Below are 55,588 nucleotides of genomic sequence, written 5' to 3'. Positions count from 1 at the left end.
GGTCGCGGCGGTCGCCCGTCCCGCGGGCAGGAGACCCTGCCGCAGGAAGTACTTGATGCTGGCGACCGGCACGCCGGTCCGCCGGCTGAGCTCCGAGATCTTCATGCGGCTTCCCTGCTGGTCATGCGTCCGGTATCGGTCATCGACGATTGGACACCACAACAAGATACTGCCACTATCCAGTGGCTGGATAGCTTAAGTATCCAGCTTGGGAACGCCGCCGCTCCGGAGGATCGATGCCTCACTCCACACCCCCCTCCGTGCTCCGCCGACCCCAGCTGTGGATCGGCACGGGACTCATCGCCGCGATGGTCTCGATGTTGTTCGCCCTGCTCTACGTCGGTGGCAACGTCAACCCCAGGGGCAACCTGCGCGACCTGCCCGTTGCCCTGGTCAACTCCGACAGCGGCGCCGACGTCAACGGCCAACGGGTCAACCTGGGCGAGCAGGTCGTCTCGGGGATCCAGAAGGCCGCCAAGGGCGACAAGAGCATCGACTGGCAGGTCGTCAGCCGTGAGGAGGCCGACAAGCGGCTGGGCCGGGGCAAGGTCTTCGGCGCCCTCGTCATACCCAAGGACTTCTCCGCCACGGTGACCGGGCTCACTGCCCCGCAGCCCGCGCCCCAGGGCAAGGCCGCTCCGCCGACCCTGACCGTGCTGACCAACCAGGCCGCCGGCAGCATCGGCTCCTCCATGTCCTCCCAGGCGGCCCAGAAGGCCGCACACGCCGCCTCCGCCCAGCTCGGCCAGGAACTCCTCAAGCAGGCCGGAGCCCAGAAGACCCCGCTCCCGACGGCCGCCCAGCTCAAGCTGGCCGACCCGGTGACCGTGAGCGTCGCCGACGGCCACCCCGTCGGCTCCCGCAGTGCCATGGGCCTGAGCGCCTTCTACTACGCACTGGTCCTGGTCGTCTGCGGCATGCTCGGCGCCAACGTGGTCAACTCCCAGGTCGACACCGCGCTCGGCTACGTGCACACCGATTTCGGCCCCTTCCGCAAGCGTGAACCCGTTCAGCACACCAGTCGCGTCCGCACCCTGGCCGTCGGCATGGCGCTCATGCTCGGCGTGTCACTGGTCATGGGCACCCTGGTCGAGGTCGCCACGGTCGCCATCCTCGACATGGATGCCTCCCACCTCGGCCTGCTGTGGCTCTACTCGGTCGCCACCATCGCGGTCGTCGGCATGGGCAGCCTGGCCCTGTTCGCCGCCTTCGGCACCCCCGGCATGCTGCTGGCCACCATCGTCTTCGTCGCGATGGCCGTCCCCTCGTCCGGCGCCACCGTGCCCGTTCAGGCGCTGCCCGGGTTCTTCCGCGCCCTCGCCGAGTTCGAGCCGCTGCGCCAGATCACCGAGGGGCTGCGTTCTCTGCTCTACTACGGAGCTCAGGCCGACGCGGGCCTGACCCGGGCGTGGGCCGCGATGGGTGTCGCCCTGGTCGCCGCGCTGATCTTCGGCTTCGCCGTCACCCACCTCTACGACCGCAGGGGGCTGCACCGCATCCGCCGCCCTGATGCCGAGACCGGGGCCGCGGTCCCCGCCGAGACCCCTGAGCCCACGGAGCCTCCCGAGGCCGCGGCGCCCGCCACCGCCTGAGAGGCCTCAGACGGCCGGCTGGCACGCAGGGTCGGGTACGGGCTCCAGGGCGGCCGGTCCGACACGGCCGCCGAGCGACCCGAACGAGGGAGTACCTGGCAAGGGCTTCGACCCCGGTGCGCGGGACTGCGGTTGACGTTCCCGGGCAATCGGTGATGTGCACGGGGATGGGTGTGGCGTGCCGCGGCCGGGTTGCCCGTGCGCGTACCGGTGGCGGGGCGCGGCCGAATCTGTCCGGCGGCGCACGCCGCTTGCCAGCTCCTGGCCTGCGGAACGGAGTACGGATGAAGGCTGCGGAGGAGCCTGCTGGGGCGGCCGCACCTGCAACCCGGGAGAGCCGGGTGTGCGGCTTCATCCGGCCTGGTCGGCTCTTGGACGGGATCTCCACTCGCGCCGCAGGACAAAGGCCCGCAGAACCGCGAGCGCCAGAAACACGACGCCGAAGGCAGCTCTTTGCCACTCTCCGACAGCAGCGAACCAGTAGAGGCAGAAGCCGGCGAAGAAGAGGCTGGCGGCGATGAGCAGAGGCTCGCGGACCCAGAACGGCACGACGCGGAGAATCAGGTTGATCAACATCTGGTCAGTCGAGCATGCACACACCCTTCACGCAGTGACGGAAGCCATAGCTCCGGAGGCTCGGCGCCAACTGGTCGCCGACGGCCGATGACGTGACGCGCGGTCTCGCTGTGATCCGCCGCGCATCCGTCGGTGCCTGGTAGCGTCGCACGCCCTTGATCGATGACAGAGGAGACGGCCCCATGTCCGAGGACTTGGCCACCGACACCATCCGGAAACTGGAAGACGTCGTGGCGTCGAACGCCCTGCCGGAACACACCGTCGAGCTGCTCCGCGTCTCCCTCAGCCAGGCACGGACGGCAAAAGCGGCGGGTCACGACCAGGAAGCCATCACCATCGCCAACCAGGCCCTCCAGACGGCAGAGAACGCATCCGGGGAGCAGTAGCACGGTCCGCCGGCCGCCGGCCGCCGGTCCTCGCCGCCGGGGAGGGTCGACCGGATTGCCCAGATGCCCTCACGAATTCCGCGAAGGCGCGTCCCACGACACCGCTCACAGCGGACGCGGAGGGCGTGGGGGCGGCCGAGGACGGCGAGGGCGCCGGAGTCGACGGGGCCGGCCGAGCCTACGAGATCACCACCCTCGGCCGGACCCCGAGCCGTGTCAGTCCCGCTTGGCCGCATGCTCCGTCTGCAGGGTGCGCAGGAGGTCGAAGGCAGGGCCGTCCACCGGGCGCTGGGTGTTGCCGAGGGCGATGACGGCGAGCCGCTTCTCCGGATCGAAGCCCACGAAGGAGGAGAAGCCCCCGGTCCCTCCGTTGTGCCAGATCTGGAGGTGGGCGCCCTGCCGGGGGTGGAGGCGGTGGGCCATCCAGCCGAGGTGCACCCAGGCGAAGGGGCTCGTACGGTGCTCGACCGCACGGCTCAGGCGGATCGCCTCGGCGAGCCCCGCGGGACCGCCGTCCAACTGGGCCCGTACGAAGGCCACCAGGTCGGTCGCGGTCGACCGAAGACCGCCCGCTCCCGCCAGGTCGGCGAGGTGCCACGCTGCGGCGGGCCGCCCGCGGCGGCTGTGGCCCTGCGCAGAACGTCCCGAACGGGTGCCGTCCACCGTCACGACGGTGTCGGTCATGCCCAACGGGGCGCAGATCTCGCGGGTGATGAGGGTTTCGTACTCCGTTCCGGCCCGGCGGGCGAGGGCCAGCCCGAGCAGCCCGGCTCCGAGGTTGGAGTAGCGGAAACTTTTCCCCGGAGTGGCTCCCAGGCGCGTCCTGGCCAGCCCGGACAGCAGGGCGTCGGCCGTGCAGTCGGCGTACGGATCCGGCTTCGACGGGCGCAACAGAGCCTGGAGCAGCATGCCCCGGGGCAGCCGTGGCAGGCCGGAGGTGTGGGTGGCCAGATGCTGCAGGGAGATCTGCCGGCCGTCCCGTGACGGTACGGCCGTCCCGTCGGGCAGGAGATCGCCGAGCGGCTCGTCCAGGCCCACGGTGCCCGCGGATACCAGGCGCGCCAGGGCCAGGGCGGTGAACGGCTTGGTCACCGAGCCGATCTCGAACAGGGTGCCGGGGCCGGGGGCACGGCTGTGGTCCGCGCCGGTGCTTCCGGCACCCCGGATCTCCACGACGTCTTCCGCCACCGCGGCCACCACCACGCCGACTTGCTGTTCAGCCAGCCGGTCCGCGGTCTGCTGGGCGAGGGTTCCGAGTTCTTGTGCCATGACGGACATCATGGCGGCGTCCCTCGTGCGACCGGTGCGCCCTGATGATGATTTCCGGCCGTCGGCACTCCGACCTGAGCAGTACGGCGAGGCGATGACGGTGTGTCACCGTGCCCGTGCCCGTGCGCCGTACTGGCGGCCGGGTACGGCGCCGCGGAGCCGGTCGACGGTGACGGGCAGGTTCGTGATGCGCCGCAGGTCCGCGGCGGAGGCCTGCACGTACGGGGCCGGCCAGTCAGCGGACTTCTGGTCGTAGAACTTGATCGTGTAGCCGGTCTGCAGCCACTTGGTGGCTCCGCTCAGCTTCCACCCTTCGCCCTGGGGAGTGCGGGTGCGGCGGCCGCGGCCGACCTCGCTGCGGGCGGCAGGCGGCGGAGTCCACCGTGTGGGAGTTGGGCGCCTCACCGGTCGGCGGCGCCGACTCGGAACTCGCGGACTCGGACACGGTGTCCCCCGTGTCCCCCGCGTCCTCGGCGCCGAACGCGCTGGAGGGGAGTTGCAGACTTCCCACGATCGTTGCTGCGGCCGCCGCCACGGCCGCCGCCGCGGCAGCCGCCTGCAGCCGGCCGGGTCGGCGGCTGTGGCACGCGGATCGGAGAGGGCCGCGGGGGCCGGACGGGTGGGCGGGAAGACCGGCAGCCCAACGGGCGTGCGGTGGCCGGTCCCCATTTCGCCACCGGCCGCATCCGGCGACGGGGACCCTCCACGCCGGGTGTCGGCGGCGGGCCCTATCATGACCCCGCTGCAGACCGGGCACCCGCTCGGCACTGCGCGACGGCCTGCGCGACAGCGCGGCGCAGTGAGACGCATACACACCCCCATCGACGGCCCTGCCTTCGGACGGGGCGGCCGCCCACCGGCGGCGCGCCCCGGTCTGCGCTGAGCGGGCCGCCGCCTGAGCGGACCGCACGGTCGGGAAACGGCCACGGCTCGTCCGTGTCCGGAGGGGGTGAAGACGCACAACAGGGGGGACGGAAAGATGAAGGCGTGGGTGGTCCCCGGTTACACGGAGGCCAGAGAACTCGGCTCGGGCGCCAGTGGCCGGGTCGTGCTCGCCGTACACGACGGCACGGGCACGGCGGTCGCGGTCAAGTACCTCAGTGACAGCTTGCGCCGCGATCCGGCGTTCGTACGGGGGTTCCGGGCGGAGGCCCGGCTGCTGGGCGGGCTGCGATCGCCGTACGTCGTCGGGCTGTACGAGTACGTCGAGGCGCCCGACGGCGCCGCCATCGTGATGGAGCTGGTCGACGGCATCGCCCTGCGCGCGCTGCTGTCGCAGGCCGGGCAGACCGACCCCGAGTCGGCCCTGGTCGTACTCAAGGGCTCCCTGCTGGGCCTGGCGGCCGCGCACCGGGCGGGGGTCGTCCACCGCGACTACAAGCCGGAGAACGTCCTGGTCGCCGCCGACGGCTCGTCCAAACTGGTCGACTTCGGCATCGCCGCGGACCACGGCACCACCCCGGGCGTGGCTGGTACACCCGCGTACATGGCCCCGGAACAGTGGCAGGGCCGGCCCGCCTCCCCGGCGGCCGACGTGTACGCGGCGACGGCCACCTTCTTCGAGTGCCTCACCGGGCGCAAGCCGTACGCCGGGGAGAACTTCGCGGAGCTGGCGCTGCAGCACATCGAAGCCCCGGTCCCCGAGACCGAGGCACCGGAGGCGGTGCGCCCGCTGATCCGCCGGGGCCTGGCGAAGGAGCCGGAGGAGCGACCGGAGACCGCCGAGGCGTTCGTGGCCGAGCTGGAGGGCGTGGCGCTCGCGGCGTACGGACCGGACTGGGAGGAGCGCGGCCAGCGCAAGCTGGCGGCGCTGGCCGCGCTGCTGCCGCTGCTGTTCCCGTCGGCGGGCGGCTCCACCGCGTCCGCCACGGCCTTCGCCACGACCTCGCTGTGGGCGCCCGGGCGGCGCGGCTGGCTGGGCGCCGGCGTGGCGCTGGTGCTGGGGCTGGCGCTGGTCTTCACGCAGGCGGCGGCCCTGGAGCGGACGGGCGGAGCGGCGGCGCTGAGCGCTTTCGCGACGACCAGCGCGGCTCCGCCGGCGGGCGGCCCGGTCCCGTCGGCGCCGGCGTCGGGCTCGCCCTCCGGGTCGCCGTCCCCGTCGGCCTCGGCTTCGCCATCCACGTCCGCCTCGGCCTCCGCGTCCGCGAGCACGTCCGCGACGACCACGCCCGGCCCGGGTTCCTCGGCGACCACGGCGCCGACGGGCACGCCACCGCCGACACCACCGCCGACCACCCCCGCCCCGTCCCCTGCGGTGAAGGTCAAGGCCGTGACCGTGACCTCGTTCCGGCAGACCGACTTCAGGGCGGCGCTGGTGTCGCTCTCCGTCGACGCGTCCGGTCCGGCGACCGTCCGGCTGGAGTGGTTCAGCAGCGACTCGCGGGGCACGCTCGGCGCGTCCGAGGGCTCCATGACCTTCCCCTCCTCCACGGCGGCGACGGCCAGGACCCTCACCTTCTCGGGCACGGGCTGCTACTGGGGCGTACGCGCCACGACCACGCCCTCGGCGGGCAACGGGGCCGCGGTCCAGCAGATCCTGATCAAGCGGTGTGAGATCCGATGAGCGACGACGACTACAGCGCCACCGTCCTCGGCAGCCACTGGATCAGTGGGCCGCCCGAACGGGCCGACGTGGCCCCCGACCGCGTCGACGGCTCCGTACTGCGCTTCGGACCCGGGGTCACCGCGGCCGCCGTGGCACCGTTCCCGGTGGTGCCCGGGCCCGCGGTCGCCCGGCGGCGCGGGGGCCTGCGGCGGTACGCGCTCGCGGCGGCCGTTCTGGTCGCCGTCCTCGCGTGCCTCGGCTGGCAGCGTTACGGCCCCGGCATCGCGGTACGGGACGTGGCCGTGACCACCGATCCGGCAGGGCCGGCCTGCGGCGGGGCCGCCGACGTCGTGGCCGTCGTCCGGACGAACGGCCGCCCGGGGACCTTGACCTACCGGTGGATCCGCAGCGACGGCACCCGCTCCGAGACGCTGACCGAGCGGGTCCCCCGCGGCCGGCAGGAAGCCAGCCTCCACCTGCTGTGGACCTTCCAGGGCGCCGGGAACTACCCGGCCAAGGCCCAGCTGGAGCTGATGGAACCGACCCGGCGCACGTCGGCGGCTGCGGAGTTCACCTACCGCTGCGCGCCGTAGCGGGCGGCCGCGCGGGCCGTTCCGCAGCCGCCCCGCGGGCCCGGGCACCCGTGACACACGGGTGCCCGGACCCGATCCGGCACCGTCCAGACGCAGCCCGGGCACGATCCCCGGTATGCGACCCCGACTTCGGACACGGTGAACCCGGACCGTTCCTCGGCCGGGAGCACGGCCGGCACGTTTCGGCCGTGTGGCGAGTACAGGGCAGCCTCGTCGGAGGCCGGCACGTGCGGGACATCAGGAGTGGGCATGGTGGACCTCTGAAGCAGTGATGGGGTGAGGGCATCGAGAGCCTGGCGCCCTCGAGCCGCCCGCGGCTGGGGTTCACTACTCGGCACCCGTACATGGACGTGCCGGTGACGAGGAGCCCTGCCCACGGGGACTCGTTCACACATCCGATGTTTCGCCTCGGTCACAGATCGGCGATGCCGGATCCGGATCCGGATCCGGATCCGGATTCCGAACCGGACGCGGAGGTGTCACGTCGCCTTGAGGAGGCGCGTACGGCGACAATGGTGCGGCTCGCGCAGCTCCTTGCGGAGGGTCGCACGGAGGAGCTTCGCGCATTGGTCGGTTCGCCCCGCGCCGAAGCCGTCAGAGAAAGAAGGACGACGTCCCCCCCTCCCCGCCTTCCGAAGGAAAAACTCGCGCCCTTCATCCGCGGGTGGCATCTGCGGATGGATGAGGCCTCGGACATGGTCGACGTCTCCCCATCCGGTGGCGTCCTGTCGGCATGGCAGTCATTGAGGCTGCTCGGTCTGCTCATCCTGGACACGGATCAGAGGGCCTTGTCGGGCGAGTACGCCCTCGCCAACGCGCTTGCCGCCTTGGGGTATCCCCCCGACGTGGTGGACATCCTGAAGGTTCTGGAGCGTCTGCGCGACGTGACGGTCCACAGCAGGGGGGAAGCCGTCACGGCCCAGTCTGCGCGGGACTTCATCGCAGGGTGCCGCGCGGTGGGGGATCGCCTGCTCGCGTGAAGGGAATGGGGTCGAGGTTGGGCCCGCCCGCCTTGATCGGTTGCCGAGGCGTACGAGTCTTGGGACAGCCGTCATACCCGGTCCCCACCTCGGACCGCCGAGCGGGCCGCTCTGCTCGGACGAGTTCGGGCCGCTCAACCTCCAGCCCCACCCGGGGCGGCAATGGATTGAGCGTGCGGCGGAAGCACAAGGATCCCGACCGGGAGCCCGGCCCCGCCGCCGGGCGACCTACGCCCGCCCGCACGGGGTCAGGCACCGTCTCGCGTATCTGCACGATGCCTGCTGCCATGGACACCTGGACACCCCGGTGTGCGGTCTTCGGGCCGCACGTTGGACGGGATCACCGGGTGAGACCCCCACATGCGTCCGCTTCGGGGAGGGGCTCAGCTGAAGTCGAGCGTTCCTGTGCGGGTTCGCTTGAGTTCGAAGAACTTGGGGTAGCCGGCGAGGAGTCGGACGCCGTCGAAGACACGGACCGCATCGTCGCCACGGGGTATCGAGGTGAGGACGGGGCCGAAGAAGGCGGTGCCGTCGATGTGGATGGTGGGTGTTCCCACATCCTCGCCGACGGGGTCCATGCCCTCGTGGTGGCTCTTGCGCAGCGCGTCGTCGTACTCGGTGCTGCCGGCCGCGTCGGCCAAGTCTTCGGGGAGGCCGGCTTCGGCCAGGGATTCCCTGATGACGGTGGAATCGGCGGCCCGGTCCTCGTTGTGGAGGCGGGTGCCGAGCGCGGTGTAGAGGTCGCGAAGGACGTGGTCGCCGTGGTGCTGGGCAGCGGCGATGCAGACACGCACCGGGCCCCAGCCCGTGGTGAGGAACCTCTGGTAACGCTCGGGGAGGCCTTCGCGACCCTCGTTGAGGACGGACAGGCTCATGACACGGAAGTTGAGGTCGAGTTCGCGATGGCGCTCGACCTCCAGCATCCAGCGGGAGGTGATCCAGGCGAACGGGCAGATGGGATCGAAGTAGAAGTCGACTTTGTTGGTCACCAGCTCAGGCTAGGAACAGAGTGGTCCGGCTGGTAGTGCCACTTCCTTTCTGAGATCTTGGGCCAATCGCCACCCGCGTTCAGTCATCGCCTCGTTGGCGTAGGCAGTTCTCCCCGTACTCGTCGTGCGGGGCGTCAGCACACCGCCGTGAGCGGCGCGTGTCACGACGTCCCGGTCAGGGCGGTAAACAGCTGCCGACAAGGGGCTGTTCGGAACCATCGCGATCAGGCTCGGAGGGAGTGTTGTCGCAGGTCAGTAGTCCACTGGCCCCAAGAATTGATCGACTGGACCTCCGGGCCGTCCGACTTCTTCGGACGCCGCCGCTGGTCACGTCTCTTCCGTACCGCGCCCGGCATCGCCAATCACCTCGTCCAACGTCCGCACGCCTTGCTCACGTTGCACCGAAAGTGCGCTTCGCGTGCGGCGGAGATCTTTAATCGGGTGTTCGAAATACTGTGCGGCCCCCTACAGTGAAGCCCAATGACACTCCTACATGTTCATGACTATGGGGGCGATGGCCCTCAACTGGTTCTACTGCATGGATACGGACGGTCGCTCGCCGACTGGGACGCCTCGGCTGCCCTCCTCACCGCCGGGCACCATGTCCTCGCCGTCGACCTTCCCGGGCACGGCAGCTCTCCCGATATCTCCCCCTGGACCATCCCCGCCGTGGTGCGGCACATCGCGGACACGCTCGACGCACATGGCGCGCCGGAGGCCGTTGTGGTGGGCCATTCCCTCGGCGGAGTGGTCGCGGTCGAGTACGCCCGGGCGAACCCGGGCCGTGCCCGAGCCGCCGTGAATCTCGATGGCTTCTGGTGGGGACGCGAGTACCCCGGCGCCGACCGGGTGAGTGAGGGGCTGCTGGCGTCGGCCGGGACCATCGCGCCACCCGAGTACATCGAGGAAATGGTCGTCAACTCCGCCCGGTTCGGGATTCCCGCCGACCGTGCGGAGGCCGCTGTACGCGCGGCCGTACGCCCGTTGCCCGACGGCAAGTGGCAGACGCTGCCGGAACGGGCGGAGGCGCTGGAGATCTTCGACGAACTCCACAGGATCTTCGCGCTCGGTGTCACCACGTGGCTGGACGGGGTCGAATCCCCGCTGCTGCTGGTTCAGGCCGGGCGACGGCTACCGCCTGCGCCTGGCATGGAGTGGTTCGGCGAATTCAGCGCCCGGTTCGCACGAGGGGTCTCCGACGGGCTGACCGCGCTCTCCCGCACCCGGCCGACGATCAGCGTCAACCGGATCGACGCCACCCACCTCATGAACCTGGAGACTCCGGAAGCGGTGGCGACGCTGGTCGCCGGGTTCGTTCGAGGACTGCCCGACTGAAGAATCCGGCGCAGTTGACGAGCCCCGCTTTCGCCCGCTTTCCCGCCGCGCGAATGCGGACTTGAAGAAGCCCCGTTGACCTGTTCACGCAGATCAACGGGGCTTTCTGCCGTGAAATCGCTCTCTGTGGACGGGGGTTCGCGGACCTTGGAACCTCCGCGGAATCTGAGCTGCGGTCCGCGCGAGATGGTCCGGTTGGTCGCGGCGGCCATCTCCCTCGAACCCGTTTCGATCACCGCAAACACGTCATCCGGCATGCGGGAGCTGGGCCGCGCCCGGGTGTCGGCGGCGCCAGTCCGCGTAGACCGGGCTGGCGGCGCACGTGTCCAGGTAACCGGCCGCCACCGTACGCAGGATGTCGTCGCCGTGGGAGGCCAGCGGGCCGTCACGGTGCCAGGCCAGGACGTGGCGGTACCAGAGCGGGTTTCCTGCGAGGGGGCGGACGGCGACGCCGGGGGTTTCCGAGAAGGTGGCTTGGCAGAGGCTGACGGCCAGGCCCGCGCGGACCAGTTCGATCAGCTGGCGCCCCTCGGCCTCGTGCGGGGCGGAGGGACGGCGGCCGGTCAGGGCGCAGACGGAGGACCAGTACTCGCGGGTGCGGTCGCCATCGGGCCGCGGCATCGCCCAGTCGTGATCGGCGAGTTCGGTCAGGGACACAGCCTCCTGGCCGGCCAGCGGGTGGGTCGCGGGCAGCAGGGCGAAGACGGGTTCGGTGACCAGGGGAGTGAGCACCACGCCGTCGCGCGGCGGCAGAACCTGCTCCGGGTGGTCGCCGAGCACCGCCGCCTCCAGGCGGCCGGCGGCGAGTTCGTCCAGGAGTGTGACGGGGGAGTAGTGGCACCGGGACGTCACCTCGGCCTCGGCCAGCAACGTCCCTATGGCCAGGACGAGGTGGCCGATGAGGGGAGCACCGACCGATCCGACGCGGACTCGGTCCGGGGACGCCAGGTGGCTGGCCGCGCGGGCGGTGTCGGCGAGGAGCGCGTCGATGCCCGGCAGGACGGCGTGGGCCCGGGCCAGCACCAGCTCACCGAAGGCCGTTGGCGTGGCCCCGGCCCGCCGCCGGTCGAAGAGGACACCGCCGAGCATCAACTCGATGCGGCGCAACTGCGTGCTGAGGCCCGGCTGGGACATGGACAACGCGGCGGCGGCCCGGGTGAGGCTGCCGGCCTCGGCGATCGCGCACACCACACGCAGGTGCCGTACCTCCAGTTCCATGCCGCGCATGCTATGGAACGACGACAGCTTTCGGACAGGACCCGGCGCCCGTCAGTCATATGTGAAATGTCACACATGCGGCGACGCTCACGGAAGCCCGCTACCGCTTCGTCGGCGGCCGGGACGTGATGGGCCTGATCGGCGGCTGGCCGCCCGCCGCACCCGCCGACGGTTACCGCACCCGCCGGCGGTTGGCGTCCGCCGGACGACGCCCCGTCATGGGCCGACGCGTCGTTCACCGATGCGGCAGCAGGGGTACGGATCGACGTGCTCGCTGCTGACGGCTGCGGCGAGACCGTATGCACCACGAAGGCGTAGGAGCGGCTCCGGCGCCCAGCCGGCCTCCGTGTCACCCACGGCGCCCGAGCGGGGGCGCCGCCATGGATGCGGCGGTGCCCCCGGATCCACACCAAGGAGCGGGGGCGCTGCGCGGGGTGGGGTCAGTTGCCGCTCTTCGCCGGGTCCTTGAGCCCAATCGTGGCGTAGTCGAGCTGGCCGCCGAAGGACGTGTGGCCGAAGGCGCCGGCGATGTTGGTGCCGAGCAGCAGCGGCATGCGCTCGATGACGGCGGGCGCCGTCGGGGCCTTGGCGAGGATCTCCCCGTCCAGCTGCCGCCACGCCGTGTTGGCCTGCGCGGCGTCGGTCATTTCGGCTATCTCGTCCATCCGCTTCATCGTCGCCTCATCGCGGAAGAGCGAGTGATTGCCGGAGTTCCCCTTCTCCTTGATGTAGCGGCCGTCGAAGACGAAGGGCAGGAAGGTGGAGCCGGAGGGGTAGTCGGGGCACCAGCCCGTGTAGACGAGGTCGGTCCGATTCTTGGTGTCACCGATGCTGTCGTAGAAGGCCGACGGGTCGACGGCGTCGATGGTGACCTTGATCCCCGCCCGGCCCAGGGACTGCTGGATCGCCTCAGCGACCCCCTTGTCCCCGTTGGAGACGGTGATGGTGGTCGTGAACCCGTCGGGCTTGCCGGCCTCCTTCAGGAGCTGTTTCGCCTTATCCACATCACCGGTGGCCGGGATCCCGAGCGTGTCGGGCTGCTTGCCGCCATGGACTGAGCCGGGCATGAGGGCGGTGGCGGGGTCGTTGAGGGCCGGGCCGCCGGAGGCGGTCATCAACGCTTCACGGTCCAGGGCGTACTGCACGGCCTGCCGGACCTTGACGTTGTCGAAGGGGGCGCGGCCGGTGTGCATCTGCACCATCTCGGTGCAGTTGGTGGACTCGGCGAGCAGCCGCGCCCTGACGTCGGCTTTGGTGAGCACCTTGGGGGTGTTCTCGGGGCGCAGCTTGCTCCAGGAGACCGCGGAGGCGTCCACTCCCTCCGAGGCGATGAGCCGGTCGTCGATCTGGTTGGCCCTCAGCCCCATCACCACGACCAGCTTGTCCGGGTACGCCTTGCGCACGGTGTCCGTCGCCGGGTCCCAGTGGGGGTTGCGGACCAGTACCAGCTGCTTGTCCCGGTCGTACGACTCGATCTTGTAGGGGCCCGAGGAGAGTGGGCGGCTGTCGTACTGGGGGCCCTTGTCCTGAGCCCTGGGCACCGGGGCGAAGGTGGGCAGGACGGTGGCGTTGGGGAATTCCGCGAAGGGCTTGCGGAGTTCGAAGACGATCGTGTGGTCGTCGGGAGTCTTGACGGAGTCGAGGTGCTGCCCCTGGGCGGGGCCCCGGTAGCCCTCGGCGCCGGCCAGGTAGCGGGCGGCGTAGTCCGGGCCGCCGGGCAGGTCGGGGGAGAAGGACCGCTCCACGTTGTACTTGACGTCCTGGGCGGTGATCGGGGTGCCGTCCTCGTACGTGAGGCCCTTCTTGAGCTTGAAGGTCCAGGTCTTGGCGCCGTTGGAGGAGACGCCGAGGTCCTCGGCGAGGTCGGGGACCAGCTCTCCGCCCTTCGCGCCCGGTTCCGCCTTGTATGTAACCAGCGTGCGGTAGAGCAGCCGGGTGCCGAAGTCCATGTCGCCGATCACCCAGTTACGGGCCGGGTCGAGGTGGGTGAAGTCCTGGTTGGACAGGACGGTCAGCGTGCCGCCCTTCTGCGGAGTGCCGCCGACCGTGGCGCCCGCGTTGGTGAGTGCGGGGTTCTTCGAGTCCTTGTCCTGCTGACTGCTGCCGGAGCGGCTGTCGTTGGAACAGCCGGCCATGCCGAGTGTGACGGTCGCCGCCAGGGCGGTGGCGACGGCGTGGAGAGTGCGCTTGTTCATCAGTGGTCACTCCGTGAACAGTCGGGCAGCCGGAGGGGGCTGGAATGTGACCCGTAACATAGTTATGTGAAATGGCACCCCACAATTGTCGCGCCTCCATAGCGCGGAGTTATGGGTAAGTGGGGGCTCCACGGCCACCGTCGGCCGGGCCATGCTGTCGCTGCAATGTCACACGTCACTGTGCGGCCAGGCGGCCGCGAAAGGGACCCATGAACCCCGCGTACGCGACCGTCGACCACGTCTTCACCGTCCCCCTGGACCACGCGGCCCCGCACGGTCCGGCCATCAAGATCTTCGCCCGGGAGGTCACCGATGCGCGCCGAGCGGATCGGCACCTACCCTGGCTGCTCTACCTGCAGGGCGGACCCGGCGGCAAGTCGCCCAGGCCGTCGGCCGGTTCACCCGGCTGGCTGCCCCACGCCCTCAAAACCCACCGGGTCCTCCTCCTCGATCAGCGCGGCACGGGCCGTTCCACCCCCGTCACCGCCCGGGCGGCCTCCCGCTTCGCCTCACCGGCCCGGCTGGCCGACCATCTCGGCCACTTCCGCGCCGACTCGATCGTCGCGGACGCCGAACTGATCCGCCGGCAGCTGTGCGGCGACGAGCCCTGGGAGACCCTCGGCCAGAGCTACGGCGGCTTCATCACCCTCACCTATCTCTCCCAGGCCCCCGAAGGTCTGCGTGCGTGCTACGTCACCGGCGGCCTGCCCGGCCTCTCGGCCACCGCCGACGACGTCTACGCCCGCACCTACCCCCGGGTGCGCGACCGCGTCCTCGACTTCTACGCCCGCTACCCCGACGACGCCGCCCGGCTGCGCGACATCGCCCGCCAACTCGCCGCCACCGATGTGCGCCTGCCCGACGGGGACCGGCTCACCCCCCACCGCCTGCGCATGCTCGGCCTCGCCCTCGGCATGGGCGACGGCTTCGAGCGGATCCACTGGCTCCTCGACGAATCCCTCGACGAGGAAGCGAAGCTGACCGACACTTTCCTGCACCAGGTGATGGCACTGACCGGCTTCACCGACAACCCGCTCTTCGCCGTCATGCAGGAGACCCTGTACGGCCAGGGCGCGGGGCCGACCGGCTGGGCGGCGTCCAGGGCCATGACGGCGTTCCCCGAGTTCACCGAAAACGCCGACCCCCTCCTGCTCACCGGAGAAATGATCTACCCCTGGATGTTCCGCGAGATCAAGGGCCTGCGCCCCTTCGCCGACGCCGCCGACCTGCTCGCCGAACGCCCCGACTGGCCACCGTTGTACGACCCTCGCCGCCTCGCCGCCAACCGGGTCCCGCTCGCCGCACTCGTCTACCACGACGACATGTACGTGGACGCCGGGCTCTCGCTTCGCACCGCGCGCGAGGTCGGCGCCACCCGGGTATGGGTCACCAACGAATGGGAGCACGACGGCGTCACCGCCTCGGGCGGCCGCGTGCTGTCCCGCCTGATGGACCTGGCCGCGGGTCGCGCGTAAGACCCTCGCAGCTCCTTCCCACCTTGCCTAGCAGCTCCCGCCCGCCTTCCCTCCCTCCCTGTACCCCCTCAACCTGCCTCCGACGGGAGAGACATGACCACCCCGCTCCACCGCCTGCGGCCGCTCGCCGCGTCCGTCGCCCTCATCGCCTGCCTGTCCGCCCCCACCGCGGCCGCCGCCCCCGGCTCGCCGCCTTCCGCCGCCGGCTGCGCCCTCCCCGGCCGGACCGGCTGGACGGACGAAGGTCACGACATCGACCGGAACCAGTTCCAGCCCGCCACCGGAACCCGCCGCGTCCTGACGCTGTACGTGGACTTCCCCGACGCCCCGGCCACCGACTCCACCGAGCCGTACGCCGCTCACCTCGCCCCGGCCGCCGGCTGGATGGGCCGCGCGAGCTACGGTCGTCTGCGACTGCACAACACCTCACTGCACCGCTGGATCCGGATGCCCGCCGAGTCCACCTCCTACGGCTTCGCGCGCGGCCTCACCTTCGAGGCCCACGAGAAGTACCTCCGCGACGCGATCACGGCCGCCGACCCTTACGCGGACTTCTCCCGCTACGACATGGTCTACGTCGTCCCCGCCAGGACGGCGACCGCCATCCCCTTCTCACCGACCTACCTCTACGACCCGGCGGCGCCCGGCATCACCGCCGACGGCACCCGCCTCAAGTGGGCCGTCACCTTCGGACAGGACATGTGGCGCTGGGGCCACAAGGTCGCGGCCCACGAGACCGCCCACACCTTCGGCCTGCCCGACCTGTACTCGTTCACCGGCGCCACCCACCAGTACGTGGGCGGCTGGGACGTGATGGGTGACATCGCCGGCCACGCCCCGCAGTACCTCGGCTGGCACTCCTGGAAGCTCGGGTGGACCCGCGACGACGAGGTCGCCTGCCTGCCCGCGTCCGGTCGCCGAACGGTACGGCTGACTCCGGTGGAACGGCCCGGCGGAACCAAGATCGCCGTGCTGCGGACCGGTGAGACGACGGCGTACGTGGCGGAGTCCCGCCGTGCCCAGGGCAACGACGCGGCCGCCTGCTCCACCGGCGTCCTCGTCTACAAGGTCGACTCCGCCGCCCGGACCGGCGAGGGCCCGGTGCGAATCATGAACGCGAACCCGAACCCGAACCCGAACACGCCCCCGCCCACCGGCTGCACCCCGCTGGACCTGGCCGCGTACGCACCCGGACAGAGCTTCACCGACCCCGCGACCGGCGTGCGCATCGACGTCCTCGCGGGGGGACGGACGGGAGACACGGTGCGACTGAGCAAGGAGTGACTCCGGTCCGGGCCGGCCGCCGTCCGCACTCTGCGCGTTCCGGGCCAAAGGGCACCAGGCGCAGCAGCTGCGTGAACGAGGCGATCTCCACGGGGGGAGGGGGCAGGGCCGGGACGAGGAGCATCTGGGAGTGGGCGATGTCCAGCAGGGTGGCGCCGCTCCCGTCCTCGTCGAGGCGCGCTTCCGCGGATTGCGGCCCCACTTGGGAAGGGCCGGCGCCGGCCGGTGAGCCGGAGGGGGCGGGCTGCAGGCGCTCGCGACTGCGAAGCGGGTCCCGCCAAGTACCGGTCCAGGTCCGGAAGGTAGGACACGTCAGTGCCAAAGTTTTCGCAGCCCAGGCAGCGGAACCGCGGTGGGCAGGCGTGGCCGACGGCCTCAACGCCGGAGGTGTCGAAGAGCTTGCCCGGGGGCTCACCCGGATTCCCTTGTACCCGCTTGAGCTCCGGGCGAGCGCCGACGTACGCCCCCTGCCGCGCCCGCGGGCAGTTCGTGGCGGGCGCGTCAGCTGCTCAGCGCAGCATCGTGGCTGCGGCAGACGGACAGCAGTGGATGATCGGGCGACACGGCCCCCTCCAGCACGCCCAGAGCCCGGCGCACGAGCGCGTGAGCCTCCGCCCGCCCGCCGCGGTCCGCCCGGACCAAGGCCAGGCGGTTCAGCGTCACGGCCAGCTCCGGATGGTCCCGGCCGAGTACCGTCTCCTTGATGACCAGCGCCCGACGGAACAGCGCCTCGGCCTCCACCAGCCCACCACGCCGGTAGGCGAGGCACGCCAGGTTGTGGCAGGTGACGGCCGTCTCGTGGTGTCCGGGACCGTGCACCCGGCTGAACACCCCCAACGCCGCCCGCAACAAGCGCTCCGCCTCCCGGCGTTTGCCCAGGCCGTCCAGGATCGCCGCGAGGGCGGCACGGTCGGCGGCCACGGTGGGGTGGTCGCAACCCAGAACGCGCTCGCGCAAGGCCACCGAGCGGCGGGCCAACGGTTCGGCGGTGGCGAAGTCACCTCCGGGCGTGTGCCAGACCCGCGAGGTTGTGCCAGACGGTGGCCAGCTCCGGATGGCCGGGGCCACCGATACGCACCAGCACCGCCCACACCCGGTGGTAGAGCCGCTCGGCCTCGTCGAAGTCGCCGGTGTACTTGCAGGTGACGGCCAACTCGTTCAACAGGGTCGCCCACTGGGGCAGGTCACACGGCGGTCGGGCGTGCTCGGTCCCGTAGAGGGCCGCGCGCAACAGCTCCTGTGCCCGCCGATAGTTCCCCCGCATCCGGTACACAGCGGCGAGACCGCTCTGCGCACGAGCCAGGAGCCGGGCCCTCTCGCGGGAGTGCGCGAGCCCGTCGGCCAGGGTGAGCGCTTGCCGGAGCACCTGCTGCGCCCGGGCCAGGTCGCCCAGCGCCCCATGCAGGTCGCCTTCGACGAGCAGGACCCCGACCAGCGCTTCGTCGTCCGCGCAGGCGGCGGCGAGGAGTTCGCGTACCTGCCCGGCGAGCTCGAGGGCGCCCGCGTGGTCCCCGGTGTCCCTCCGGCCGAGGGCTGGAACGTGGTCGGCTGGTCACTGTGGGCCGTGCCAGGGGCCTGCGCCTGTGCCGGCGCGGCCGGCGCCGGCACCGCGCCGGAGGCCAGCGCCAGAGCCGTGATCGTCGCGGCGAGCCAACGCCTCGCCTAGACCGTGGAGTGCTTGTTTTTGTATGCGGACATCACCGTTCTCCTGCATTCCTCCCCGGTCGCATCCGGGAGTGGCTTTCAGGGAGCGGCGGGGTGCTCAACGGTTCCAGTCACGTGAATTCGTGGTTTGACGTTTCGCGTCGGCTGGGTGGCGGGGTGTCACAGTCCCAGGGAGATGGCGATTCGGGTCATCTCGGCGGTGGTGTGGACGTTGAGCTTGGCGCGGATGCGGCGGAGGTAGACGTCGACGGTGTGCTTGGAGAGTCCCATGTGGCGGGCGGTCTGCAGGTAGGTGCGGCCTGCGGCGATGTGGCGCAGTGCTTCCTGCTCGCGCGGGGCCAGTGTGGCTGCGGGGGCCTGGGCGTGCGGCTTGGTGAGGGTGAGGCTCATGGGATTTCCTCCGCCTGATCGGCTCGGTCATCACTGCTCACGTCCGCGGAAGCAGCGGGCTAAATGCCCGTTTTGTCTCTTGTTAAGAGACTGGCCGAGCACCTTCGCGAGAGTGTCCGCCGACTGTCACAGGCGTGTGACAGGGCAGGTTTGCGCGCGCGAGACGACGCGGTCGGTAACCGTCCGGTCGCCGACCGTCCGGTAGGCCGGGCCCTGGTCGTTCAGGCGTCGGAGCTGGGCACGCCGTCATGGCCGTGGCGGAGGGTCGGCAGGAGTGCCTCCGCGGCGTCGTACGCGATGCACGCCGCCGTGTCCGGCCGCTCCGGGGCGTCGAGCGTCCCGGGGGCCTCCCGCCATGATCACCGTGGCGGGAGGTGTGCGGCTCCCTCTTGACTCTCCGGACGTCCTTGTATGCAGCCGACACCGCTCACGCCGACACGGCGGCAGCTTTTATCAAGATCGGTTCTGGATGTCCAGCCACGTATTCGAGTGGCGTGACGCTCGTCCTCCGGCAGGGTTTATTTGAAGCACGTCCTCACCGGGGAACTCCCGGAGAATATGAGGCCGAAAAATTGTCCCAGGCCTTTTTGTGGGACAGCTTTCAAACCTCTTAAATTCCGAATGGAGAATTCCCATGCACAAGCTGTTCTCGACTCGTCGTGTTGTTCTGGCCGGAGCTTCCCTGGCGCTGGTGGGTGGCGGTATCGCACTGCCGGCGACCGCGATGGCCGCACCGGCCGCCGTTCCGCAGCAGGCCGTCACCCTCGCCCCCAGTGACAGCGCCGACGGCATCGGTACGGGTGGTGACGCCAACGCCGAGAACACCACGGTCGGTGGTACCGCCACCGGCGGAAACGCCAACTCCGGTGTCGGGATCTGCAAGGGCAAGTGCACGATCACGACCGGTGCGGCCACCGGCGGCAACGCGAGTGCTGACGCCGTCAACACCGGCGACGCCACCTCCGTGGGCGGTAATGGCACGGGTACGGGCGGCACGGTGAGCAAGGTCGACAAGCAGGTGATCAAGAAGCAGCTCAAGGCGGAGCTGAAGGCAAAGCTCGGTAAGTGAGCCCCGCCCCACACCGCAGACGCCGGAGAGGCCCACAGCCTCTCCGGCGTCTGCCGTGTGGGGCGGCGGTCCTCGCGGCTTCGAGATGCACCGTGGCCTCCCTGTGAGAGGGCCCGGCGGTCTCCCCTTCACTGACCTCGCCGAGAAGCGTCATGTTGCCCCCGCCCCCGAGCTTCGCCGGGTGGCGGCGGCCACGGGGTCTGGGCGCCACGCTGCTGAAAGCGTTGCGGCGAGCCACATGGAAGGCGGCCTTCGACCCCACCCATTTCCTTCGATTCTTGGCTAATTCCGGCATCTGGCCAGGTCTCTCGAAGGGGTACATACGATGACATTCGGTGATATTCGGGCGCTCTGGAGGTGACTCGCCCCATAGGGCCCACGTCACATACGAACCGGGCTAGTAGCTTCCAATGGTCCGATACCGCCTCCTGGCATCGGCTCCCACCTGCACGGATCCCGCCAAGTCCGCCGGTGGGCCGCTGGCCCCCGACTGCGAGGGCGGCTAGTAGGCGGGCTCGTTGCCAGGGGGGCGGGGCGTCTGTAGAACTGGATGAGTCGCAGGGCGGCAGGGGTGCTTCACCCGCCGCCGACGAACCCCTCTCCTTTGCGTGAGTGGCTCACGCATGTCTTCGGCATGCCCGCGACCGTCCTTGTTCCCTTCGGAAGGTCAATCCGTGTCCAACGCTGTCATCCGCCGCATCGCCGCTTCCAAGAAGACCCTCGCGGGTACCGTCCTCGCCCTGGGTGTCGCCGGTTCCATGCTGGCCGCGGTTCCCGCGCAGGCCGCCCCGACGAGTGCCAAGGCGATCGCGCAGCAGATGATCAAGGACCCGGCCCAGTTCGCTGCGTTCGACAAGATCATCTCGCATGAGAGCGGCTGGGACCACACGGCGACCAACCCGTCCTCGGGCGCGTACGGCCTGGCCCAGGCCCTGCCGGCGTCGAAGATGGCCTCCGCGGGCTCGGACTGGAAGACCAACCCGGCCACCCAGATCAAGTGGGGCCTGGACTACATGAACGAGCGCTACGGCAGCCCCGTCGGCGCCTGGAACTTCTGGTCCGCCAACCACTGGTACTAAGCCACCAGCGGACAGCAGACGCACGAAAACGCTCGGCCGGGACTCCCCGGCCGAGCGTCTTTGCGTATCCGGCCGCCGAGCCCACCAGAAGACGGCCCCTCGGCCACCGAACCCCGTCGCGTTACGCCCCCGCTCCTTTCTCCGTCGACGTCGCGCGCGTTCTGCCCGACGCGCACACGGCGGGGGGCAAGCGTGGACGAGACCATCACCGCCGTCACCGCCGTCACCGCCGTCACCGCCGCGGCCGCCGTGGCGGCGGTGCGTCGGGAGGCGTACGCGAACGACCTCGGCCAGTCCTCCAGACTGGTGGCGGTGACGGCCCGGTCTAACCGGCAGCAAGCGGATCAGCATCCGGGGGAGTGGCTGCCGCCGTCGCCGGAGGCGCGTGCCGGTACGGCGCGGAGTGGACCGCGACGAAGCTGCGGTGGGATCTGGCGGTGGGCGAGGCGGAGCATGACCGGCTGCTGGGCAACGTGGCCGACTGCAGTGGCACCGATGTGAAGTTCACCCGCCCCGTAGGCAGGGCAAGCCGAGGGCCGCCACCCCGTGAGGGGTGGCGGCCCTGTGCCGGGGGTCTTGCCCGTGCTGCCAGTCGTCGGGTTCACCGCGGACACCAGCACGTTCGTCCTGCAGCGGTCTCGGAGCTCCAGGCGTACGTCCTCTACGCGCGGCGGCGGGCGCGTACCTCGCCGACGTGGACAGCCACCCGTTCTACCGGGCCTGGTGGAACGCGCACCCGAAGGTCCCCCGGTCCTCGACTGCGCGCCGGCCCGGGCGGGAGCGGGTCCGCGGGGGTTACGTGACGCGGCCGGCGGGTTTCGTGACGCCCGGACGGTCCGGCCCGGCATCTCACGGCCCGGCCGCTTGGTCCTTCACCCGTGCCCGGTAGGCGCGGGAGCGGCAGCGGGGCGAGCAGTAACGGGGCGGACGGCCGCCGGGCCCGCCCGGGGCGGCGGCGGGGGCGCCCACCGGCCCGCCACACCCCGGACAGCCCGACACGACCACCCCGGTCCCGGCCGAGCAGGCCACCACCCCGGGCCCGGCTTCGACGCGCCCTGGTCCGGGCTCGACCGCCGGCGCCCCGGGGCCGGGCCCGGGCTCGAAGGCCGCGGCCCTGGGCCCGGGCACAGCGGCCACCCCAGCCGACCGGGCTCCGGGGTCCACGGACCCGGCCCCCGGCTCGGCCGCCCCCCGCCCGTCACCGCACGCCGGGGCGGCCGGGGGCCGGTCCGGGTGGGCGGTCAGGCCCTGGCGTTCGGCGATCACGCCCGCCTGGAAGCGGCTGTGCGCGCCGAGTCCCTCCAGGAGTTCGGAGACGTGGCGGCGGCAGGTGCGCAAGGAGATCCCGAGGCGCCGCGCGATGGACTCGTCCTTGAGCCCCTTGGCGAGGAGCACGAGGATGCTCTGCTTCATCGTCTTCGACACGTCGTGCGCGGCCTGCGGTCCCGTCGCGAACGGCGCCGCGTTCTCCCAGTCCCGCTCGAAGACGTCCAGTAAGTAGGCCAGCAGGTCCGGTTCCCGGATGATCAGCGCACCGCCCGACCGGGCCGGCAGCAGGGCCAGCGACCCGTCCACGATGATCATCTGCGGCAGTACCTCCGGCAGTGTCCGGATCTCGGCGCCCGCCCCGATGAGCTGCTCCGCGTGCACCCGCGTGGGCTGGTCGAACCGTGTCGCGTGCTGGTACAGGCTCCGCATCCGGATGCCCCGCCCGAGCAGCGCCAGGTCGCGCGGCAGCGCCTCCCGCAGCGCCGCGGGCGGGAACGCCCCGCCGTGCTTGGAGACCAGGACCTCGCTGCGGCAGGAGTCGATCAAGTCCGACAGCAGCGAGCGGACCGCCAGCTTGTCCGGCAGGTGGTCGATCGTCCCCTGGGGAAAAACGTGCTGGCGGGCCTGGAGGTAGACCGGCACCAGCGCCGCCAGCCCGTCGCGCTGCTGCTGGATGCGCCGGCGCTGTTCCCGCAGTGCCTCCTCCTGCGCGCGCAGGGCGGTGTCGCGGTCCGACAGCAGCTGCGCGGTAGCGGCCTGGGGGCTGACCGGCTGCCAGCCGGCCGGCTCCTGCTCCTCGCCGTCGGCGGGCAGTTCCGTGAAGAGGCAGGAGTCGGTGAGGGCCTTCACCGCGGACAGGCAGGCCGGCGGGCTGACCCCGGTGTCGGCCGCCGCCTGCGCGAGGGTCGCCGGGGTGAGGCGTTCGTGCACGACCGTCCACCGGTAGAGCATGACGGCCGCGCTGTCGAGGCCGGGCACTCGGGCCGCCGTGCCGGGTCCGCTGTCCGTCTCCATCGCATACCTCCTAAAAGTGCCTGGCAGGCTCATGATCCCTTGTCGGGGATGCATGTGCCATCCATCGACTGGCAGGGTGGTGACCACGGCAGGGACGGCTCCCCGACCAGGAGCACCGCCCCGCCGTGGTCGGACTGTCGCCAAAACGAGGGGAATTGACGCCATGCGCGCAATCGTGATGCGGACGCTGTTCGCGGTCGTACTGAGCACCGGGATGTTGTGGGGCGGCGCCGCCGCGGCCTCCGCCTCCGCCCCCGGACACGGCACGACGATCACGCTCCCGCCCGACGGCGCCGGGCACGGCGACAAGCAGTGCACCGTGACGACGGCTTGGGGCGACGCCTGGTGCCCCCGCAAGCCGCTCGACTGAGCCGCCCGGGAGACCGGGTGCGGGGGCAGCGGACTCCATCCGCTGCCGGTTGGGTGGCTGTGGGCCCGACCCGGTCGTCAGGCAGGCGCGTCGAAGAACGCGTCCGGTCCCCCGTGCGCCGCCGTACGCGGCGCACGGATCCGAACTACCAACGGAAGGTGTTCCCCGTGCGATTCGGCATGCCCGGAATCATCCCCCGCAGACTGGCCGCCGGCCTCTGCGCCGCAGCCGCCCTCGTGGCGGCCTCCGCCGGCGCAGCGAGCGCCGCCGAGTACCGGATCTACGGCGGCGCGTACGCGAGCTACGCGCAGTGCAACCAGGCCGGTTCGCTCACCGTCGGCCTCGGCCTGTACAGCCGCTACGAGTGCAACCCGAACGACAGCTCCAGCCGCTACCTCCTCTGGTACGTCGACTGACCTGCCCGGCCTTTCTCCCCCTCGCCTTCCCGCAAAGGAGACTTTGTCATGCCCATGCTCTCTCACGTGCGGACCTCCGCCCGCTGGGCGACCTCGGCCGCCCTCCTGGCCGCGGTGGCCAGCGGCGCGACCGTGCTGGCCCCCGCCGCCCAGGCCGTCACCGCCCAGGCCGTCACCGCGGAGGCCGACGCCACCACGTCCGGCGGCGCCACGGTCCAGTCCTCCGAGCGCAGCACCAGCGTCGTCTTCTACAACAACACGGGCCGCCAGCTGCAGCGCACCGGCTCCGGCCTGGACCACGGGTGCTGGTCCCGGGACGGCCTGCCGCCGGACGCCATCGCCAAGACCGTGACCGCCTCCTGGAGCAGCGAGTCCTGCGGGTTCGCCACCGGCACCCAGGGCCACACGTCCTACAAGATCGCCGGCACCTCCATGGAGGTGATGCTCCGCTGGAACAACCCCTACGTGGGCAGCAACTCCTACCGTTGCGACGCGCCCGACGGCTACGCGTGCGAGCGGTCGGGCGGCGGCGGGAACAACGCCACCGTCAACTTCACCCTGACGGAGAAGAACACCGCCCGCCTGGCGAACCTCGCACAGGCCGGCACGGCCGCGGTCACCCCCGTCCGCAGCACCCGTGTCACGGTGGTCAACCAGTCGGGCGCGCTCCTCGCCCGGACCGGGGCGGGCCTGGACCACGGCATCTGGAGCGGCGACCAGCTGCCGCCGTCGACCATCAACAACGGTGACTGGGCCCGCTGGAAGAGCGAATCGGACGGTTTCGCCACCGGCACGGAGGGTTCGGCCGAGTACCAGATGTCCGGCGGCGGCAAGGTCGTCTTCCGCTGGGACAACCCCTTCGCGGGCAGCAACAGCTACTCCTGCCAGGTCCCCGGGGGCCACACCTGCGCCCAGTCGGGCGGCGGCGGCAAGAACGCCGAGGTCGTCTTCACGGTGGGCTGACCCCCCTCCTCCACCACAACGACCGCCACCCGCACGTCACCGACGCCCACCGTGAGGAACACCCAGATGCGCAAGTCCCTCGTAGCGGCACTCCTGTGCCTTCCCCTGCTGGCCGCCGCCGCGCCCACCGCCCAGGCCGCCGAGTCCCGGCCCGAGGCCGCACCCGTCTCCGCCCTTCAGGTCCCCGTCCGCACGGTCAACTGGGACCTGACCAACGCCGGCGCCGACACCCTGCGCAGCCGGTACACGGCGTTCATGACGTCGCTGCGCAACACCGCAGGGTCCGTCGTGAGCGGCTCCGGTTCCACCAGGGTCTGGGAGACCAGCCGTGGCAACGAGGTCGTCGCCGTCAACGTCACCTACCAGCACGGCGTGGAAACTCGGATGCTCACCCTCTACGTCACCGCCAACAACCTCTACCTGCGTGGCTTCTCCACCGGCAACGCCGGCAACGTCGTCCAGTTCGACGACGCCGACTACGACCTCGGCCACCAGCTCGGCCGCAATGCCATCCGTCTGCCGTACGGCGGGCACTACGGCGGAGACCACAGCCTGGAACACGGCGACTCCAGCACCAGGCAGGTGTGGATCACTCCGAACGGCCTGTGGGGCCACATGAACGCGATGTGGGAGTACGCCCGCAACGGAGGCAACGCGAATGCGCTCCGCAACCCCCTGGTCGCCGCGATCGCCGTGACGTCCGAGGCGGCCCGTTTCCGCGACATCGAGGGCACGGTGCGCCAGGCCGTCGGCGGCGGCGCCTCGTTGACCCCTCACGAGGCCGCCGAGGAGAACGACTGGGCGAGGGGCTCCCGGTTCATGTACCAGGACCGCAACGGCTCGCACCCGACGCCGACCGCCATCGGCAACGTCACCGTGACCACCTACGCCCAGGCGACGCAGTACGTCGCCATGCTGCGCAGCGACCAGAGGTAGCTCGCGGGCAGCGCCACGGCCCCGTACGGGAAGCACACCTGCTTCCCGTACGGGGCGGTGGCTTAACGGCCACGCGCGGCCGTCCTCACTGCTCGTTTCGGTCATCTCTTGATCATTCCACTGTGACCGGTTCGGGACGCGCTCGGCTCCGAACAAGCCACCGGGTGCGTCGTGACGTCCCGGGTACTTCACGGTCTCTCGGGGTCACCTGCCGTACAGGAAGAAGCGGGCTGGGACGAAGACCTCGTGACCGGTCGGGAAGCGGACACGTACTCCGGACTCCGTCCACGTGGTGGATTCGATTCCCTTCACGCCCAGGTCGGTGTCGATGTCCACCCAGTGTCCGTACGACAGTCCGGAGTCCCTGCCGATCACGATCTTGTAGGAGTGCCGCCCGGACAGGCTGTGTTGGTGCACCAGCCCCAGGAAATGCAACGACTCGTCGTCATACACCACCGATGTGGGAGCACTGCTGCGGTACGTCACCTCGGTCCGCGGCCACCACAGAACTGTCAGGAGCGCGGCGGTCAGCAGGACACCCGCCACGCCGCCCAGCAGTACCCTGCCGATTCCGGTCGTCCGGCGGGGCCGTGCGCTCTGGGCGGGTCGGTCAGGGGTGAACGTGCCGATGATGCCCCTCCAGGGTTGGGGTTGCTCCGCACCGGGCGGCCGGAGACGGCTCTGCGAGTAGGACGCGGAACCGGGCCGATCGGTTCTGGTGCGGGCGGGGCCGGTGGTGAAGGGCTCATCCGCATGCGGCTCGGACCGGCGACAAGCGGCCCACCTGAACGGGCGCCTTGTGATGCTCGGCGGCTGTCCTTCAGTGCTTGGCGCTTCGCCGCACGTATCTGCGCCGAGGTCCTTGGGTCCTCGACTCACCCTGCCAGTCGTCGTACGGCCGTCACGACGGCGCCCGCACCGTCCTCCGCCGCCATGTGCTGCGCGGCGGCCGCGGCGGCTTTCGCGTACGACGGATCCCGCACCACGGCCGTGAGCCCGTCGGCGAGGCCTTCGGCGGTCAGGGCCCGGAACGGGATCGGGTCCGGGGCCGCGCCGATCGCGGCGAGGCGCGCGGCCCAGAAGGGCTGGTCCGCGGTCACCGGCACGGCGACCGACGGGATCCCGGCACGCAAGGCCGCCGCCGCGGTGCCGGCCCCGGCGTGGTGGACGACGGCGGCCAGCCGCGGGAACAGCAGGGCGTGCGGGACGTCGCCGATGGTCAGGACGTCGTCCCCGTCGGCGGCGAGCACGGCACTGCCCGACTGCAGTACGCCGCGCAGCCCGGCCCGCCGCAGGGCATGTACGGCGATCTCGCTCAGGCGTTCCCCCTCCCCGGCGGCCATGCTGCCGAAGCCGACGAGAACCGGTCGCGGTCCCGCCGCCAGGAAGTCCTCCAGGGCCGCCGGCAGTCCCCGGGCCGCACCGACGTACGGCCACCAGGTGCCTGGCGGCGAGCAGCTCCGCCCGCCAGGCGGCGGCCTCACCCATCAGCCGGCGCCAGTCCTCCTTGGTGTGGGCGGAGGCGCGGGCCATCGCCTCCCGGTGCCCCTGTGAGTCCTGCCACTTCATCTGCGCGTCGGTGGCGTAGCTGAGGTCGAAGGCGATCTCGCCGAAGACCTCGAACCGTTGCGCGGGCGTCAGGGACACCCCGGTCTGCTGGACCTCGATCGCCCGCTCGGCCACCTCGGTCAGCCGCTGCAGCCGGGCGATCTCCTCGGCCAGTTGCCGCTGCCGGGTCCGCAGGTGTTCCAGCGCGTTGGCCTGCGGGTCCGCGAGGATCTCCGCGATCTCGTCGAGGGGAAAGCCCAGTTCGCGGTAGAAGAGGACCTGCTGGAGCCGCGCGAGGTCGGCGTCGTCGTAGCGGCGGTACCCGGGCCCGGCTGCGGTCACTGGGCGAGAGCAGTCCCGCCCTGTCGTAGTGGTGCAGCGTGCGTACGGTGACCCCGGCGAAGGCCGAGACCTGACCAACGGCGTAGCCCATGGACATGCCCTTTCCTTCTCCCACAGCCTCAAGCCTGGCGTAGGGGGAGGGCCAACCCCGGCAGCGGCCGGGCGCCCCGCGACCGCATGCCGGCCTGGAAGGCCCACCTGTGGGCGGACAGGGCGCGGCGCCTATTGCCGTCCGCAGGCAGGTCACACGCCGGACCGGGCCCGGGCTCTGGGCCACCGGGCACGCGGGCCGACGCCGACGGCCCGGCCGGACCTCCACGGTCCGACAGGACCGCCGGAACCGTGGTCGGGGACAACGGCTCCGGCTTCGCGCCCAGCAGGGGGTTGAGGCAAGCCGACGGACTTGACGCCCTTCAGCCAACGGGCCTTTCCGGCCCTTCCCGCGTGGGAGTACGCCCGCTGTTTGCCTGCTGTTCGGGCGGGGGTAGCTGTCGGGGCATGCGTGATTTAGTGCGGGAGCAGTACTACCGGCATCGTGCCCCGGTCTACGACGAGACCAGCTATCGCGGCGACCCCGTGGTGAACGCCGGCCTGGACCGGGAAACCGCCGACATCGGAAAACTGCTCACCGCGCTGCCCGAAGGGCGGGCCCTCGACGTGGGGTGCGGGACCGGCGTGTGGACCCAGTTCCTCCGCGGCCCGGTCGTGGCCCTGGACCAGAGCGCGGAGATGCTGGAACTGACCCGCACCCGGGCGCCGTGGGCCCAGCGTGTGCGGGCGCTGTTCCCGCCCCTGCCGTTCGCCACCAGTGCCTTCGACCGCGTGGTCACCGCGAACTTCTACGGGCTGCTGCGGCCCGCGGAGCGGGCCGTGTTCCTCGCCGAGGTACGTCGTACGGCGCGCGAGCTGATCGTGATCGACCTGCGCAGCGACGGCGACCTGCACGAGGAGAAGATCGAGCTGCGCTCCGTCGCCGACGCCACGTATCCCATCTACCGGCGCCGGTTCACCCCGCAGAGCCTGTGCTCGGAGCTGGAGGGCGAGGTGATGTACGAGGGGCTCTACTTCCTTGCCGTCCGCGTCGTCATGGGGCCAGCGGCGTCTCAAGGGTGATCAGGTGCGATTCGCCCGCCGTTTCCCCGTCGTCGGGGACGGCGAACATCCGAAGGACCCGCCCGTCCGTCTCCAGGTGCACCGCGTTGTAGGTGACGACTCGGCCGGCCGGTGAGAGTACGGTCACCGGCGCTTCGTGCTCGATGCGGCCGGACTCGATGTCGACGACGGCGATCCCGCCGAGGCTGAACACGCCGGCCCCGGGCAGGGGGTATTCCGCGATGCCCGTGCACACCATGTGGCCGCCGCCCGCGGTGACACAGGTCTGGTAGTCGACGAAGTGGCTCTTGTTGTCGACCTGGTGGAGGAGCTTGCCGTCGACGGTGAAGGTGAGCAGTCGCCGGGATCCCCAGGTGACGGCGTGCAGCAGGCCGCTGTGGCGATCCCGCACGATTCCGCCGATGTGGTCGTCGAAGCGGAAGGCCTCCCGCACGTCCAGGGTGTCGGGGTCCACCCGGTAGACGATGGAATGGGAGTCGGGCCGGTATTCCGCTGTCGGCACCCACAGGGATTCGCCGTCGAAGTCGATGCCGCCGGGGTGGTAGATCGTGCCCTCGCCCACGCTCACCCGGCCCAGCGCCGCGCCCTCGGTGTCCGTGACGAACACATGGCCCTGGCCCTGGCCGGGAGTTCGGTCGTAGCCGTCCACCGGGCTGGCGTGGAAGCGGGTCGCCTCGGTGATCTCCGCCGTCGACACGTACAGGCGATGGTCATGGCCACGCGTGACGCCTTGAGGATGGTGAGCGGGGAAGTCCAGCGGCACCTGCCCGACGACCGTCCAGGGCGTGCTGCGGGTCAGCTGCCGCACCGCCACGACGACGGCCTCGTCCGAGTCGTCACACACACCTGTAGACATTGCGGAATCAGAAAGGCTCATAACCCGGTGAACGAGATCTCCCCGGACCGGTAACGGGAGCAATGCCCGCCAGGGCATGGGGCAATCCCATGGGGGGCTTGCGGCCCGCAGCCGCGAAGAGAGCGGCCGTGCAGGGCCTGACCCGCGAGCTGACCCGACCCGGCACCCGGCCCCTCGGGCTTCTGCGCTCTTCCAGGCGGGCGCCGGCGCGACCGGTCCGTGTGTATCAGCTGGGTGTGTCCGTGGGTTCGGTCGAAATACGGGGGTCTGCGAGGCGGCGGGCTTCGGCCGTGACCTCGGCATCGACCTGTTCCACTGTTCTGTCGCCGTATTCGAGGATGTCGTACTCGTCATCGAGTTCGGCGAGCCGCTCGGTCAGAGCCAGCTCATGTCCGTAGCGCTGGTGAACGCGGAAGGTGAACTCCTGAGCCGTCAGCTCGCCGGCGAGCATGCGGCGTGCAAGTGCTCGTGCGGCGGCTTCCTGGCCGGCACTGCTGCCGATCGGATAGAACGTGAGGCCGAGTTCGTTGAGCGCTTCGGGGAGCAGGTCGTGCACGTCGTAGTCCGCCTCGGCGCGTGTGCAGGCGGCCAGGACTCGAAGTCCGGGGCTGTCGAGCCCGGCAACGAGCGCATCACAGGCGGCACTGACGACATCGCCGGCCCGGTTTTCTCCGATGCTCCAGAGAGTGGCATGGTCCTGTAGATCGCTGGCTGCTGATTCGGTCGACGTCACCCGCTCATGATTCCCTCCTGGAAGTGTCCGGTCGACCGAATTTCATCGAAGCTGCTGTTCAGCGGCCCTTTCCAGCAGTGTCCGTGCGGAGTCCGCGTAGGGGATGGAGGTCTTCTCGTCGATGCCGAAGACGAGCGAGAGGCCGGGACCGGGGCGGGGTCCGGGTTCGACGCCGGGTCGGGGGCCGGGTCCGGGTTGGGGGCGGGTCCGGGTTGGGGGCGGGTTGCCGCCGGGCTCCCTCCCGGCGACAACCCGCCCCCACGGCCTGCCCTTACGGGAGGTAGGGCTCTGCTTGGGAGGCGGAGCCCGCCGCGCCGCTTGCCTCCCGCCCCGGGGCTCCCCGCCCGACTTCGACCCCGTGTGCTCCTCCTCGGCGGTCTTCACCGCCGTGGCCCGCCGCAGACGGTCGGCCCTGGCGCATATAGGACAAGATCTGACCTCGTTGCTGTCTACGCTGCCGTGCATGACCACTTCTTCTTCCTCTTCGCAGAACCAGGCCCGACCGCTTTCCGGTGAGCGCGGAGAGCTCCTCCAAGCCCTCGCGGAGCAGCGGGAGCTGTTCCTGATCACGCTTCGCGGGCTGACCGACGAACAGGCCGCCCGGCGCACCACCGTCAGCGAGCTCACGCTCGGCGGGATCCTCAGGCATCTCGTGTCCGGGGAGCGGGTGTGGACGCAGATCCTGGTCAAGGGTGACGGCGAACTGCCCGACGGCATGCTGGACATGGAGCAGTACCGGATGGGCGCCGGCAACACGCTCGACGGGCTGCTCCGGCAGTACGCGGCGGCCGCGGAGGCGACCGAGGACGCCGTCGCGGGCATGCCGGACCTGGACCGGACCGTGCCGCTGCCCGTCACCCCGTGGTCCCCGCCGGAGCCCGTCCACTGGTCCGCGCGCCGGATCCTGCTCCACCTGATCAAGGAGACGGCGCAGCACGCCGGGCACGCGGACATCATCCGCGAATCCCTGGACGGGGCCAGTTCCACGGCGCAGCGCTGACCTCCGGCCCGCGCCGACGCCGCGGCATGGCGACCGGACGGGCGGGAAGGCGCCTCACCATGGGGACACCGGGAACGCGGCCGGTCGCAGAGGGCCGGTTCTGCCACCGGGGGGGCCGAGCTGGTGTACGACGACGCCGGCACGGGACCCCTGGCGGTGTACGCGCACGGCGGGTTCGTCAGCCAGGCCGTCGAGCGGCGGATGGACCTGTTCGACTGGGCGCCGGTCCTTCGGGCGGGCCGGCGCCTGGTCCGCTACGACGCACGCGCGCACGGCCGCTCCACCGGCCGGCCCGTCGATGAGGACTACACGTACGCTTCGCTCGCCGACGACCTGCTGAGCCTGCTCGACCACCTGGGTGCCGCGGAGCCCGTCGACGCGATCGGCGCGTCGATGGGCTGCGGCACCTGCCTCCACGCCGCCGTCCGGGCGCCGGACCGCTTCTCCCGGCTGGTCCTGCTTCTCCCGCCGACCGCCTGGGCGACCCGGGAGGGGTACGCCCGGGCCAACCGGGCCGCCGCCGACACCATCGAGCGGGAAGGGGCGGGGGACTGGCTCGCCGCCCGAGGCGCCCCGCACCGCCCCGTCGTCGTCGCCGACGTCCCCGAGTTCCCGCCCACGCCGCCGGAGCCGATCCTGCCGTCCGTCCTGCGCGGCCTGGCCCGCTCCGACCTGCCCCCGCCCGCCACGCTCGCCACGCTGGGGTGCCCGGCTCTGATCCTGACCTGGGTGGACGACCCCGGCCACCCCGTGTCGACGGCGGCCGCCCTGGCCGACTGTCTGCCGGAGGCCGAGCTCCACCTCTCCCGTACCCGCGCCGACGTGCGGACCTGGGGACTGCGCATCGCGGACTTCGTCACGGGCCCCCGCCCCCGCCACGGCCCCTGACACGATTCAGCGTGATGGCACCGTGTGATGTCCACTGGGTGTGCGGTGCGGCGGGGAAGCGCCGCCCCTGTCCGTCAGCGGTCCCGGCGTGTTGAGGATGTGCTGCACCAGGTCATCATCTCCCCGCCCTTGAGATCATCCTTTCGAGCAGTCAGTACCTGGCCAGCCGAGCCCGGGTTTCACCCACGCCGCCGCCCCAAACAACGCGCCCCCATCGTCGGTACAGCCAAGGGCAGCCGGTCCCGCCATCCTGAACACGTACGCCGCCACTCACGCCGGTCAACTCCCCACCGTGAGAGAGGTCTGGGAGACGCTGCTGGACGAACGCGACGCCGCCGTCGCCTACGCCGTCTGGTTTGGATCTAGACTTTGCAGCTTGCTGCCGTCACCGGCTCTGACGGTGATGGACGCCCTGGATCACCGGAGGGAGGATGGCGGTGCACATCGTGCCCTGGGTACACGTCGTTCCGGAGCAAGGCGCCCTGCCTGTCGATCTGCTCCTTCCCATGACCGGCAGAACGTACGTAGCGCGGCTCGACGGCCGGGAGATGCGCGACACGGACTCCGTCTTCCAGCAGTTCTACGACGGACTGAAGCTGCCGGATTACTTCGGGTGGAACTGGAATGCCCTCTCCGACTGTCTGCGTGACCTGGAGTGGCTGCCCGCGGACCACTACGTACTGATCGTCGAGGCCGCGGATGAGGCGCTGTTGGGCGATGCCGCCGGGCGGCGGCTGCTCTTCGGGACTCTTCTACGGGCAGGACAGCGGTGGTCCTCCACACAGCGGCCCGAGGGCATTGACCTCAGCAGGCTCGTAGTCGTCATGTCCTGCGACGCAGCATCCGTTCCGGACCTGCAGGCACAACTGCGAACGTGCTGGGAAGAGACGGTCTCGTCATAGAACGGCTTCATCTCGCGGACCAGAGAAAGATGCCCTGCGACGTGGAGTCCGGCCAGGTAGGTGGTCGTGGTCTTCTCCTGGCGGGTGGCGATGCCGCGCCACTGCTTCAAGCGGTTGATACACCGCTCGACCGAGTTGCGCTGCTTGTATGCTTCGCGGTCGAAGGCCGGGGCCGGCCACCGCGGCTGCCTCGACGCAGTCGGTGGCCCCGAAAACCGGTCCGCCGGAGGGGGATCACCGCTCGGGTGCCGCGCTTGCTCACGTGGTCGCGAATGACGCGTGAGGAGTACGCCTTGGTGGATCTTTGTGGTCAGTCCGCCGCGGGACCGCCCGAGTGCCTCACCGGTCCAGGGCCCCCTCTTTTTGGGCTCCGGCCGCGTGCCGATCTTGCGGGCTTCCTGCGGACCCGGCGTTCCCGGGTCGAACCGGCGGCCGTCGGCATCCCCACCGACAGCCGCCGCCGGGTCGAAGGGCTGCGCCGCGAAGAGGTCGCGCACCTGTCCGGAGTCAGCGTCGACTACTACGTACGTCTGGAGCAGGGCCGCGCGACCCAGCCCTCCGAGCAGGTCCTCGACGCGCTCGCCCGCGTCCTCGGCCTCGACGAGACCGAACGCGGGCACCTGTACCGGCTCGCCCGGCAGCGCCGCCGCCGCGCGAAGGCGCCGGGCGGGCGGATCCGGCCGGAGCTGCTGCGCGTCCTCGACCTGGTCGCCGACGCACCCGCGCTGATCATGGACCACCGCCTGGACGTGCTCGCCGGGAACCGCCTCGCCGGGCTCCTCTACGGCCGGCCGATGCCGGGCCTGAACACCGCCCGGCACATCTTCCTTGAGGAGGCCGAGCGCGGCCTCTACGCGGACTGGGAGCAATGCACCCTCGATGTGGTCGGGCACTTGCGCCTGGCCGCCGGCAAATATCCCGAGGACGCCCGCCTCGCCTCGCTCATCGGCGAGCTGGCGATGGGCAGCGAGCGCTTCCGCCGCCTCTGGGCCCGCGCGGACGTGCGTGCCCGGACACATGGACGCAAGGCGTACCGGCACCCGCTGGTCGGACTGCTGGAACTGCACCAGGAGAACTTCGCACTACCGGGCGAATCGGGCATGGAGCTGCTGGTGCTGTCCGCGGCCCCCGCCAGCCCGACCGAGGACGGGCTGCGCCTGCTCGCGGGCCTGGGCGCGGACAGCGGTGACGCGCATCCCACAGTGAACGCTCAGGCCCGCGAGTAACCTGGCGCTCGACGCCGACTCTGCCGCGCAAGCCGTGGTCAGGAACCGACCAGGGCGCCGATCGGCTTGTGGTCCGCCGCCTTCGTCAGCCGTTTCGCGGCCGTGGCGGTCCTGTCTGCGGGACCGTCTGCTGAGTGATGCAAGTCCGTTGACCTGCCGGAGCCACCCGAGCGGATCGCGCGCCTGGACCCGCTCCGCGGGGCCGGGTCTCCGCCGCTCACTAGGATTCCGTCATGATCCAGGACGGTGAATCGATGCGTGGCGGCCTGTCGACGGTGCGTCGTGAGGGCGAGACCATCCTCAGGCCCTGGCGCGTGTGGACCCCCGCGGTGCGGGAACTGCTGTGCCAATCCCGTGCACGGGATGCTGGCCGGGCAGATCAACGACTCCGACGGACCACTGACGGTGACGCTCTCCGTGCTCGACAGGGGGCTCCTGCTGGCCGCGGACGATGGCGGCGACGGGCATGCGGCCCTCGCCCCTCGGGCGTATCCCTGGGCCGAGGTCACTCACGTGTGACATCGAGGGGCACCACACCGAGGGCGACGCGGTCGTCACGCAGTGGGTCTACATTCAGCGGCTGGACTTCGCCGACGACACCGTCGTGACCTCCCGACTGGCCGACCCACCGGTCACCACCCCGGGGGCCGTCTTCCGCACGGGTCAGATCGCCGACCGCCCCCCTTCCTCCATCTGGCCGCTGCTGGCACACATCCACACTCGCGTGACCCAAGCACAGCTGGCCAAGGCCAAAGCCACCCTGGCGGCAGGAGGCCAGGTGGAGTTCGGTCCCGTGACCGCTGTCCGGGACGGGCTGCACTACCAGGGCACCCACATACCGTGGGAGGACATCACTGTGCTGCGCTACAGCTTTGTCCACACCAGCGTCGACGAAGAGGAGCTCGGTGCGTATCTGCGCATGGAGTTCCGCGACCGCGAGGCCGGCGCATACGGATTCCCTTTCCAGCGCCTGCGGATACCGGCCCTCGACGTACCAGATATGGAAGTACTGGAGCGGCTCGCCGCCGAACGCCCTGCCTGAGGCATATCGCCCGCTGACGGATTGCCACCAGCGCACCGCCCCTGGGCGTTCTCACCGACCGTCGCGATTTGCGCGGCGCTGAACCTCCCCACCCTGTGCTCGGGGTGGGGAGCAGAGCGGCTCGGCCTGATTCCCCAGGTAGACCCGCGCTGACTTGCGGATGGGCGCCACAAGGGGGGCCGCCCGATAGCCAGGGCGGCACCCGGGCCGTGGTGGCCGGTCCAGCGTGCGCTTAGCGCAGCGCGTGAGCGAGGCAGCCGAAGGCGCCCTTGTTGTCCGGGGCCGCCATAAGGCTTCAGGTGTGTGAGGCGGGTGGGCTTGCGCCGTAGGTGCCTCCCAAGTATCTGGGGGCTGTTGAAGCACATTGGGCACGTGAGCCACGATGTCGCTTCGAAGAAGGGCGGTTCCGGCCGGCAGGCCTCGCTCGGTGCAGCCCGATCGCGGTGACGGCCGTAGCGGCCCGTCAGGTGCGGTTCGGTGCCGGTTCCGGCTCGGAGACGTGCGCTGCCGAGCGGCGGGGGAGCAGCAGCGGGGTCGCCAGCAGGAGCACGCCGGCCAGGCCGATGGCCGTACGCGGGCCGAGCAGGACGCCCAGCACGCCCCAGACGGCCGTCAGGAGCGCGGTCGAGGCCTTGGTCGTTACCGCCCAGGCGGACAGGGCGCGGGCGACCCGGTCGGTCGCGGTGCGCTCGAGGCGGTAGGTGGCGCAGACGGGGTTGAAGACCCCGCAGCAGAAGATGAGTCCGAGCTCGACGCCCATCGCCAGCAGCAGCCCGCCGGTGCCCGGCCCCAGGAAGGCCAGGCCGACGGGCCAGATCGCCCGCAGCGCCCCGGCCATGACCAGGACCTGGTGCTGCCCGAACCGGGTGACGAGCGGTCGGGCCAGCCGCGAACCGAGCAGCCCGCCGATCGCGGGCGCGGCGAAGGCGAGGCCGTACTGCCACGGTGCGAACCCGAGCCGGCCGAGCATCAGGACGGCCAGCAGCGGCTGGGCGGCCATCACCAGGCCGTTGAACAAGGCGGTGTTGAAGAACAGCGGGCGCAGCGTCGCGTCGGCGAGGATGTACCGCCAACCGTCGAGCAGGTCCCGAGCCCGCATGCGCGCGGCCTCCCGGCGCTCGGGCAGCGGCTCGTGCCCGCCCATCGCGCGGATGCCCAGGGCCGAGAGCAGGTAGCTGACCGCGTCGGCCACCACCGTCGCCACCGGACCGAGGAGCCCGATCGCCGCACCGCCCAGCGGCGGCCCGATGATCGTGGTCGTCCAGGCCGTGGACTCGAACCGGGCGTTGGCGACGAGCAGGTCCTCGGCCGGCAGCAGCGTCTTCAGGTACGCACCGGAGGCGGCGCGGAAGGTGATGTCGGCCGCCGCGACGGCGACCGAGACCAGCAGGAGCTGAAGGAAGGTGAGCACGTCGAGCGCGAACGCGATGGGGATCGTCAGCAGCGCCGCGAACCGCACCAGGTCCATCGCGATCAGCACCGGCCGCTTGCGGCGGAACTCCACCCACGGGCCGAGCGGCATCGCCACGGCCGCGCCCACCGCGGCCCCCACGGAGGAGAGCACGGCGACCTCGGCCGGTCCGGCGTGCAGCACCTGGATGGCGATCAGCGGGAACGCGCCGAAGGCGAGCCACGTGCCGAGCGCGCTGGTTCCGTACGCTCCCCAGAGCCACCCGAACCGCTGCCCCAGCCGATGTCCGAGCAGATGTCCCAGCCGGTGCCCGCTGCCCATGCCCACCGCCCCTCGCCACTCACCCGCACAACCGATCCGCGATCGGAAGCATCAAAGCGAGCGCCTTACCCGGGGGTCAAACAACCACAGGTCCGCCCAGCCACAACCAGCGGTTGTACCCGTAGGGTGTTGGCATGGACCTCGACACCGTCCGGACCTTCGTCGTCGCCGCCGACGCGGGGCAGTTCCAGGAGGCCGCCGCCGAGCTGGCGGTCACCCAGCAGGCCGTCTCCAAGCGCATCGCCGCGCTGGAGCGCAACCTCGGCGTGCGGCTGTTCACCCGCACCGCGCGCGGCGCCGAGCTCACCATCGACGGGCAGGCGTTCCTGCCCCACGCGCGCGAGCTGCTGCGCGTCGCCGACCGCGCGGTGGCGTCCGTGCGCCCCGGCCGCCGTCCGCTACGCGTCGACGTGATCGCCTCGCGCGTCGCTCCGTCGGGCCTGATGCGCGGCTTCCACCGCGCACACCCCGAGATCGAGCTCGACGTGGTGATGTTGTTCGACATCGAGACGGCGGTCGCCGCCATCCGGTCCGGTGCGATCGACGCATCCTTCCGCGCCGTCGCCGCGCCCGGCCGGCCCCTTCCCGAGGACATCGAGTCCGTCCGAGTGCTCGACGAGCCGCTCCAGCTCCTCACCGGCCCCGCCCACGCGTTGGCGGGCGCCCGGTCGGTGCCCCTCGCTCAGCTCGCCGGGCACCGGATCTGGATGCCCGGCATCGTCCCCGGTACCGAGTGGGCCGCCTACTATGACGACCTCGCCGCCGAGTTCGGCCTGACCATCGAGGCGACCGGCCCCAACTTCGGCTCCGACGCGCTCCTCGACACCATCGCCGACACCCGGGCCCTGGCTACCTTCATGGGCGAGCAGACCCGCCTCGTCTGGCCCGCCGGCCACGGCCTGCGCCGCATCCCGGTGACCGACCCGACGCCCGTCTACCCGCACTCGTTCCTCTGGCACCGCGACAACCCCCACCCGGCGCTGACCACCCTCCGCGCCCACCTCGCCGCCACAGCGGCCGCCCACCTCGCCGCCACAGCGGCCGGCCACGACGCCGCCGGGACCTGGGCGCCGGGTTGGGCGATTCCGCGCTGAACGCCGCCGCGTCTGCGATCATCGTGGCCGGATCGAGGGACGGTGACCGCGGGGGCGGGCGTGGCCATCGGCACACTCCGACTCTCCCCCTCCGTATGCCTCATATGCCTTGACGGTGATCAAGGCTGTGAACCGCCGATCCAGCTCAGGCACCCCGGATAAGTGCGGACGGGCTGGGCGGGGTCCGGACACTGAACGAGCGGGCAGCCCCGGCTGACCGACGGCAGCCGTTCGCCGGACTCGGCTCTGACCGGAATTCCGTGGTGGCCCCCTGCGCCTGCGTGGTCTACTCGCGGCGTGGCCACCTCGAACATGTACTACCGCGACTCCGGGTTCTGGGTCCGCGACTTCCAAGCCGAGATATGGCTGTACCTCTTGGCGCAGGAAGCAAGGGCGGTCGCTGACGCTCCGGCGTGGTTGGCCCGCGCCTGCGACGACTGGGAGATACAGGCCACGACCGGCTTCGTGGGATGCGTCTCGTCATGTCTGGACGAGCGCCTCGGAACGGACTCCGATCGCGTCGCGCTCGCGCTCCACCTCTCGGAGCGCGCCCTGCAGCGACTGCTCGCATGGGCCCCGGCCATCCCGAAGGATCTCGTGAACTCCTTCGGCACGGCCGGCGATGAGCCGTTCTTCAGGGACCAGCCCACCGACCCCCTGCTGGCGTGTGGTCGCGCCTTCATCAGCCTTCTTCGGGGAGAGCTCCCGCCCGGACACGACAGCTGGGCGTGCTGATCTCGCCCGGGCAGATGCTCACACCTGGTTGAGGATGCGTATCCGGAGAAGTCGGAACGACGCTCGGCGGCGTCGAGGTCCTGGCGGAGGAACCCTGCGAAGCCGCCCATCGGTTTCGGAGCATCTTGCTCGGCTCGGCGGATCCATTCGAGCAGGAAGCATCCGCGGCGGTTGCGGACCAGGTCGGTGAAGGCCCGGGCGAGATCGCAGGCCCGGGTGATGTCCGGGCAGGCAAGCCGGACTTCGAGGAGGCGCTGTACAGGTCGGAGTCGGGGTAGCCATTGGGGGTGACCGGTGGTGGTCGAGGATGATGCAGGGATGACTGATCAAGGTCCCTGCCTGATTCCGGCGCCGTTGTTCGATGACGGGCGCATACCGGTGCTCGTCGGCGGCTCGGCGATAGCCGGGCGCTACATGGTGGGTGGTGCAGTCGTCGTCATCGGCCCAGCCGGAATGGTGATCATCGTGAAAGCGGGAGACCGCCCTGGCCTGAGCGGTGTGTGGAACGCGGAGGAGGTCCGTCTGATCGGGCCCGCACCGGCGCCCGTCGCAGAGCGACTCATGGGGTCGCCCTGCAGCGGGGACGAGGGTTCGTCTCCGATCCACATCGCGGTCGGCATGGAGGAAGAGGTTCTCTACCTGGGCATCGGCCGGATAAGCCGCGCCAGCGTGTCCGACGGCGTTCTGACCGACTGCGAACTGCGCCTTGAATCCCCGCTGAGCAGGGACTTCCTCGACCGAGTGCGTCCACCGCGCCCTCCAGAGGACCTGCCGGGCCTGGATTGGCTCAGGCATGTGAACGGCGACAGGGCGGCAGCACTGAAGGAGTTCATCACCGGCTGGTACCCGGCCCCCACCGAGGCGGATACCGAAGAGGCCGGACCTCCCACGACCCGCACTGCGTCCTACCTGCCCGATGGGCTGAGGCAGTTGTACCGGCTCGCGGAGCGGCGGCCGGGCGTCCTCGGAGTCCAGAACAGAATCCTGCCCGAGACCCGCCTGCACACTGACCTTCGCGGGGAGATGCGCATCTTCGGCGACGAAAGCCAAGGAGGTTTCTTCTGGTCGCTCCTCTGGACGCTCGACGAACCGGAGGTCGATCCGACGGTCTGGTTCGGTGAGTTCGATGAGGAACCGATCGCCGAACAGGAACCGCTCAGCGGCTTTCTGATCCAGTTCTCCCTCTTCGAGGCTTCCATGGGCGCCGACTACCTGGCCCTGCCCCGCAGACTCACCGCACTACAGGTCGAGCAGATCACCCGAGCCCTCCACCTCGCGCCACTGCGTCCCTTCTGGCCCTGGGTTCCCACGCACTTCTACGTGGCACCCGGCCTGGTGATGCGTGTCAGCAGCGAGGACGGCGAAGAATTCGACGTCTGGGCCGGGGCCACCCACCGAAGCGCTTTGAACCCACTGGCCGACCTCCCCATTGACTGGCTCCGCTTCGACGGCTGATCATCACAACATCAGCGACAGAGCACGCTCATCGTGCAGGGGGTTGATCTATCCGAGGTCGGCCGGGCTACTCGAGGACGGTGCGGAACCTCACTCGGACCGCGACAAGGTCGCCAGATACGTCCAGGTCAGCGAACACGGGGAAGTATCCGTCGCCCCAACTCGTCATCGTGCAGAGCAGTCGGGCATCGCCGACATCCACGGTTCCAGCTTCGGCTTCGGAAGCGCGGACCTGGCGCATGACCTGCCAGTGATGGGAGTGCGGCCGGAAGTCCACCGCCATGCGACGTCCCGTCTCTTCCTTCCACCTCAGCAGCGCACGGGTCTTGTCGATCGCCTCGGGGACGGCCAACCCGGTCCATCCGCGAATCCCGTCCTCGCCAGGCTCGCCCAGTTCAGGTGCCGCGAACAATGCGGCGGCTTCATCCGCTGCAGCGCCCCAGAACGCGACGTCGGCCAAGCCGTCCACGGGCTCGTCGTGCTGCCAGGCGTTCAAGGCATCGGCATCGCCGAAGAGCACCCGGGCCCAGTCGACACGGATGTCACCTAGCGGTACGGACGACTCCACCACGGTGTCCCGCATCCGAATCGACACCTCCGACCAACGCGATCCGATGCCGTCGCCGAAATCGGCCCGAGAAGCCTGTACCGGCAGGTACCGGTCTCTGGGCACGCCGCCCACTGCGACGACGGGCACCCCGAACATCAAGAAGCTGCCACCGCCTCCATCAACAGTGCGACGCACCCGATGGGCATGTGACTCGCGACTCGGCAACGCCTCCAGATGGGCATCCAGACCGGTTGTCCGGCAGTGCTCGTCGAACGTGGTCGCGAGTTCTGCGGTTCCTGAAGCCGGGATGTCGTGGAGCATGGCGCCTGGCTGCCGGTCGAAGCTGCGGGCTGCTGTCGCAGCGTCTGGGCCGACTACTGCGAAGTCAACTGCGTCGATGACATCGGCAGCCACGGCGCCGTCATCAATGCCAAGTGCAGCGGGATCGATCTCCGCCGGGGACCGCTCCCCGCTCCACAATCCAAGATGGCCACCGTCGATGACGATCAGGTTCCCGGACGGGCAGCTGATCTCGCCGAGCTTGAGAATCTCTTCCATGGCGCGCGAGTCTACGGCTGCACGTCGCGCCGTCAGGTGGCGCATCGGGTCGCTGACGAGCCCGGTGGGCGACTACCACCCTGCTGCGGCTGGAGGCGTAGGGATAGGCGCCGCCGACAGGCATGTTGTTGCCCGTCCGGCCGACCCAGGCGTGCGCTTGGTCGAAGTCCGCCGCCCACAACTGTTCGTCCTCAGCTGCCCAGGCCGTCTTCAGCTCCCTTCGACGCATGCGAGCGGTCGAGGAGTGAAACCGTGTGCGTACGGGCATGTCTCTTCGCTCAGCGACAGTGGGGGGTCGATGACGACAAGCCTCGCCAGGCGACGACGTGAGGTCTTGATACTGGCTTCCGGGCCAGTCCTCGGGGCCGGCGTGGGCGTGGTGACCAACCTGATCACCTCCACCTGGAACTGGTGGCTCTTCGGGGCGCTGCTCCTCTTGGTCTCCCTCGGGGCCGTGGGCGCCGCACTGGTGCCGGGCAGCGGTTCTCCCGCAGACGACTCCGCCCAGGTCGAGGTTCCCGACGGCCACAGCGGCGGCCCGAGCACACTCCCTCCGGGGACCGCGGTGTTCGCCGACCGCGAGAGTGAGCTTGGCCGAATCCTGAACGCCCAGCCACCCGCAGCGGGGCCACGGCCCCTGGTTTGCCTTGTTACGGGCCCTCCGGGGAGCGGCAAGACGGAACTTGCCGTGCAGGCGGCCCACCGCCTTGCCGTGCGCTATCCGAGCGGTCAGCTCTTCGTCGGGTACCGCAGCAATGCTCCGGAGGCCGGTCGACTCCTCGTGGAAGACGCCCTGGCCGCCCTGCTGGCCGCCGTCGGCGCCGCTGCGGGAACCACGCAATTCGATCCGCGCAGCATGACCAGCCAATGGCTGAACACCGCCAACAACAGACCGTTCCTCATCGTCCTCGACGACGTGAACCGAGCCGACCAGGTGGACCCCCTTCTTCCGGGATCCCCCCGCTCGATGGTCATCGTCACCAGCCGGACCATGCTGACGGGCCTCGACGCGGACGTGCACATCGAGGTCGACGCCCTGAGCGAAGACGGCGCCAGGTCGGTCGTCACCGCCATCCTGCGCCGAGGCTCCCGCACTGTCGACGACACAGTGATCGACGCGGTGGTGGCCGCCCAGTACCGCCTGCCCCTGACCATCCGGCACATCGCCGACCGGATTGTGGCGGAGCGGACACCGATCGCCCTTCGCGCCGAGCCGCCCATCCCCGTCAGCAGTGCAGGTACCGAACCCATGCTGGCGGCGATCGAAGCGCTGGCGCCGGTGGATCACCTGGTCTTCCGGCGGATGGCACTCCATCCAGGACCACACGTCACCGCCGAGATCGCCGCGGTCCTGGCCGATGTGTCCCTCCCGGAAGCGGAAGGCGCTCTTGCCCTGCTGCATGAGCATGGACTGATCCTCAGGCCCGATCCACACGGATACGGTCTGCACGACCTGGTGCGATCGCTGGCACACCGGGAGTGCAACCTCCGGGACGGAACGTGCGCCCAGGCCCGCGAGCGGCTGTTCACATGGGCGGCAGACCAGCTGGTACGGGCCAACGATGGCATCCACGCCCCACTCCACCTCGGGGAACCCCAGGCGACCATGAACGAGGAACAGGCACTGCAGTGGCTGCATCGCTACTTCGAGGACCTGCGGTCGGTGGCACGCCTGGCCATCGACAACGCCTGGCCGGAGAGTTGGCGACTGACGGCCGGGCTCGCCTACTACATGCGCGTGAAGAAGCGGAACATCCACCAGGCGATAGGACTCAACGAAGCCGCGCTGCGGTTCGCACCGGCGTCGGACGAGGCCGGCAAGGCTCACTGTCAGGCGCAGTTGGCGGCCCTGCATCGTGTATCGGGAGAGTACGGCGAGGCTCTGGAGCAGGCCGAAGAAGCGACAGAGGCCTTCATCCGGCTGGGTGACCGATGCAACCAGGCGTATGCCGCCGCCGAAGTAGGCATGAACCAGTACCACCTGTCCCATTACACCTCCGCACGCGAAACGATGGCTCGTGCCGTCGAGCTCCACCAAAGCGAGGGCCAACCGCGCGGGACGGCGAACGGTCTGGGGGTTCTCGGGTTGATCAAAAGGGCGACGGGCAACTACCGAGAAGCACGGGAACACCTCAGAGAGGCCCTGACCCTCTACCGTCGGATACAGAACCATCGCAACGAGGCATGGATTCTCATCGAACTCGGCGTCATCGACAGGCTGACCGGAAAACTGCGCAGGGCTGAGGCGCGGTTCAACGCTGCGTTACGCATCAACACCAGGTTGCAGGACGGGAACGGCTGCGCCTGGGCCCGGCGCGAAATCGGGATCCTGAAGAGGATCCGCGGTCAGTACGACGAGGCCCGTACCCTGCTGGAGGATGCGCTGCGGGAATTCGAGGCATTGGAAAGTCAGCGCAACATCGCGGACGCGGAGGTCGAATTGTGCTCCCTGCACCGCGCGTTGGGGGAGACCCGCACTGCATTCGGTTACGGTGAGGAGGCGCTCCAGAGGTACGAGCGCATGCGAAACCGCCGAGGCGGTGCGTGGACGAAGATCGAGCTGGGCGCACTCGACGCCGTACGAGGCGCATTCGATCTGGCGGACAGCAAGTTCAAGGAAGCGCGCAGGACCTACCAGGAGATCGGGGATCCCTCCGGCGAAGCCCGCGCCAACCTGGAGCTGGGCAGACTCAAGCTGAGCCGGGGTCAGGATGCGGCAGCGAGGCCGTACCTTGTACGGGCCCGGGACCTCTACACCGAGCTTGGTGCGCCGCAGGCCGCGGAGGTACGGAGCCTGCTCGACGGAGAGTGACACGACCGACCGGAGCGCGCGGTGAAGCTCGGCGGCCAGGAGGGCCCCGGTGTTCCGGTTGCACGGCACCCCCGGCAGCTGAAACGGCCCCGCGCCCACGTCCTGTACCAGCTCGACACCCACCTTGTTCTTTATGGTCTGGGATGGTCCCGTTCGATGAGGGCATCGGGTCGTTTCACGGTTTTGCCGACGTCGTAGCGGGTGGCGGGTCGCTGGTTCTTCGAGCCGAGAGGTCTGCCGGGGCCGGGCCGGGCCGGTTCGGTTTCGGTGCACGGGCTGGGCATGGCAGGTGAGCACGGAGGTTCCGGAACCCGCGTCGAACCCGAGCCGGTGTGAGCCGGCCGGGCGGGGCGGGCTTCGCCCAGGGGCGGCGGAGGCCTTCGGCAACCGCCCACCCCCAGCTCGTCGAATCTGCGCAGGAACGCCTGCCAGCGCAGGTCCACGTCGGCACCGGTCATGCCGATTTTTCGAGGACCACAGCCAGACCGGCAGCGGTTCCCCGCCGCCCGGCAGGTGGTCGACCTCCAGCCGGATCAACATGCCCTCGATAAGGGGGAGGTCGCCGTCGTGGTCGATCCAGGCGGAGCGGTGGGCATCGTTCGCGGTCAGACCAATGAAGAACAGCTCAATGGTGGCGGCGGTGGAGCTTCAGGGTGGTGACGACCGCCACGCCGAGGGTGATGTGCATGAGGGACAGGGCTGCGACGGTGCCGCCGTCGGCGCCGGACGACAGCGGGCCGGCAACCGACAACAGTGCCAGCCCACCGCCCACGTACTGCGCGATCCGCAGGAAGACCGGCTTCCACAGGCCCATCAAGAGGGCAGCGCCCGTCCCGACGACCAGCGGGACGACGGAGGCGCCGATGACGCCCCCGACCGTGATCGGGTGCTCTTCGCTGCCGTCGACGACGATGAGCGAGGCACCGGCCAGCTTGGCGACGGCAAGAACGATCAGATTGACTACGGCCGCGCCGACCGCGCCGGCGACTAGCACCTTCCACCAGGTGAGGCCGGAACGGTGGACCGAGGGTGCGGCGGGCACAGCGGGGCCGGAATTCGGAACGGCATTGCTCGACATGAGACTTCCTCCAACGTGTGAAGTGCTGCGCTGCCGTACGGCCAGCGGCACACGAAGAAGCCTCCAACCTGAACCTCACTTGAGGTCAAGCCCTGTCCCGGCCCTGCGAGGTCAGACCATGAAGAACAAGCTCAGTACCTGCTTCTGATCCCCCAAAGGCCAGTTCACAGACCGACTGCCCCGGCTCCGGGCTTGGGCCGCGTTCGCTGACCGGTTGCGGTGACCGTTCAGCGAACGGCATTGCTGGGGCTCATGGGGTATGTGGGGCCGACGATCAAAATGCCGTACGGCATCTTGGTCAAGGCTGCCCAGGTGACATCGACCCGGCTATATGCCCGCGTTCGTCGAACTGTTCCCGAGCGAGGGCGGGGGGGGCGGCCCCATGCACCTATTGTGCCGGCCCGGCCGATCTTGCCCGCCCACAGCTCGGGCTCCACGAACGGCCGGGCCTTGTACTGCTCGATCAGCTGCCGCCCGTGCTCAGAAGTGCAGGCCACCACTTCGGCCGACGGTGAGCTGCCCACCGCCTTCGGGGAGGGCTTGCGCGGCCGCTGAGCCAGCGCCGCCAAGCCGAAGGAAAACCGTCCGGCCCAGCGGCGCCCACCACGTACGCTCCCGGCATGAAGAACTCGACGGTAGGGGCGGTCAACCGGCTCGCGGCGCGCTGGGCCGCAGTTGCCTGCGGCGGGAACCGGGGTACGGTCCTCACCGCGGCCGGGGTCTGGCCTCTGCTCGCCCTCCTCGCGGACGGAGCGGCGGCACGGCCCGCGCGGAGCTGGCGGAGGCTCTCGGCATACCCGCCGAAGAAGCGTCTGGGGCCGCGCGGGAACTGCTGGCCGCGCTGGCCGGCGTACGGGGCCTGCGGGCGGCGACGGGCCTGTGGTCCAAGGCCGACCTCCCCCTGGATCCGGCCTGGCTGACCAGGCTCCCCGAGGGTGCCCGGGGAACGCTGACCGGCAACCCGGACGCCGACCACAAGACGCTGGACGCGTGGGCTGCCGAGCGGACGGACGACCTCATCGACCGCATGCCAGTCAAGCTTCCGGAGGACCCGGACGAGATCAGGCTGGTACTGGCATCCGCGCTCACGCTGCGGCTGAAGTGGATCCAGCCGTTCCGGGAATTCCCCCACGAAGCGGACGAGGGGCCGTGGGCCGGCCGGCATCTGGTCATGCTGCACCGCACCACGTCCCTGCTGGATCGGGTCAAAGTGGCGCACGGACCCGCAGGTCCGGTCACGCTGCTGGAGGTGGTCGGGGACACCGGGGTCGACGTCCACCTCGTCCTGGGCGAGCCCGGCGCCCCGCCGGGAGCGGTCCTGTCGACCGGGATCCAGGCCGCCACCAGGGCCCGTCCGTCTACAGGCGCGAGCCTGCTCCCCGTTGGAGACCCGGGCCCCGGCCTGACCATCCGCACGGTGCCCTCCGCGTCGCCCCGGCCCTGCCTCAGCGTCTCGACACCCGCCTTCGAGGTCCGGGCGGAGCACGACCTCCTGGACCAGGCCCGGCTGTTCGGCCTGGAAGCCGCCTCGGACACCCGGGCCGGCCACTTCCCCGGGATCAGCTCCGCCCCCCTGGCCGTCGGCTCGGCGCGGCAGTCGGCGCTCGCGCGCTTCCACGCACGGGGGTTCGAGGCCGTTGCGGTAACCGCTCTCGCCATGGCGGTGGGGGCCGGCCCACCCCGATGCCGCTACCGCGCCCGCCACGCGAACGTGCGCTTCCACCGGCCATTCGGCTTCATGGCCGTACACCGCACCTCCCGCCTCGTCCTCGCCGCCGGCTGGGTCACGGACCCGAGCCCGTACGAGGAGCCGGATCGGGAATACGAGGAGGAGTACTGGGAGTAGGCGGCGCCGTCCGAGAGGCCAGGACCGTCTCAGTTGCTGTCGGGCGTGTCAGTTCCTCCGGCAGCTGCACGATTCGAGTTGTGCCCGTCCCTGCCGGCCCCCTGGGACGCAGCCCCCAGGCAGTGCATCAGCGCCTTTCATCGTTCGGGCTCGGAGGTGAGGTCTTCAGCGAGGACTTCCCCATGGTGGCCTTCACCGCACCGGCCGACGCGGACTTCGCCGGGATCAAGGCACTCCTGACTCAGGGGCAAGAGCAAGGATGGTGGCACTACGAAGTCGGCTGCGGCACTGATCAGTGGTGGAGCGCCTGACCTCTACGAGATCCCAGGGCTTCGCGACCATCCGATGGCACGCGCTCAGAGTTCGCTGACACAGGCACCAGGAGCGGCAGCGAATCCAGTCACACGTCGCCCAGGAATCCAGGATCGGACGGCCCCATCTGCCGGGCGAAGTCCGCGGCGACTCCGAGCACCTCGCGCATCGGCACAGGCCGCCGACTCGTGGCCGCGAGATCGGCGTGCGCTTCCTCGGACCACAGGAACGGATACACGGAAACACCCTGCCCGAAGGCCAGGGCCGCGGACTCCTCACGCCAGCCGGGCCAGCGCATTCCGTCATAGAACGTCTCCAGCCTGCCCGAGAGCAGCCAGGAGACCCACTCGGAGTGGCCCATCTCCATTGCCTCCCACGCCAGAGTGTCGGGAGCGAAGTACGTCATCTGGCCAGGTGCCCCAGGACGGCCCGCAGCCGCGGGATCGCCACCGTTCAACGCGAAGACTCCTCCGACGACGTCGTGGCCGACGACAAGACCTGTCGCGGGATGCCAGCCAGGGTCGAAGTCCATGGGGAAACGGTTGACCTGCGCCAGACTCGGGAGTCGCCCATCCGCGACCGGACCCGAACCCCCGCCGAACACTCGCACCCACCCGTTGTCCACGAGCAATCCGCCGGTGTTCAACGCCAGAGCACCCAGCGCCGATCGCGCGCTGACCTGCATCTGCAGAAGGCATCGGCGGCCCTCGTCGATGTCGCCGGGCAGCACTTGAACCGGAACGGAGCTCGCCCCGACAATCCCCTGAAGCTCCGGCCACGCCGGACCGTCCACATTGACCAGCTCATCGATCGCTCGCATCCGAGGATGGTCGCACCCTTCGGTATCGCCTCATCATGTGGGCTGGACCGCGATCACTCGGAGGCCGGGTCGATGGATCGGGTAGCAGCGACATTGCGGTCAAGCTCCGCTGACAATGGGCAAATTTCACTGTCACAGGACAGAGATGGACGCACCCACCCCACCGCCTCCCACGCGCGCGACCTGGGCGCCCTCCCAGGCCGGTCCCTGAACTTCTTGCAGGGGACCGGAGCCCCGGGTGTGAGCCGAGGAAAGCTAAGGCGCGTCGCCCGGCCAGGTATGTACTGGTCGGGCGCCGCTTGGCTGTCGCCCTGGCCTGGGGGCAGCGGCGGAAAGCCGCAGACTCCGTGGGGGGCTGCCGACGCCAGTAGGGCCGACCGCGGGCACACGCAACGACTGCACCCAGGCCGAGAGTGTCACCGGCCTCATCCGCGTCGCGGGCGGCGGCCCCGGACGCCCCCGCCTGCGGCAAGAGCGGGTCATCGCGGACAAGGGCTACTCGTCCCGCACCTTCCGCGCATACCTCCGCTGGCGCGGCATCAAGGCCACCTTCCCCGAACGGGTCGACCAACTCGAGGGCCGGGCCAGGCGTCGGGAACGGCCCTGCCTCTTCGGCAAGGCCGTCTACCGGCGCCGCAACGTCGTCGAACGCTGCTTCCACCGCCTCAAGCAATGGCGCGGCATCGCCACCCGCTACGACAGACACCCCGACCGATACCAGGCAGCGATCACCCTCGCCAGCACCCTCATCTGGCTCGACAAGTGATCGACAAGACGCTGCCCAGGCCCTGTCCGATGGGTCGTCCACGAGGTCTGAGAGGATCAGGCCGGGTGGATGGATCGCATAGTGGAGGTTGTCGGTTGCCGACCATGCTGTGGCTGCCGTATGACGCGGGTTCTCTCGCACGCCTGGCTGTCGGCGGCGAGGCGGTGTCTGCGCTGGGCGAGCGAGGGTTGCCGGTCGACTGCCATCGCATGTTCGTGAGGGACTCGGCTCGGGAGCTGGAAGTCCGCGATCTTCCGCAGGGCCGGGCTGCGTTCCTCGGAGCGTTCGAGGACGGCGGCAACACGTACTGGCTGCTGATCGACAGCGGTGAAGTCTGGATGGTCCGCGGCTATGAAGCCGATGGGGACCAGCAGTACGGCTTGGTCAACTCCTCGGTTGCGGGTCTGCAGCAGGTCCTGGGGGTGTGGGAGGCGTTCGCCTACTCGGGAAGAAGCGAAGCGGACGACGACTACGAGGACTACATCGAAGACGTCATTGAGCGGGCCCGGCAAAGCGATCCGAGCGGTTTCGAGGACGAAGACTCCTGGTGGTCACGCGTCTTCGAGGAAGTCGAGCTTGGCGTCCTGGGCCCGGAAGAGGTTGCCCACCATGACTGAGCTTGGACCCGTCGTCTGGCCACCTGCCCCGATAAAGACCGAGCGGCTCGTGCTCCGCCAGTCCGCGGCCCGAGACCGTGCGGCGTTCATCGAGCTGTTCGCATCGCCAGAGGTGCGCACCTACCTCGGTGGCCCTCGACCGCGTGATGAGCTCGAACGCGCGGTGCCTGAAGTACCTGGGCGCCGCCCCGGTGTTTTCGTGATCGATGTTGACGGAGCGATGATCGGCACGGTCTCGTTCGACCGACGTGACGCCGAGCGTCCGGGTCACGTCCTTCCGGATGCCAGGGAGGCCGAGCTCGGTTACATGTTCCTGCCGGAAGCGTGGGGACGCGGGTACGCCGCCGAGGCGTGCGCAGCGGCACTCGACTGGTTCGCCGACGCGCTTCCCGGCGAGCCGGTTGTGCTCTGCACCCAGACCGCCAACAACAGCTCGATGCGTCTCGCGGAAAAGCTGGGGTTCACCGAGGTGGAGCGGTTCGAGGAGTACGGCGCCGAGCAGTGGTTCGGCGTGTGGTCCTCGGTCACGCCGTCCGGTTGAGCTCGTGCTCGGAACGGGGGGTGTGCCGGCCGTCAGTCCTCGTCGTCCTCGACGGCGTCCGGATCCCGGAAGGGGCGCAGGCCCTGGCCGGGGCCGCTGGCCTTGATGTTGAACAGGTAGCGGCCCAGGAAGTTGATGTGCCGGTCCTTGAGTGGGGAGAGCCGGGCGACGTCCTCGTCCTTGATGTCGTGGCCCTCAGCTTGACGTTGAACGTGATGGGCAGCGGTCCATCGTGGCCCGGTCGGCCCGGTCGGCCCGGTCGGCCCGGTCTGAGGCGCCGCGAAGCGCCTCGGTCACCGGCAAACCGGCGGCGTCATCGAACGGTGCCGGCTTTGTGCTGACCGCGAAGCCCCCAGGTCAGCGGCATATGTGACAGGCCATCACAATCGGTCGGCATCCTGTGTGCCCCCTCACCACCCGGCCACCCAGAATCGGGGTTCAGGCTCCTGAAGCCAGGCTGTGGCGGGTGCGGTAGAGCAGTTCCAACGCCGTGTTCTCGGCAGCACGGTCCGTGCCCAGGAGGCGGTTGCAGTGCAGGTGTACGTAGCTGTGGCACAGCTCGGGCAGCGTCTTGCCGAGTTGCCGGCGGCGTTTCAGATCGGCGAGCCGGTCGGCGACGTCTGCCAGGTGAGGACGACGCTGGGTGAGGACGTCGCCAATGGGACGAGGAGGTGGTCTGCGCAGCAGGTCACAGAATTCCGCCTTGCGGGTGCGGTACTCCGCGCCCGCGAGCCGTCGCTGGGGAGTCTCCCGGTGGTAGAAGCGGAGCCTCTCGGCTTCGCTCAGGCCGAGCCCGGTCAACAGGTCGTCAATGGTGAGCAGGGCCAGGCCCGTCCTGTCGAGCCGAGACTCCCCGGCGAGGTCGAGGGAGAGCAGGTCGAGAACGGCGGAGCTGTCGGCGGAGTACAGCTGTTCGGTGACGTCCATCCCGATGAGGCCGCCGTAGCGTTCGACCTCACGATCGTAGACGTCGAACGTGAACCGCGAGACGTGGCCGTCGGCGAGGAGGGTGCCGGCCCAGTCGCTGAGTGCGGGGACGAGCACGGAGGGGTTGCCGCGCAGGCGTAGCCGCAGGTGGGGTTCGGGGTCCGCGTAGCGCAGGAAGACGCGTCGGTCGGCATGGCGGTCCAGCGAGCGGATGAGCTCGCGGATACCGCAGTTCGGTCAGCAGCACGGTGTAGAGCTCGCGGACGTCGGTCTCCTCGACTCCCCAGAACCTTCCGCCCGGTGAGAGCCGGATGCCGGTCCTGTCCCCGCCGACGGCCTCGACAGTGACGGCGGCCGCTTCGACGGCGAACCGGATCCGATGGGCGATCGAGCCGCCGTAGCGGTCCGTGCGCAGGTTGGCGTTGGATGAGAGGAACTGCGAGATCAGGTAGCCGTTGGCGCCGTGCAGTTCCACACCGTCGAAGCCCGCGTCGACGGCGCGGCGGGCGGCCCGGGCGTAGGACTGTGCGTGCTCGGGTACTTCGGCGGTGTCCAGCGCGCGTGGTGTCGGAGCGGGCTGGGGCCCGGTCGGGGTGAACACGTCGCCGACGGTGGGGACGGCTGAGGGACCGACCGGAGTCGTGCCGCGACCTCTGTTCGGTTCAGATCCGAGTTCACGAAACGCTATCAGAGGTTGGGCAAACGGGCCCTGAATGGTGTGGAAGGTATGTCTTTCGTTCTTCTGGGGTGAAGTCGCGTTTGACTGTGCGGCAGATCTTCTGGATTGCCGCGGAGGGTTGGTTGAGGAGGACGTCCCGCAGTTGTACGGTGCGGTCGGCGCTGGCGGTGGCGAGGGTTTGTCCGTCGGGGCTGAAGGCAACCGACAACACTGTGTCCGCGTGCCGGAATGGGGTGGCACGGGACATGCCGGTGGCCACGTCCCATAGGCGGGCAGTCTTGTCGGTGCTGGCGGTGGCGAGGGTTTGTCCGTCGGGGCTGAACGCCACTGACTGCACCGCGTCCGTGTGCCCGACAAGGCGCGTGGTGCGGGGCTCGCCTGTGGCGGTGTTCCACAGCTGTACTGTGCGGTCGGTGCCGGCGGTGGCGAGGGTTTGTCCGTCGGGGCTGAACGCCACTGACTGCACCGCGTCCGTGTGCCCGGTCAGGACGACGCGGGTCCTGCCACTGCTGACTTCCCACAGTCGCACGGTGCGGTCAGTGCTGGCGGTGGCGAGGGCGTGTCCGTCAGGGCTGAACGCCACTGACTGCACTGCGTCTGCTTGTTTGAGCAGGACGACGTGGGCCTTGCCTGTGGCGACGTCCCAGAGCTGTACGGTGCCGTCGTTGCCGGCGGTGGCGAGAGTCCGTCCGTCGGGGCTGAAGACCACTGACAGCACTGCGCCTGCTTGCTTGGGCAGAACGACGCGGGCCCTACCTGTGGCGACGTCCCACAGTCGAACGGTGCGGTCGCTGCCGGCGGTGGCGAGAGTGCGTCCATCGGGGCTGAACATCACCGAATCCACTGCGTCGGAATGGCCGGTCAAAGGTCGACGCAGTGAGCGAGACGCAGCGGTTTGCAGACTTGCGATGGACTCGGGAGTACTGCTGGTTCGGTATGCCTTGACGGCCAGCAGCGAAGCGAGTTCAGGGTTGGCATCAATGAGGGTCTCAGACCGGATGGCAAACTGCCGGGATACTTCTGCTTGCCGCTGGGCGTCCGCCGCCCGCCATTGCAAGAACGCGGCTCCTCCGGCGAGCATTGCGAGGAGCATGAGGGCCAGCAGTGTCGCAAGGGTCGTGTTCAGGCGCCTGGTACGCCGGATGACCGCCTGTTGCCGCTGCTTGCTCGCGGTAAGAAAGGCGGAGATGTCGGCCGGCAGTCGGCGTTGCCGGGCCCACTCCAGCCCTTCCGCGAGCGCTGTTCCCCCGAGCAGGTCTCCTGGATCGCCTTTCGCGGCATAGCTGGCATGCCGTTCACGGATTCGGTCGAGCCAGTCATGGAATCGGTGATCCTGCCTGACCCACTCGCTGAGTGCTCCCCAGTCACGGATGAGCGCATCATGGATCAGTTCGGCCACTGGTTCGCCGGGAGGGGCACCGGGGTGTTGGGGGTCGCGCAGCGTCTGGGTGGTGATGATGCGACGACGAGCGAGGGCGGCCATGACGGTGTCGACGTCCCGGTCGGGTGCATCGTCGGGGCCCGCCGCTAGGTCGCGCAGTTCGTCGAGGGGGACTTGGGCGCGGACGGCCGGGATGCGGCGGCTGCGGTCGGCGGGACGCACCAGTGAGGTCAGGATGCGTCGCGCGGTGAGCCGTTGCTCGGAGGGCAGTTCGTTGAGGGCGCTGTCGCACCAGGTGGTCAGGCTTCCGCTGACTGCTCCGAGGCGACGGTAGGCCTCATGGGTGAGGTAGCCGTCCTGGCGGCGGAGCCAGAGCTGGCTGAGCGTCAGCTCCAGCAGGGGGAGCACAGTCACGGGCGCCTGTCTGGCGGACGCTTCCTCGGGATTGGTCGCCAGGACGTCGGTGACGATCCGCTCCGGCAGCCCTGGTTGGAAGCGGAGACCCACGTCCCGGGCGGGGAGGGCGATGATGTCGTCCAGGTCCCGCTGGTTCAAGGTGCCGGGAACGTTGAGGAGCCCTGGCGTTGCTGCTTTCAGCAGCCTGGGCGCCAAGGCGGCCAGCTGGGGATAGAAGTCGTCCCGCATGACCAGGATCACGCTGAGTTCGGCATGCGAATCGACCGCTTCGGCGATCTGGTCCGCGACGGCCAGACGGTTCCGCGGGTGACCGTCGACCGTCTGGATGAAGAGCTCTTCGAACTGGTCGATGATCAACAGGATGCGTTGATGGGCGGGCTCGGCCGCCAGCCGTCGGGTGACCGCCCCGGCGATCCCGTCGGTGACGGCCGTCGGCAGCCCCGCCCGTTCGATTTCCGCGGCCAGGTCCTGTCTCGGCCGTGCAAGCATCACCAGCCAGCGGTCACTCCCCGGCAACTCCTCCTCCGCCAGTGCCCGCAGCACCCCCGCCTGGATCAGCGAGGACTTGCCCGACCCCGACGGCCCGAGCAGCAGCGTCAGCCGCCGCTGCTGTGCCAGGTTCGTCACGACCTGGCGTACCGCCTCCTGCCGGCCCTGGAACCACCGAGCGTGCTCCGCCGTGAACGGCTCCAGCCCCCGGTACGGGCACACCCCCCGTTCCGCCAGCTCCGGCAGGATCTCCCGCAGTACCTGTGTCGGAGTGACATACGCGACGCCCTGCCCCCGTTCGAACTCGTCGGGCGCGGCGATCTCCGTGACCATGCCGATGACCAGGCCGGTCACCTCGTCGAGCACGGGCCCGCCGCTGAACCCGGTAGTGAGATCGTTGGCCGCGGTGAGCTGCAGGTGCGCGCTCCTGCCGCCCGAGCCCGGCAGCAGATCGCCGGCCACACCGAAGCCGAAGTGCCCTTCGGGCGGAGCCTGCGCGGGGAATCCGAACGAGCGCACATGGTGGCCCCGGCACCCCTCCGCAGAGCCCAACGGCAGCGTCCGTGCATCTGCCGGCATCCGGCTCAGCCGGATGAAGGCCACGTCCTCGTCCTCACTGGCACGCCACAGGTGGCCGGTGACCGACCCCTCTACCCGGTCCGCACCCCTCACGTGGGGGAAGGCCAGCTGCACCACAGCCTCCGGGCCGCCTCCAGCCGCTTCGACGACATGCGCGCAGGTGACCACGACCCCGTCGGCCACCAGGAACCCCACCCCGGCCACGCCTCCGTCCGGCCGGAGGACCTGAACAACGGCGGCGAGCAGGTCCGATGCGTTGCCCTCACCCAGTTCCTTCTCAGCGCTGCTCACCCGGTCAGCCCCTACTCGTGACTCGTGTCTGCGTGAGGGTGATCGGATCGGCCCTTCCAGGGCAGGTCGACGTCGAACTCGACGGTGATCTGATCGGGATGGGCCTTGCGTAGCTGGCCAAAGATGGCACGGGCGGCCTTCGTGACCGGCTCCAGGGCTCCTTCCAGCGTCACTGGCAGCTCGCGTACGGCGTCGCTGATCCGGCCGGCCTCCACCGGCCCCACCCGCTCGTCCTGCTGCTCGACCAGAACGCAGCCTCCGCCGTCCAGCGAAATCCGGGTCAGAGGTGTCAACACGCCTCCGTCGTCTTGCGTGCTCACGCACCTGGGATCTAGGCCAGCATGCTTTCCACAGCCGCACGCTAGAGGAACGGCCAACCCGAAGGCTGTGCCTGCCCCGAGTTGAGGCCAGGTCTCACCCGCACGGGCGAGGCCCCACCTCGGTCTACACCGGTGCGACCTGCTTCCAATGGCTGACGCCCCGCACGCACGCTTGCCGCGGATCGCCCTGCCCAGGAGTACGCCGGCCGCCTGAGACGTATCGCCTTACTGATCGTTTCAGAATGCCGCCCTGCGGAGACGCTGTCGGCCCCGTGAAACAATCCCTTCAGTCACAGGCTCAGGGGGGATGACGCCGTATGGAACGGGTTGG

General features: G+C 70.1%; 51 protein-coding genes and 7 pseudogenes (1 of these 58 cut by a window edge). 31 read left to right on the top strand and 27 right to left on the bottom strand.

All coding sequences use genetic code 11. The annotated features are described in order from the left end of the window. On the bottom strand, nt 1–105 hold the beginning of the coding sequence (locus ACGFYQ_RS30080) for a MerR family transcriptional regulator (RefSeq protein ID WP_393749316.1). 567 nt of this gene lie to the left of the window's left edge; only the first 105 of its 672 coding nucleotides appear in the window; the start codon lies at nt 103–105; its stop codon lies off the left edge, out of view. A 155-nt stretch (nt 106–260) separates the two neighbouring features. Between ACGFYQ_RS30080 and ACGFYQ_RS30075 the strand changes: the two genes are divergently transcribed. Next, the gene (locus tag ACGFYQ_RS30075; RefSeq protein ID WP_393749315.1) at nt 261–1,592 is read left to right on the top strand and encodes a YhgE/Pip domain-containing protein; all 1,332 of its coding nucleotides are present in this window, start codon (nt 261–263) and stop codon (nt 1,590–1,592) included. Nucleotides 1,593–1,943: 351 nt separating this feature from the next. Here the strand turns inward: ACGFYQ_RS30075 and ACGFYQ_RS30070 are convergent, their stop codons facing one another. Continuing rightward, nucleotides 1,944–2,168, bottom strand: coding sequence for a hypothetical protein (locus ACGFYQ_RS30070; RefSeq protein ID WP_393749314.1), 225 nt, complete (start codon nt 2,166–2,168; stop codon nt 1,944–1,946). A gap of 182 nt (nt 2,169–2,350) precedes the next feature. Between ACGFYQ_RS30070 and ACGFYQ_RS30065 the strand changes: the two genes are divergently transcribed. Beyond that, complete coding sequence (locus ACGFYQ_RS30065) at nt 2,351–2,554, top strand: hypothetical protein (protein ID WP_393749313.1); 204 nt, start codon at nt 2,351–2,353, stop codon at nt 2,552–2,554. 216 nt (nt 2,555–2,770) lie between these two features. On the opposite strand, the gene ACGFYQ_RS30060 is transcribed toward ACGFYQ_RS30065, so the two are convergent. After that, nucleotides 2,771–3,823, bottom strand: a complete 1,053-nt coding sequence (locus ACGFYQ_RS30060) for a serine hydrolase domain-containing protein (protein WP_393749312.1) — start codon at nt 3,821–3,823, stop codon at nt 2,771–2,773. Nucleotides 3,824–3,928: 105 nt separating this feature from the next. Further along, nucleotides 3,929–4,228, bottom strand: a complete 300-nt coding sequence (locus ACGFYQ_RS30055; RefSeq protein ID WP_393749311.1) for a hypothetical protein — start codon at nt 4,226–4,228, stop codon at nt 3,929–3,931. Between the two features lie 574 nt (nt 4,229–4,802). Between ACGFYQ_RS30055 and ACGFYQ_RS30050 the strand changes: the two genes are divergently transcribed. The 3 genes from ACGFYQ_RS30050 to ACGFYQ_RS30040 all read left to right on the top strand — a co-directional run bounded on the left by ACGFYQ_RS30050 (nt 4,803) and on the right by ACGFYQ_RS30040 (nt 7,941). Continuing rightward, a complete protein-coding gene (locus ACGFYQ_RS30050) occupies nt 4,803–6,386 on the top strand; it encodes a protein kinase (protein ID WP_393749310.1) in 1,584 nt (527 codons plus the stop codon). Then, the gene (locus ACGFYQ_RS30045) at nt 6,383–6,961 is read left to right on the top strand and encodes a hypothetical protein (RefSeq protein ID WP_393749309.1); all 579 of its coding nucleotides are present in this window, start codon (nt 6,383–6,385) and stop codon (nt 6,959–6,961) included. Before ACGFYQ_RS30050 ends, ACGFYQ_RS30045 begins: the two co-directional genes overlap by 4 nt. Nucleotides 6,962–7,386: 425 nt before the next feature. Then, nucleotides 7,387–7,941: a hypothetical protein gene (locus tag ACGFYQ_RS30040; RefSeq protein WP_393749308.1), complete on the top strand. Its 555-nt coding sequence runs from the start codon at nt 7,387–7,389 to the stop codon at nt 7,939–7,941. Between the two features lie 383 nt (nt 7,942–8,324). Here the strand turns inward: ACGFYQ_RS30040 and ACGFYQ_RS30035 are convergent, their stop codons facing one another. Then, a complete protein-coding gene (locus ACGFYQ_RS30035; protein ID WP_393749306.1) occupies nt 8,325–8,930 on the bottom strand; it encodes a disulfide bond formation protein DsbA in 606 nt (201 codons plus the stop codon). Between the two features lie 480 nt (nt 8,931–9,410). On the opposite strand from ACGFYQ_RS30035, the gene ACGFYQ_RS30030 reads away from it, so the two are divergent. Continuing rightward, nucleotides 9,411–10,265 (top strand): alpha/beta fold hydrolase, encoded by an 855-nt coding sequence (locus ACGFYQ_RS30030; protein WP_393749304.1) that lies wholly within the window; start codon nt 9,411–9,413, stop codon nt 10,263–10,265. A 246-nt stretch (nt 10,266–10,511) separates the two neighbouring features. Here ACGFYQ_RS30030 and ACGFYQ_RS30025 read toward each other — a convergent pair whose 3' ends face one another. Together ACGFYQ_RS30025 and ACGFYQ_RS30020 are read right to left on the bottom strand one after the other, a co-directional pair. Next, complete coding sequence (locus ACGFYQ_RS30025; RefSeq protein ID WP_393749302.1) at nt 10,512–11,483, bottom strand: LysR family transcriptional regulator; 972 nt, start codon at nt 11,481–11,483, stop codon at nt 10,512–10,514. 440 nt (nt 11,484–11,923) lie between these two features. After that, the gene (locus ACGFYQ_RS30020; protein WP_393749300.1) at nt 11,924–13,678 is read right to left on the bottom strand and encodes an ABC transporter substrate-binding protein; all 1,755 of its coding nucleotides are present in this window, start codon (nt 13,676–13,678) and stop codon (nt 11,924–11,926) included. Between the two features lie 209 nt (nt 13,679–13,887). Between ACGFYQ_RS30020 and ACGFYQ_RS30015 the strand changes: the two genes are divergently transcribed. Further along, nucleotides 13,888–15,153 (top strand): alpha/beta fold hydrolase, encoded by a 1,266-nt coding sequence (locus ACGFYQ_RS30015; protein ID WP_393749298.1) that lies wholly within the window; start codon nt 13,888–13,890, stop codon nt 15,151–15,153. A gap of 93 nt (nt 15,154–15,246) precedes the next feature. Continuing rightward, nucleotides 15,247–16,437 carry a M6 family metalloprotease domain-containing protein gene (locus ACGFYQ_RS30010; protein WP_393749296.1) on the top strand — a complete coding sequence of 397 codons (1,191 nt, stop codon included), beginning with the start codon at nt 15,247–15,249 and terminating at the stop codon, nt 16,435–16,437. A 501-nt stretch (nt 16,438–16,938) separates the two neighbouring features. Here the strand turns inward: ACGFYQ_RS30010 and ACGFYQ_RS30005 are convergent. Continuing rightward, nucleotides 16,939–17,505 (bottom strand): tetratricopeptide repeat protein, encoded by a 567-nt coding sequence (locus ACGFYQ_RS30005; RefSeq protein WP_393749294.1) that lies wholly within the window; start codon nt 17,503–17,505, stop codon nt 16,939–16,941. Further along, nucleotides 17,435–17,803: a tetratricopeptide repeat protein gene (locus ACGFYQ_RS30000; RefSeq protein WP_393749292.1), complete on the bottom strand. Its 369-nt coding sequence runs from the start codon at nt 17,801–17,803 to the stop codon at nt 17,435–17,437. The genes ACGFYQ_RS30005 and ACGFYQ_RS30000 overlap by 71 nt, the downstream gene beginning before the upstream one ends. Here ACGFYQ_RS30000 and ACGFYQ_RS29995 point away from each other — a divergent pair. Then, nucleotides 17,792–18,103, top strand: coding sequence for a hypothetical protein (locus ACGFYQ_RS29995; RefSeq protein ID WP_393749290.1), 312 nt, complete (start codon nt 17,792–17,794; stop codon nt 18,101–18,103). The two genes, ACGFYQ_RS30000 and ACGFYQ_RS29995, sit on opposite strands and share 12 nt — an antisense overlap. 158 nt (nt 18,104–18,261) lie before the next feature. On the opposite strand, the gene ACGFYQ_RS29990 is transcribed toward ACGFYQ_RS29995, so the two are convergent. Beyond that, nucleotides 18,262–18,492 (bottom strand): response regulator transcription factor, encoded by a 231-nt coding sequence (locus ACGFYQ_RS29990; RefSeq protein ID WP_393749288.1) that lies wholly within the window; start codon nt 18,490–18,492, stop codon nt 18,262–18,264. A gap of 634 nt (nt 18,493–19,126) precedes the next feature. On the opposite strand from ACGFYQ_RS29990, the gene ACGFYQ_RS29985 reads away from it, so the two are divergent. Both ACGFYQ_RS29985 and ACGFYQ_RS29980 read left to right on the top strand, forming a co-directional pair. Next, nucleotides 19,127–19,561 (top strand): hypothetical protein, encoded by a 435-nt coding sequence (locus ACGFYQ_RS29985; protein ID WP_393749286.1) that lies wholly within the window; start codon nt 19,127–19,129, stop codon nt 19,559–19,561. Nucleotides 19,562–20,184: 623 nt separating this feature from the next. Next, complete coding sequence (locus ACGFYQ_RS29980) at nt 20,185–20,640, top strand: transglycosylase SLT domain-containing protein (RefSeq protein WP_393749284.1); 456 nt, start codon at nt 20,185–20,187, stop codon at nt 20,638–20,640. 849 nt (nt 20,641–21,489) lie between these two features. Here ACGFYQ_RS29980 and ACGFYQ_RS29975 read toward each other — a convergent pair. Then, nucleotides 21,490–22,923, bottom strand: a complete 1,434-nt coding sequence (locus ACGFYQ_RS29975) for a LuxR C-terminal-related transcriptional regulator (RefSeq protein WP_393749282.1) — start codon at nt 22,921–22,923, stop codon at nt 21,490–21,492. Nucleotides 22,924–23,086: 163 nt separating this feature from the next. On the opposite strand from ACGFYQ_RS29975, the gene ACGFYQ_RS29970 reads away from it, so the two are divergent. From ACGFYQ_RS29970 to ACGFYQ_RS29955, 4 genes are all read left to right on the top strand, one after another. Beyond that, nucleotides 23,087–23,293, top strand: coding sequence for a hypothetical protein (locus ACGFYQ_RS29970; protein ID WP_393749281.1), 207 nt, complete (start codon nt 23,087–23,089; stop codon nt 23,291–23,293). A gap of 167 nt (nt 23,294–23,460) precedes the next feature. Then, nucleotides 23,461–23,709 (top strand): hypothetical protein, encoded by a 249-nt coding sequence (locus tag ACGFYQ_RS29965; protein ID WP_393749279.1) that lies wholly within the window; start codon nt 23,461–23,463, stop codon nt 23,707–23,709. A gap of 48 nt (nt 23,710–23,757) precedes the next feature. Beyond that, entirely contained in the window at nt 23,758–24,672 is a 915-nt protein-coding gene (locus tag ACGFYQ_RS29960; protein ID WP_393749277.1) for a Crystal protein ET79, read from the top strand. Nucleotides 24,673–24,738: 66 nt separating this feature from the next. Further along, nucleotides 24,739–25,608, top strand: a complete 870-nt coding sequence (locus ACGFYQ_RS29955) for a ribosome-inactivating family protein (protein WP_393749275.1) — start codon at nt 24,739–24,741, stop codon at nt 25,606–25,608. Between the two features lie 204 nt (nt 25,609–25,812). Here the strand turns inward: ACGFYQ_RS29955 and ACGFYQ_RS29950 are convergent, their stop codons facing one another. The 3 genes and pseudogenes from ACGFYQ_RS29950 to ACGFYQ_RS29940 all read right to left on the bottom strand — a co-directional run. Then, the gene (locus tag ACGFYQ_RS29950) at nt 25,813–26,154 is read right to left on the bottom strand and encodes a hypothetical protein (protein WP_393749430.1); all 342 of its coding nucleotides are present in this window, start codon (nt 26,152–26,154) and stop codon (nt 25,813–25,815) included. Nucleotides 26,155–26,483: 329 nt separating this feature from the next. Next, nucleotides 26,484–27,053: pseudogene (locus tag ACGFYQ_RS29945) on the bottom strand (glycosyltransferase); the annotation flags it as partial. A 1-nt stretch (nt 27,054) separates the two neighbouring features. Then, nucleotides 27,055–27,589 (bottom strand): annotated as a pseudogene (locus tag ACGFYQ_RS29940) (MerR family transcriptional regulator); the annotation flags it as partial. A 407-nt stretch (nt 27,590–27,996) separates the two neighbouring features. Here ACGFYQ_RS29940 and ACGFYQ_RS29935 point away from each other — a divergent pair. Beyond that, nucleotides 27,997–28,611, top strand: coding sequence for a class I SAM-dependent methyltransferase (locus tag ACGFYQ_RS29935; RefSeq protein WP_393749273.1), 615 nt, complete (start codon nt 27,997–27,999; stop codon nt 28,609–28,611). Here the strand turns inward: ACGFYQ_RS29935 and ACGFYQ_RS29930 are convergent. Together ACGFYQ_RS29930 and ACGFYQ_RS29925 are read right to left on the bottom strand one after the other, a co-directional pair. Beyond that, a complete protein-coding gene (locus tag ACGFYQ_RS29930; RefSeq protein ID WP_393749271.1) occupies nt 28,583–29,467 on the bottom strand; it encodes a DUF6454 family protein in 885 nt (294 codons plus the stop codon). The two genes, ACGFYQ_RS29935 and ACGFYQ_RS29930, sit on opposite strands and share 29 nt — an antisense overlap. Before the next feature lie 226 nt (nt 29,468–29,693). Further along, on the bottom strand, nt 29,694–30,200 hold the full coding sequence (locus ACGFYQ_RS29925; protein ID WP_393749269.1) for a hypothetical protein: 507 nt from the start codon (nt 30,198–30,200) through the stop codon (nt 29,694–29,696). Nucleotides 30,201–30,663: 463 nt separating this feature from the next. Here ACGFYQ_RS29925 and ACGFYQ_RS29920 point away from each other — a divergent pair, with 463 nt between their 5' ends. The 3 genes from ACGFYQ_RS29920 (at nt 30,664) to ACGFYQ_RS29910 (ending at nt 32,990) form a co-directional block, all read left to right on the top strand. Continuing rightward, a complete protein-coding gene (locus ACGFYQ_RS29920) occupies nt 30,664–31,200 on the top strand; it encodes a DinB family protein (protein WP_393749267.1) in 537 nt (178 codons plus the stop codon). Nucleotides 31,201–31,323: 123 nt separating this feature from the next. Continuing rightward, the gene (locus ACGFYQ_RS29915; protein WP_393749265.1) at nt 31,324–32,088 is read left to right on the top strand and encodes an alpha/beta fold hydrolase; all 765 of its coding nucleotides are present in this window, start codon (nt 31,324–31,326) and stop codon (nt 32,086–32,088) included. A gap of 431 nt (nt 32,089–32,519) precedes the next feature. Next, nucleotides 32,520–32,990, top strand: a complete 471-nt coding sequence (locus ACGFYQ_RS29910) for a barstar family protein (RefSeq protein ID WP_393749263.1) — start codon at nt 32,520–32,522, stop codon at nt 32,988–32,990. Here the strand turns inward: ACGFYQ_RS29910 and ACGFYQ_RS29905 are convergent. Continuing rightward, nucleotides 32,963–33,374 (bottom strand): annotated as a pseudogene (locus ACGFYQ_RS29905) (IS5/IS1182 family transposase); the annotation flags it as partial. The gene ACGFYQ_RS29910 and the pseudogene ACGFYQ_RS29905 sit on opposite strands and share 28 nt — an antisense overlap. A 14-nt stretch (nt 33,375–33,388) precedes the next feature. Between ACGFYQ_RS29905 and ACGFYQ_RS29900 the strand changes: the two are divergent. The 3 genes from ACGFYQ_RS29900 (at nt 33,389) to ACGFYQ_RS29890 (ending at nt 35,258) form a co-directional block, all read left to right on the top strand. Continuing rightward, nucleotides 33,389–34,216: a helix-turn-helix transcriptional regulator gene (locus ACGFYQ_RS29900; RefSeq protein ID WP_393749422.1), complete on the top strand. Its 828-nt coding sequence runs from the start codon at nt 33,389–33,391 to the stop codon at nt 34,214–34,216. 363 nt (nt 34,217–34,579) lie between these two features. Next, entirely contained in the window at nt 34,580–34,735 is a 156-nt protein-coding gene (locus tag ACGFYQ_RS29895; RefSeq protein ID WP_393749261.1) for a hypothetical protein, read from the top strand. Between the two features lie 85 nt (nt 34,736–34,820). After that, nucleotides 34,821–35,258, top strand: a complete 438-nt coding sequence (locus ACGFYQ_RS29890) for a hypothetical protein (protein WP_393749259.1) — start codon at nt 34,821–34,823, stop codon at nt 35,256–35,258. 463 nt (nt 35,259–35,721) lie between these two features. Here ACGFYQ_RS29890 and ACGFYQ_RS29885 read toward each other — a convergent pair whose 3' ends face one another. Next, nucleotides 35,722–36,990, bottom strand: a complete 1,269-nt coding sequence (locus ACGFYQ_RS29885; protein ID WP_393749257.1) for an MFS transporter — start codon at nt 36,988–36,990, stop codon at nt 35,722–35,724. A 134-nt stretch (nt 36,991–37,124) separates the two neighbouring features. On the opposite strand from ACGFYQ_RS29885, the gene ACGFYQ_RS29880 reads away from it, so the two are divergent. The 3 genes from ACGFYQ_RS29880 to ACGFYQ_RS29870 all read left to right on the top strand — a co-directional run bounded on the left by ACGFYQ_RS29880 (nt 37,125) and on the right by ACGFYQ_RS29870 (nt 40,274). Continuing rightward, nucleotides 37,125–38,084: a LysR family transcriptional regulator gene (locus ACGFYQ_RS29880; RefSeq protein WP_393749255.1), complete on the top strand. Its 960-nt coding sequence runs from the start codon at nt 37,125–37,127 to the stop codon at nt 38,082–38,084. 297 nt (nt 38,085–38,381) lie between these two features. Next, nucleotides 38,382–38,819: a hypothetical protein gene (locus tag ACGFYQ_RS29875; protein ID WP_393749253.1), complete on the top strand. Its 438-nt coding sequence runs from the start codon at nt 38,382–38,384 to the stop codon at nt 38,817–38,819. A 294-nt stretch (nt 38,820–39,113) separates the two neighbouring features. Then, nucleotides 39,114–40,274, top strand: a complete 1,161-nt coding sequence (locus ACGFYQ_RS29870) for a hypothetical protein (protein WP_393749251.1) — start codon at nt 39,114–39,116, stop codon at nt 40,272–40,274. 67 nt (nt 40,275–40,341) lie between these two features. Here the strand turns inward: ACGFYQ_RS29870 and ACGFYQ_RS29865 are convergent, their stop codons facing one another. Continuing rightward, nucleotides 40,342–41,382: a hypothetical protein gene (locus ACGFYQ_RS29865; RefSeq protein WP_393749249.1), complete on the bottom strand. Its 1,041-nt coding sequence runs from the start codon at nt 41,380–41,382 to the stop codon at nt 40,342–40,344. 379 nt (nt 41,383–41,761) lie between these two features. Here ACGFYQ_RS29865 and ACGFYQ_RS29860 point away from each other — a divergent pair, with 379 nt between their 5' ends. Further along, nucleotides 41,762–44,194, top strand: a complete 2,433-nt coding sequence (locus tag ACGFYQ_RS29860; protein ID WP_393749247.1) for a tetratricopeptide repeat protein — start codon at nt 41,762–41,764, stop codon at nt 44,192–44,194. Nucleotides 44,195–44,325: 131 nt separating this feature from the next. Here ACGFYQ_RS29860 and ACGFYQ_RS29855 read toward each other — a convergent pair. Both ACGFYQ_RS29855 and ACGFYQ_RS29850 read right to left on the bottom strand, forming a co-directional pair. Further along, nucleotides 44,326–44,782: pseudogene (locus ACGFYQ_RS29855) on the bottom strand (transposase); the annotation flags it as partial. A 37-nt stretch (nt 44,783–44,819) separates the two neighbouring features. Further along, nucleotides 44,820–45,272, bottom strand: a complete 453-nt coding sequence (locus ACGFYQ_RS29850) for a DUF6069 family protein (protein ID WP_393749245.1) — start codon at nt 45,270–45,272, stop codon at nt 44,820–44,822. Between the two features lie 1,027 nt (nt 45,273–46,299). On the opposite strand from ACGFYQ_RS29850, the gene ACGFYQ_RS29845 reads away from it, so the two are divergent. Both ACGFYQ_RS29845 and ACGFYQ_RS29840 read left to right on the top strand, forming a co-directional pair. Then, complete coding sequence (locus ACGFYQ_RS29845) at nt 46,300–47,118, top strand: serpin family protein (protein WP_393749243.1); 819 nt, start codon at nt 46,300–46,302, stop codon at nt 47,116–47,118. Between the two features lie 35 nt (nt 47,119–47,153). Then, nucleotides 47,154–47,429, top strand: a pseudogene (locus ACGFYQ_RS29840) (DUF4265 domain-containing protein); the annotation flags it as partial. A gap of 89 nt (nt 47,430–47,518) precedes the next feature. On the opposite strand, the gene ACGFYQ_RS29835 reads toward ACGFYQ_RS29840, so the two are convergent. Beyond that, nucleotides 47,519–48,250, bottom strand: a complete 732-nt coding sequence (locus ACGFYQ_RS29835) for a DUF2625 family protein (RefSeq protein WP_393749241.1) — start codon at nt 48,248–48,250, stop codon at nt 47,519–47,521. Between the two features lie 316 nt (nt 48,251–48,566). Here ACGFYQ_RS29835 and ACGFYQ_RS29830 point away from each other — a divergent pair, with 316 nt between their 5' ends. The 3 genes from ACGFYQ_RS29830 (at nt 48,567) to ACGFYQ_RS29820 (ending at nt 50,174) form a co-directional block, all read left to right on the top strand. Then, entirely contained in the window at nt 48,567–49,016 is a 450-nt protein-coding gene (locus ACGFYQ_RS29830) for a transposase (RefSeq protein ID WP_393749421.1), read from the top strand. Between the two features lie 104 nt (nt 49,017–49,120). Continuing rightward, nucleotides 49,121–49,633: an SUKH-4 family immunity protein gene (locus ACGFYQ_RS29825; protein ID WP_393749420.1), complete on the top strand. Its 513-nt coding sequence runs from the start codon at nt 49,121–49,123 to the stop codon at nt 49,631–49,633. Further along, entirely contained in the window at nt 49,626–50,174 is a 549-nt protein-coding gene (locus tag ACGFYQ_RS29820; RefSeq protein WP_393749238.1) for a GNAT family N-acetyltransferase, read from the top strand. The genes ACGFYQ_RS29825 and ACGFYQ_RS29820 overlap by 8 nt, the downstream gene beginning before the upstream one ends. Nucleotides 50,175–50,206: 32 nt before the next feature. On the opposite strand, the pseudogene ACGFYQ_RS29815 reads toward ACGFYQ_RS29820, so the two are convergent. From ACGFYQ_RS29815 to ACGFYQ_RS29795, 5 genes and pseudogenes are all read right to left on the bottom strand, one after another. Continuing rightward, nucleotides 50,207–50,383, bottom strand: a pseudogene (locus tag ACGFYQ_RS29815) (Tn3 family transposase); the annotation flags it as partial. 229 nt (nt 50,384–50,612) lie between these two features. Next, the gene (locus ACGFYQ_RS29810) at nt 50,613–51,314 is read right to left on the bottom strand and encodes a thiopeptide-type bacteriocin biosynthesis protein (protein WP_393749419.1); all 702 of its coding nucleotides are present in this window, start codon (nt 51,312–51,314) and stop codon (nt 50,613–50,615) included. Nucleotides 51,315–51,330: 16 nt separating this feature from the next. Beyond that, a pseudogene (locus ACGFYQ_RS29805) lies at nt 51,331–51,747 on the bottom strand (alkene reductase); the annotation flags it as partial. A 28-nt stretch (nt 51,748–51,775) separates the two neighbouring features. Then, nucleotides 51,776–54,937 (bottom strand): trypsin-like peptidase domain-containing protein, encoded by a 3,162-nt coding sequence (locus ACGFYQ_RS29800; RefSeq protein ID WP_393749236.1) that lies wholly within the window; start codon nt 54,935–54,937, stop codon nt 51,776–51,778. Between the two features lie 11 nt (nt 54,938–54,948). Next, nucleotides 54,949–55,257 carry a CU044_2847 family protein gene (locus ACGFYQ_RS29795; RefSeq protein WP_393749234.1) on the bottom strand — a complete coding sequence of 103 codons (309 nt, stop codon included), beginning with the start codon at nt 55,255–55,257 and terminating at the stop codon, nt 54,949–54,951. Nucleotides 55,258–55,588 lie beyond the last annotated feature (331 nt).

The organism is Streptomyces sp. NPDC048258 (genome assembly GCF_043201995.1).
Lineage (GTDB): Bacteria > Actinomycetota > Actinomycetes > Streptomycetales > Streptomycetaceae > Streptomyces.
This window is presented reverse-complemented; position numbering and strand designations above follow the sequence as displayed.

Coding starts and splice junctions, on each gene's coding strand:
- ACGFYQ_RS30070 (WP_393749314.1), bottom strand. CDS start 2,168: ATGTTGATCAACCTGATTCTCCGCGTCGTGCCGTTCTGGGTCCGCGAG.
- ACGFYQ_RS30065 (WP_393749313.1), top strand. CDS start 2,351: ATGTCCGAGGACTTGGCCACCGACACCATCCGGAAACTGGAAGACGTC.
- ACGFYQ_RS30060 (WP_393749312.1), bottom strand. CDS start 3,823: ATGGCACAAGAACTCGGAACCCTCGCCCAGCAGACCGCGGACCGGCTG.
- ACGFYQ_RS30050 (WP_393749310.1), top strand. CDS start 4,803: ATGAAGGCGTGGGTGGTCCCCGGTTACACGGAGGCCAGAGAACTCGGC.
- ACGFYQ_RS30045 (WP_393749309.1), top strand. CDS start 6,383: ATGAGCGACGACGACTACAGCGCCACCGTCCTCGGCAGCCACTGGATC.
- ACGFYQ_RS30040 (WP_393749308.1), top strand. CDS start 7,387: ATGCCGGATCCGGATCCGGATCCGGATCCGGATTCCGAACCGGACGCG.
- ACGFYQ_RS30030 (WP_393749304.1), top strand. CDS start 9,411: ATGACACTCCTACATGTTCATGACTATGGGGGCGATGGCCCTCAACTG.
- ACGFYQ_RS30025 (WP_393749302.1), bottom strand. CDS start 11,483: ATGGAACTGGAGGTACGGCACCTGCGTGTGGTGTGCGCGATCGCCGAG.
- ACGFYQ_RS30020 (WP_393749300.1), bottom strand. CDS start 13,678: ATGAACAAGCGCACTCTCCACGCCGTCGCCACCGCCCTGGCGGCGACC.
- ACGFYQ_RS30015 (WP_393749298.1), top strand. CDS start 13,888: ATGAACCCCGCGTACGCGACCGTCGACCACGTCTTCACCGTCCCCCTG.
- ACGFYQ_RS30010 (WP_393749296.1), top strand. CDS start 15,247: ATGACCACCCCGCTCCACCGCCTGCGGCCGCTCGCCGCGTCCGTCGCC.
- ACGFYQ_RS29990 (WP_393749288.1), bottom strand. CDS start 18,492: ATGAGCCTCACCCTCACCAAGCCGCACGCCCAGGCCCCCGCAGCCACA.
- ACGFYQ_RS29985 (WP_393749286.1), top strand. CDS start 19,127: ATGCACAAGCTGTTCTCGACTCGTCGTGTTGTTCTGGCCGGAGCTTCC.
- ACGFYQ_RS29980 (WP_393749284.1), top strand. CDS start 20,185: ATGTCTTCGGCATGCCCGCGACCGTCCTTGTTCCCTTCGGAAGGTCAA.
- ACGFYQ_RS29975 (WP_393749282.1), bottom strand. CDS start 22,923: ATGGAGACGGACAGCGGACCCGGCACGGCGGCCCGAGTGCCCGGCCTC.
- ACGFYQ_RS29970 (WP_393749281.1), top strand. CDS start 23,087: ATGCGCGCAATCGTGATGCGGACGCTGTTCGCGGTCGTACTGAGCACC.
- ACGFYQ_RS29960 (WP_393749277.1), top strand. CDS start 23,758: ATGCCCATGCTCTCTCACGTGCGGACCTCCGCCCGCTGGGCGACCTCG.
- ACGFYQ_RS29955 (WP_393749275.1), top strand. CDS start 24,739: ATGCGCAAGTCCCTCGTAGCGGCACTCCTGTGCCTTCCCCTGCTGGCC.
- ACGFYQ_RS29935 (WP_393749273.1), top strand. CDS start 27,997: ATGCGTGATTTAGTGCGGGAGCAGTACTACCGGCATCGTGCCCCGGTC.
- ACGFYQ_RS29930 (WP_393749271.1), bottom strand. CDS start 29,467: ATGTCTACAGGTGTGTGTGACGACTCGGACGAGGCCGTCGTCGTGGCG.
- ACGFYQ_RS29920 (WP_393749267.1), top strand. CDS start 30,664: ATGACCACTTCTTCTTCCTCTTCGCAGAACCAGGCCCGACCGCTTTCC.
- ACGFYQ_RS29910 (WP_393749263.1), top strand. CDS start 32,520: ATGGCGGTGCACATCGTGCCCTGGGTACACGTCGTTCCGGAGCAAGGC.
- ACGFYQ_RS29895 (WP_393749261.1), top strand. CDS start 34,580: ATGCTGGCCGGGCAGATCAACGACTCCGACGGACCACTGACGGTGACG.
- ACGFYQ_RS29885 (WP_393749257.1), bottom strand. CDS start 36,990: ATGGGCAGCGGGCACCGGCTGGGACATCTGCTCGGACATCGGCTGGGG.
- ACGFYQ_RS29880 (WP_393749255.1), top strand. CDS start 37,125: ATGGACCTCGACACCGTCCGGACCTTCGTCGTCGCCGCCGACGCGGGG.
- ACGFYQ_RS29865 (WP_393749249.1), bottom strand. CDS start 41,382: ATGGAAGAGATTCTCAAGCTCGGCGAGATCAGCTGCCCGTCCGGGAAC.
- ACGFYQ_RS29850 (WP_393749245.1), bottom strand. CDS start 45,272: ATGTCGAGCAATGCCGTTCCGAATTCCGGCCCCGCTGTGCCCGCCGCA.
- ACGFYQ_RS29845 (WP_393749243.1), top strand. CDS start 46,300: ATGCCAGTCAAGCTTCCGGAGGACCCGGACGAGATCAGGCTGGTACTG.
- ACGFYQ_RS29835 (WP_393749241.1), bottom strand. CDS start 48,250: ATGCGAGCGATCGATGAGCTGGTCAATGTGGACGGTCCGGCGTGGCCG.
- ACGFYQ_RS29825 (WP_393749420.1), top strand. CDS start 49,121: ATGCTGTGGCTGCCGTATGACGCGGGTTCTCTCGCACGCCTGGCTGTC.
- ACGFYQ_RS29820 (WP_393749238.1), top strand. CDS start 49,626: ATGACTGAGCTTGGACCCGTCGTCTGGCCACCTGCCCCGATAAAGACC.